The 57,671-nt window shown below is 53.8% G+C and carries 49 protein-coding genes (2 of these 49 running past the window's edge); 32 read left to right on the top strand and 17 right to left on the bottom strand.

The window, feature by feature from the left end:
* The 7 genes from ACO2Q8_RS21150 to ACO2Q8_RS21120 all read left to right on the top strand — a co-directional run.
* Window positions 1–501: the 3' portion of a hypothetical protein gene (locus tag ACO2Q8_RS21150; RefSeq protein ID WP_423346850.1), read on the top strand. Its footprint begins 771 nt before the window's first position; only the last 501 of its 1,272 coding nucleotides appear in the window; its start codon lies off the left edge, out of view; it ends in the stop codon at window positions 499–501.
* Window positions 502–609: 108 nt separating this feature from the next.
* Window positions 610–984, top strand: a complete 375-nt coding sequence (locus ACO2Q8_RS21145) for a hypothetical protein (protein ID WP_423346849.1) — start codon at window positions 610–612, stop codon at window positions 982–984.
* A gap of 149 nt (window positions 985–1,133) precedes the next feature.
* Window positions 1,134–2,630 carry a hypothetical protein gene (locus tag ACO2Q8_RS21140; protein ID WP_423346848.1) on the top strand — a complete coding sequence of 499 codons (1,497 nt, stop codon included), beginning with the start codon at window positions 1,134–1,136 and terminating at the stop codon, window positions 2,628–2,630.
* Between the two features lie 117 nt (window positions 2,631–2,747).
* Window positions 2,748–6,329 carry a hypothetical protein gene (locus tag ACO2Q8_RS21135; protein ID WP_423346847.1) on the top strand — a complete coding sequence of 1,194 codons (3,582 nt, stop codon included), beginning with the start codon at window positions 2,748–2,750 and terminating at the stop codon, window positions 6,327–6,329.
* A 25-nt stretch (window positions 6,330–6,354) separates the two neighbouring features.
* Window positions 6,355–7,620 (top strand): hypothetical protein, encoded by a 1,266-nt coding sequence (locus tag ACO2Q8_RS21130; RefSeq protein ID WP_423346846.1) that lies wholly within the window; start codon window positions 6,355–6,357, stop codon window positions 7,618–7,620.
* A 113-nt stretch (window positions 7,621–7,733) separates the two neighbouring features.
* Complete coding sequence (locus ACO2Q8_RS21125) at window positions 7,734–9,098, top strand: WG repeat-containing protein (protein ID WP_423346845.1); 1,365 nt, start codon at window positions 7,734–7,736, stop codon at window positions 9,096–9,098.
* Between the two features lie 225 nt (window positions 9,099–9,323).
* Window positions 9,324–10,196 carry a WG repeat-containing protein gene (locus ACO2Q8_RS21120; protein WP_423346844.1) on the top strand — a complete coding sequence of 291 codons (873 nt, stop codon included), beginning with the start codon at window positions 9,324–9,326 and terminating at the stop codon, window positions 10,194–10,196.
* On the opposite strand, the gene ACO2Q8_RS21115 is transcribed toward ACO2Q8_RS21120, so the two are convergent.
* Genes ACO2Q8_RS21115 through ACO2Q8_RS21105 form a run of 3 tightly spaced genes read right to left on the bottom strand, consistent with a single transcriptional unit; the run spans window position 10,197 to window position 12,112 of the window.
* The gene (locus ACO2Q8_RS21115) at window positions 10,197–10,907 is read right to left on the bottom strand and encodes a hypothetical protein (RefSeq protein ID WP_423346843.1); all 711 of its coding nucleotides are present in this window, start codon (window positions 10,905–10,907) and stop codon (window positions 10,197–10,199) included.
* A gap of 9 nt (window positions 10,908–10,916) precedes the next feature.
* Window positions 10,917–11,765, bottom strand: a complete 849-nt coding sequence (locus ACO2Q8_RS21110; RefSeq protein WP_423346842.1) for a hypothetical protein — start codon at window positions 11,763–11,765, stop codon at window positions 10,917–10,919.
* Window positions 11,766–11,779: 14 nt separating this feature from the next.
* Complete coding sequence (locus ACO2Q8_RS21105) at window positions 11,780–12,112, bottom strand: PKD domain-containing protein (protein ID WP_423346841.1); 333 nt, start codon at window positions 12,110–12,112, stop codon at window positions 11,780–11,782.
* Window positions 12,113–12,333: 221 nt separating this feature from the next.
* On the opposite strand from ACO2Q8_RS21105, the gene ACO2Q8_RS21100 reads away from it, so the two are divergent.
* The 3 genes from ACO2Q8_RS21100 to ACO2Q8_RS21090 all read left to right on the top strand — a co-directional run bounded on the left by ACO2Q8_RS21100 (window position 12,334) and on the right by ACO2Q8_RS21090 (window position 16,921).
* Window positions 12,334–16,056 carry a PAS domain S-box protein gene (locus ACO2Q8_RS21100; protein ID WP_423346840.1) on the top strand — a complete coding sequence of 1,241 codons (3,723 nt, stop codon included), beginning with the start codon at window positions 12,334–12,336 and terminating at the stop codon, window positions 16,054–16,056.
* A 4-nt stretch (window positions 16,057–16,060) separates the two neighbouring features.
* On the top strand, window positions 16,061–16,471 hold the full coding sequence (locus ACO2Q8_RS21095) for a RidA family protein (protein ID WP_423346839.1): 411 nt from the start codon (window positions 16,061–16,063) through the stop codon (window positions 16,469–16,471).
* 114 nt (window positions 16,472–16,585) lie between these two features.
* Window positions 16,586–16,921: a winged helix-turn-helix transcriptional regulator gene (locus ACO2Q8_RS21090; protein ID WP_423346838.1), complete on the top strand. Its 336-nt coding sequence runs from the start codon at window positions 16,586–16,588 to the stop codon at window positions 16,919–16,921.
* Window positions 16,922–16,940: 19 nt separating this feature from the next.
* Here the strand turns inward: ACO2Q8_RS21090 and ACO2Q8_RS21085 are convergent, their stop codons facing one another.
* A complete protein-coding gene (locus tag ACO2Q8_RS21085) occupies window positions 16,941–17,738 on the bottom strand; it encodes an outer membrane beta-barrel protein (RefSeq protein WP_423346837.1) in 798 nt (265 codons plus the stop codon).
* 237 nt (window positions 17,739–17,975) lie between these two features.
* Here ACO2Q8_RS21085 and lysM point away from each other — a divergent pair, with 237 nt between their 5' ends.
* The gene (gene lysM / locus ACO2Q8_RS21080) at window positions 17,976–18,449 is read left to right on the top strand and encodes a peptidoglycan-binding protein LysM (RefSeq protein ID WP_423346836.1); all 474 of its coding nucleotides are present in this window, start codon (window positions 17,976–17,978) and stop codon (window positions 18,447–18,449) included.
* A gap of 60 nt (window positions 18,450–18,509) precedes the next feature.
* On the opposite strand, the gene ACO2Q8_RS21075 is transcribed toward lysM, so the two are convergent.
* Window positions 18,510–18,875: a VOC family protein gene (locus ACO2Q8_RS21075; RefSeq protein WP_423346835.1), complete on the bottom strand. Its 366-nt coding sequence runs from the start codon at window positions 18,873–18,875 to the stop codon at window positions 18,510–18,512.
* A gap of 332 nt (window positions 18,876–19,207) precedes the next feature.
* Between ACO2Q8_RS21075 and ACO2Q8_RS21070 the strand changes: the two genes are divergently transcribed.
* On the top strand, window positions 19,208–21,133 hold the full coding sequence (locus ACO2Q8_RS21070; RefSeq protein WP_423346834.1) for a tetratricopeptide repeat protein: 1,926 nt from the start codon (window positions 19,208–19,210) through the stop codon (window positions 21,131–21,133).
* An 85-nt stretch (window positions 21,134–21,218) separates the two neighbouring features.
* On the opposite strand, the gene rny is transcribed toward ACO2Q8_RS21070, so the two are convergent.
* From rny to ACO2Q8_RS21045, 5 genes are all read right to left on the bottom strand, one after another.
* Window positions 21,219–22,790: a ribonuclease Y gene (gene rny / locus ACO2Q8_RS21065; protein WP_423346833.1), complete on the bottom strand. Its 1,572-nt coding sequence runs from the start codon at window positions 22,788–22,790 to the stop codon at window positions 21,219–21,221.
* Between the two features lie 138 nt (window positions 22,791–22,928).
* Window positions 22,929–23,222, bottom strand: a complete 294-nt coding sequence (locus tag ACO2Q8_RS21060; protein ID WP_423346832.1) for a cell division protein ZapA — start codon at window positions 23,220–23,222, stop codon at window positions 22,929–22,931.
* 63 nt (window positions 23,223–23,285) lie between these two features.
* On the bottom strand, window positions 23,286–23,645 hold the full coding sequence (locus ACO2Q8_RS21055) for a hypothetical protein (protein ID WP_423346831.1): 360 nt from the start codon (window positions 23,643–23,645) through the stop codon (window positions 23,286–23,288).
* An 81-nt stretch (window positions 23,646–23,726) separates the two neighbouring features.
* Complete coding sequence (pheT, locus tag ACO2Q8_RS21050; protein ID WP_423346830.1) at window positions 23,727–26,159, bottom strand: phenylalanine--tRNA ligase subunit beta; 2,433 nt, start codon at window positions 26,157–26,159, stop codon at window positions 23,727–23,729.
* A 114-nt stretch (window positions 26,160–26,273) separates the two neighbouring features.
* Window positions 26,274–26,900 carry a DUF1684 domain-containing protein gene (locus tag ACO2Q8_RS21045; RefSeq protein WP_423346829.1) on the bottom strand — a complete coding sequence of 209 codons (627 nt, stop codon included), beginning with the start codon at window positions 26,898–26,900 and terminating at the stop codon, window positions 26,274–26,276.
* Window positions 26,901–27,124: 224 nt separating this feature from the next.
* Here ACO2Q8_RS21045 and ACO2Q8_RS21040 point away from each other — a divergent pair, with 224 nt between their 5' ends.
* The 14 genes from ACO2Q8_RS21040 (at window position 27,125) to ACO2Q8_RS20975 (ending at window position 43,145) form a co-directional block, all read left to right on the top strand.
* Window positions 27,125–27,451, top strand: coding sequence for a sugar 3,4-ketoisomerase (locus tag ACO2Q8_RS21040; protein ID WP_423346828.1), 327 nt, complete (start codon window positions 27,125–27,127; stop codon window positions 27,449–27,451).
* 171 nt (window positions 27,452–27,622) lie between these two features.
* On the top strand, window positions 27,623–28,228 hold the full coding sequence (locus ACO2Q8_RS21035) for a riboflavin synthase (RefSeq protein ID WP_423346827.1): 606 nt from the start codon (window positions 27,623–27,625) through the stop codon (window positions 28,226–28,228).
* Window positions 28,229–28,284: 56 nt separating this feature from the next.
* Window positions 28,285–29,067, top strand: coding sequence for a PASTA domain-containing protein (locus ACO2Q8_RS21030; protein WP_423346826.1), 783 nt, complete (start codon window positions 28,285–28,287; stop codon window positions 29,065–29,067).
* Window positions 29,068–29,070: 3 nt separating this feature from the next.
* Window positions 29,071–30,963 (top strand): T9SS type A sorting domain-containing protein, encoded by a 1,893-nt coding sequence (locus tag ACO2Q8_RS21025; protein WP_423346825.1) that lies wholly within the window; start codon window positions 29,071–29,073, stop codon window positions 30,961–30,963.
* A gap of 41 nt (window positions 30,964–31,004) precedes the next feature.
* Complete coding sequence (locus ACO2Q8_RS21020; protein WP_423346824.1) at window positions 31,005–31,310, top strand: rhodanese-like domain-containing protein; 306 nt, start codon at window positions 31,005–31,007, stop codon at window positions 31,308–31,310.
* A 289-nt stretch (window positions 31,311–31,599) separates the two neighbouring features.
* Window positions 31,600–32,211, top strand: coding sequence for an RNA polymerase sigma factor (locus tag ACO2Q8_RS21015; RefSeq protein WP_423346823.1), 612 nt, complete (start codon window positions 31,600–31,602; stop codon window positions 32,209–32,211).
* Window positions 32,212–32,278: 67 nt separating this feature from the next.
* A complete protein-coding gene (locus ACO2Q8_RS21010; protein WP_423346822.1) occupies window positions 32,279–33,391 on the top strand; it encodes a FecR domain-containing protein in 1,113 nt (370 codons plus the stop codon).
* A 108-nt stretch (window positions 33,392–33,499) separates the two neighbouring features.
* Window positions 33,500–36,892, top strand: a complete 3,393-nt coding sequence (locus ACO2Q8_RS21005; protein ID WP_423346821.1) for a TonB-dependent receptor — start codon at window positions 33,500–33,502, stop codon at window positions 36,890–36,892.
* Window positions 36,893–36,907: 15 nt separating this feature from the next.
* On the top strand, window positions 36,908–38,350 hold the full coding sequence (locus ACO2Q8_RS21000; RefSeq protein WP_423346820.1) for a RagB/SusD family nutrient uptake outer membrane protein: 1,443 nt from the start codon (window positions 36,908–36,910) through the stop codon (window positions 38,348–38,350).
* A 21-nt stretch (window positions 38,351–38,371) separates the two neighbouring features.
* Complete coding sequence (locus tag ACO2Q8_RS20995; protein WP_423346819.1) at window positions 38,372–39,694, top strand: polysaccharide pyruvyl transferase family protein; 1,323 nt, start codon at window positions 38,372–38,374, stop codon at window positions 39,692–39,694.
* Window positions 39,694–40,983: a polysaccharide pyruvyl transferase family protein gene (locus ACO2Q8_RS20990; RefSeq protein WP_423346818.1), complete on the top strand. Its 1,290-nt coding sequence runs from the start codon at window positions 39,694–39,696 to the stop codon at window positions 40,981–40,983. The genes ACO2Q8_RS20995 and ACO2Q8_RS20990 overlap by 1 nt, the downstream gene beginning before the upstream one ends.
* 28 nt (window positions 40,984–41,011) lie before the next feature.
* On the top strand, window positions 41,012–42,277 hold the full coding sequence (locus tag ACO2Q8_RS20985; RefSeq protein ID WP_423346817.1) for a polysaccharide pyruvyl transferase family protein: 1,266 nt from the start codon (window positions 41,012–41,014) through the stop codon (window positions 42,275–42,277).
* A gap of 253 nt (window positions 42,278–42,530) precedes the next feature.
* Window positions 42,531–42,761, top strand: a complete 231-nt coding sequence (locus tag ACO2Q8_RS20980; protein WP_423346816.1) for a hypothetical protein — start codon at window positions 42,531–42,533, stop codon at window positions 42,759–42,761.
* 3 nt (window positions 42,762–42,764) lie between these two features.
* Window positions 42,765–43,145 (top strand): type II toxin-antitoxin system VapC family toxin, encoded by a 381-nt coding sequence (locus tag ACO2Q8_RS20975; protein WP_423346815.1) that lies wholly within the window; start codon window positions 42,765–42,767, stop codon window positions 43,143–43,145.
* Here the strand turns inward: ACO2Q8_RS20975 and miaA are convergent.
* On the bottom strand, window positions 43,133–44,050 hold the full coding sequence (gene miaA / locus ACO2Q8_RS20970; protein WP_423346814.1) for a tRNA (adenosine(37)-N6)-dimethylallyltransferase MiaA: 918 nt from the start codon (window positions 44,048–44,050) through the stop codon (window positions 43,133–43,135). The two genes, ACO2Q8_RS20975 and miaA, sit on opposite strands and share 13 nt — an antisense overlap.
* A gap of 101 nt (window positions 44,051–44,151) precedes the next feature.
* On the opposite strand from miaA, the gene ACO2Q8_RS20965 reads away from it, so the two are divergent.
* From ACO2Q8_RS20965 to ACO2Q8_RS20955, 3 genes are all read left to right on the top strand, one after another.
* Window positions 44,152–44,835, top strand: a complete 684-nt coding sequence (locus ACO2Q8_RS20965; protein WP_423346813.1) for a DUF4230 domain-containing protein — start codon at window positions 44,152–44,154, stop codon at window positions 44,833–44,835.
* Window positions 44,836–44,838: 3 nt separating this feature from the next.
* On the top strand, window positions 44,839–46,851 hold the full coding sequence (locus ACO2Q8_RS20960) for a M1 family aminopeptidase (RefSeq protein ID WP_423346812.1): 2,013 nt from the start codon (window positions 44,839–44,841) through the stop codon (window positions 46,849–46,851).
* Window positions 46,852–46,972: 121 nt separating this feature from the next.
* Window positions 46,973–47,413 carry a VOC family protein gene (locus tag ACO2Q8_RS20955; protein WP_423346811.1) on the top strand — a complete coding sequence of 147 codons (441 nt, stop codon included), beginning with the start codon at window positions 46,973–46,975 and terminating at the stop codon, window positions 47,411–47,413.
* A gap of 119 nt (window positions 47,414–47,532) precedes the next feature.
* On the opposite strand, the gene ACO2Q8_RS20950 is transcribed toward ACO2Q8_RS20955, so the two are convergent.
* Both ACO2Q8_RS20950 and ACO2Q8_RS20945 read right to left on the bottom strand, forming a co-directional pair.
* Complete coding sequence (locus ACO2Q8_RS20950; protein ID WP_423346810.1) at window positions 47,533–50,178, bottom strand: DUF7133 domain-containing protein; 2,646 nt, start codon at window positions 50,176–50,178, stop codon at window positions 47,533–47,535.
* A 99-nt stretch (window positions 50,179–50,277) separates the two neighbouring features.
* A complete protein-coding gene (locus ACO2Q8_RS20945; protein ID WP_423346809.1) occupies window positions 50,278–51,876 on the bottom strand; it encodes an NFACT RNA binding domain-containing protein in 1,599 nt (532 codons plus the stop codon).
* Between the two features lie 90 nt (window positions 51,877–51,966).
* On the opposite strand from ACO2Q8_RS20945, the gene ACO2Q8_RS20940 reads away from it, so the two are divergent.
* A complete protein-coding gene (locus tag ACO2Q8_RS20940) occupies window positions 51,967–52,227 on the top strand; it encodes a hypothetical protein (protein ID WP_423346808.1) in 261 nt (86 codons plus the stop codon).
* Between the two features lie 43 nt (window positions 52,228–52,270).
* A complete protein-coding gene (locus ACO2Q8_RS20935) occupies window positions 52,271–53,521 on the top strand; it encodes an AGE family epimerase/isomerase (protein WP_423346807.1) in 1,251 nt (416 codons plus the stop codon).
* 28 nt (window positions 53,522–53,549) lie between these two features.
* On the opposite strand, the gene ACO2Q8_RS20930 is transcribed toward ACO2Q8_RS20935, so the two are convergent.
* On the bottom strand, window positions 53,550–54,314 hold the full coding sequence (locus ACO2Q8_RS20930; protein WP_423346806.1) for an MBL fold metallo-hydrolase: 765 nt from the start codon (window positions 54,312–54,314) through the stop codon (window positions 53,550–53,552).
* A 65-nt stretch (window positions 54,315–54,379) separates the two neighbouring features.
* A complete protein-coding gene (locus ACO2Q8_RS20925; RefSeq protein ID WP_423346805.1) occupies window positions 54,380–54,757 on the bottom strand; it encodes a response regulator in 378 nt (125 codons plus the stop codon).
* A 390-nt stretch (window positions 54,758–55,147) separates the two neighbouring features.
* On the opposite strand from ACO2Q8_RS20925, the gene ACO2Q8_RS20920 reads away from it, so the two are divergent.
* Window positions 55,148–55,588 carry a WapI family immunity protein gene (locus tag ACO2Q8_RS20920; RefSeq protein WP_423346804.1) on the top strand — a complete coding sequence of 147 codons (441 nt, stop codon included), beginning with the start codon at window positions 55,148–55,150 and terminating at the stop codon, window positions 55,586–55,588.
* Window positions 55,589–55,680: 92 nt separating this feature from the next.
* On the opposite strand, the gene ACO2Q8_RS20915 is transcribed toward ACO2Q8_RS20920, so the two are convergent.
* Both ACO2Q8_RS20915 and scpA read right to left on the bottom strand, forming a co-directional pair.
* Window positions 55,681–56,352, bottom strand: coding sequence for a Uma2 family endonuclease (locus tag ACO2Q8_RS20915; protein ID WP_423346803.1), 672 nt, complete (start codon window positions 56,350–56,352; stop codon window positions 55,681–55,683).
* A 40-nt stretch (window positions 56,353–56,392) separates the two neighbouring features.
* Window positions 56,393–57,671, bottom strand: partial view of a methylmalonyl-CoA mutase gene (gene scpA, locus ACO2Q8_RS20910; protein WP_423346802.1) — the 3' portion only. Its footprint extends 908 nt past the window's final position; the window shows 1,279 of its 2,187 coding nt (coding positions 909–2,187); its start codon lies off the right edge, out of view — the gene reads right to left on this strand; it ends in the stop codon at window positions 56,393–56,395.

The raw sequence follows: 57,671 nt of genomic DNA, 5'->3' as shown, positions 1-57,671 counted from the left end.
TCCCTCAACAAAAAAGGCAGTTGGCGGGCCGAAAAAGCGGGCCTGTCGGAAGTCTCCGTCAAACCGTCGGCCCCGGCTGAGTTTGCCGTGGGGCTGAACCTGGACGGATTACCTGCTTACGCCCAGGCCGAAGCGTATTTGAAGAAAAACCTGGCCATCACCGCCCCCAATGCAACGGTCAAGCTCGTCAATGTGCAGAAGAAGGTGCAGGTGCCGACCGACCGGCTGAAAGAGCGTGAACTGAAACTGCTGAACCAGAACACGCACGTGCTGACGTTCCGGGTCGAAAACCTGTATGATGAAAAAGCCGCTATTTCGGTTAAATTGCCGGTCCGGTTCGACGACTGGTACGCCACCGGCTGGTCGACGATGGACGACCGGACCCCCGCCAACCGGCTCAACAAAACCTTCGCGCTGGTTCACCTGATGAATGGCGTCAAGGAAGCGTACCAGTCGGCGACCAACGATTTTCTGGTTCTGAATATTAACTTGGAAAAATGAGGGAAAATCTCCCTTAAAAAATGGAAACGCAGAGACGCGATTAATCGGTACAGACGCGATTAATCGCGTCTCTATCAAGGCAACACACAAATACTAACCTTTATCTCCATGTTTGTATCGCTCTATGAACTCTGGCTCGGCCAGAACAACGACCCCATCTACGCGGACGAGATCTTTACCCCGGTTGGCCTAATCACACTTTTGTTTTCGCTCGGATTAGTGGCTTTGTTTTACCTCATTTTGGGGCGCTGGAAGTCGGTTTTTTACCGAACCTCCCACTGGGTTATCACGCTGATCATTGCTGGTATTTTCGGCTACGGCTACGCGGTCTGGTATGCGCTGGATGCCACGGGCATGGAGGATACCGACAGCTACATGCAGGGGTTTGGGGGCGTAAACTTATTGTACGCGCTAATTTACTTCTTCGTTTTTTCGTTACTCCTGAAGCGGTTTTCCATTTTTGCGAAGCGAACTCCCTTCTAGACCGGTGATTACAGTGATTGTCTTGAACTGGGATTACACGGATTAAACGATTCACTAAGAAAAATTGAACTTGAATTACGCGGATTACAAGATTGCGGTAGCCATCCCACTTAATCCTTTAATCTGCGTAATCCAAGTTCAAGACGACTATGAAACTATTCTTATTTGGTATTGGCGGAACGGGTGCCCGCGTGTTGCGGTCCCTGACGATGTTGCTGGCGGCCGGGTCGAAAGTGCCTGCGGATCTGACAATTATCCCGATTTTGCTCGACATGGACATGCAGAACGGCGATACGGAACGGGCGTTGCGCGAAGTGGAACTGTACCGGGCCATTCGGCGAGTGGCCTACAAGGATACGGCGGCTAGCCAGGGCGCACAGACCGAACGGCGCACCTTTTTTGCGACGCCCCTGCAACCGCTCGGAACGCTCCAGGCCGAAAACGCCCAGGAAAAAATCGGCGACTCGGTTTTGCCCAAACTGACCGATCACGAAGGCACATTCGAGGAATTCCTGAGTGTCAGCAACATGGACGACATCGATCGTGAACTGCTGAAACTGCTCTACGATAATTCGGCCAAGCCGACGAGCGCAGAACTGAAGCTAAATCTGTCGGTCGGTTTCAAAGGCAATCCGAACATCGGCTCGGTGGTGTTCAATGCGCTGGAAGATTCGGCGGTGTACAAATATTTTACGGGGGCCTTCAACGACCAGACCGACCGGATTTTTCTGATCAGTTCGATTTTCGGAGGAACGGGTTCGGCCGGTTTTCCGCAATTGATCAAATTGCTGCAACACCCGAGCCAGAAAATCCAGATTCGGAACGCGAAGAAGGGCGCGGTGACGGTGATGCCGTATTTTGCCCTGGAAGAAAACAATCAGAGCGCTATCGATCAAAACCGGTTTTTGTCGAAAACGAAGGCGGCTTTGTCGTACTACCAGACGCAGGTGAATCTTGATGCCCTGTATTACATCGGCGACCGGCCCGGTAGCAAGCTCTATCCCAACGTGGAAGGGGGCGCGAAGCAGACCAACAATGCCCACGTCGTGGAGATGCTGGCGGCTGCGGCCATTTTAGATTTTGCCAACAAACCTGATGGCGAGTTTAGCGACGCCAAGCGGTATTTTGAATTCGGTCTGAAACGCAACGACCGGACGCTCGACCTGCCGCACTTCCACGACCAGACCTACAACGGGTTGCTCGAACCGCTCATCCGGTTTGCCTACGCGACGAAGTTTTTCACCGATTTTGTACCCAACAACCTCGGCGAAGCGTTTGCCAAGAACCTGGCGCTGGCGCAAAACCTGCGAACCAACACGTTCTATACTTCGCTGGAGAATTTTATGACGCACCACTTCAAGAACTGGCTGACTGAAATGGCGCAGAACGACCGGGCGTTTCATCCGTTCGATCTGCCGAACGACTTCAACGCACTGGTGCGCTCGAAGCGGATCGAAACCGGGTTTTTCGACAAAGGCATCAGCGAGAAATTCCTGCGCGACCAGGCTGGGAAGATCGAAAACTCGCTGCAGGCGGCTTTCCCGCAACCGGAAATGCGGTTTATGCAACTCCTGATCGACGTGGCCGAACGGTGCCGCGAAAAACTCGGACCCCTGAACCGGCAACTTTCCGATGCTGCTGTTTAATAAGTTGATTACACAGGGTTAATCAGAGGACATCAGAGGTTATCAGGGTGTTCTCCGATTACCCGCCGGGCGGCCCCGTCTGATTTTCCCGGATAAACTCTGCGAAATAGTTTTTATATGCCACATATTCTCAGAATTGATAACGACCCCAACGTCAGCCAGCAGAACCACCAGGATTGGACCGGTTCGCACACCGGCCTGACGGGCAACCGCATTGAACACATTCCTGATACGCTCTCCGGAGCTGCGGGCGGAGCGGCCAGCGCGGCCGCCAAAGCCGGAACCTCGATTCCGTCGCCGTTTGCGAGGCTGTACCTATTCGATACGGCGTTTCGGATGGTCAAGAACAACCAGTTGCCGCGCGAACTGTCGCTGTACCACGTCCTGGTGTCGCACGCGCTCGACCTGCTCGAACTCTTGTTCCAGGCCGGGAACAGCACCGACCTGAGCTACCGGGTCTGGAACCGGGCCGAGCGGCTGGAGGCATTGCGAAAAAAAGCCACCAACTCGACCACAACCCGCCACGCGCACCAGATTCTGGCGAAGGCGCTGGATCTGGATTTTCGGAACGAACTGGGTACTATTCAGCAGTTTACGCTGATTTATTACAAAGGTGCGCTGCTCGGCGGCACATCGCCCCTGTCGCTGGTGTTTACCTCGCCAAACTGGGAGCAGGAGCGGCAGAACAAGTTTATCGATCCGCCTAAAAGCACGACGGGCCGGACGTTGTTCCAGAACGAATACGTGCCGCTACACGACCGCGACACGGGATTCGTGACCTACCTGCGCCGGTTGTACGATCAGTACAAGGATTTGCTGCCTCCTAGAAGCGGTTTTTCAGAATTCTTGTACAAAGCCTTCTTCGACAACCCGATTCAATTACCGGTCGAGCCGAATGCCACTTTGGCCAACTTCGAACCGATTCAGATTGGGGGTGAAAGCAACTCGACCTTGCAGGTGCTACCCGGTCTGGCGCTCTACAAAGTCCGTGAAAACGACGTGCTGGACGACATCGAAGAAAACAGCGATTTCGTGATGCAGCCGACGGTTTCCTATTACCAGCAGGAAAGCCGCAACGGTGCACCCACGAACGTGCGGAAACCGCTGGCGCTGGCGTCGCGGATGGATGTGGCCGGGCGGTATGTGAAAAATACCAACTGGAACCCGCAAACCGTGATCATGCGCTCGTTGCTGAACAACCTCAGCGAAGGCGGTTTGCTGGCCGAGCGCTACTTGCCGGGTGTAGACAACGTGCGGTACCCGTTCCTGACCACCGACGATTTTCTGGAGGATTTTCTGATTCAGGTGCCGTTCAAGATCAACAACAAGCGGTTTTTTACCGGCACCATCGGCGAGTGTGAATTCCTGCTGCCCATTCGGAAGGAGTATTTCAATTTTTTCCGGATCGAGGATGTCCAGCGGCAGTTTATGTTTTCGGCCGAACACCGGGGCACCGACAAGATCATCACGGCCACCCTGCGGATTCCGATTCGCAACAACCGGACCATCGAATTCCGAAAAGAATACAACCTGTCCCGACCCGAGACGACGGTCGACTTCCGGGCGGGGCTGGCCTTTTTCCCGTTCTACCGCGTAACGGTGCCGGATTTGCAGCACCTGAACCAGTATCATGTGCTGCTGGCCGATGTGAGCGACCCGACCATCGGTTTTCGGGCCGGGAACTCCGTGCAGTTCTACGAATTGCCGAACATCATCGCCGGAAAACCGCTCAACGTGCCCACGCCCGAAGCCCGTTCGCCGAAGGTCGATCCGCTGCCCGCGTCGTATTTCTACAAAGTGCCGCAGGCGTTTGATTTGATGGAAATCCGGCTGGAGCGCAGCGGTATTCCGTACCGCGGACTGATGTTACCGCAGTTCACGACCATCGCGGAGAAGGGTTACAAGAACTTTACGTTTGCTATTGACTTCGGAACATCCAACACGCACATTGCCTACACGGATGCCGCGATGGGCGACGTAGAACCAAAGGCGCTGACGGTGAGCGATGCAGTCACGGGTCTCGACAAAGACGAGTTGCAGATGGTGACGCTGAACAAGCCCTACGAAGGCTACGAAGCAACGTCCATGTACGATAAATACCGGCTTCCGGCCAGCTACGGGCGGCTGGAAACGCTGGATGCCTTGATTCGCCGGGAGTTTGTTCCAGCCATTATCGGTAAGGAATTCGGTTCGCCGTTCGCCTTTCCGTTGCGGACAACGGTCTACGAAAAAAGCGGTTTTACGGATAGCAACAACAACCTGTTTTCGAAAGTCAACCTGGGCTTCAACATCGACCTCGAACAGGGCAGTACGGGGGTCAACCACTACGTGACGAACTTGAAATGGCTGTTTGAAAACCAGCCCGGCGATACCTTGAACCGGCCCCGCGTCCGGGCGTTCTTCGAGACGTTGTTGCTGCTGATCCGGAACAAAGTCGTTCTGAATCAGGGGAATGTGCAGCAAACGGCCATTGGCTGGCTGGCCCCGTCGAGCATGCGGGCGGTCACGGAAGACAACCTGGTGCATGAGTGGGAGCAGGCTTTCCGGAATGTCTTCGGAACGACGGCCAACTTCCGGTCAAAACCGGTTCCCGAATCGCTGGCCCCGTATTTTTACCTCGTCAAGAACGGCGTTAAATCGTTTGCCGATACCGTCAACGTGGACATCGGGGGTGGAACGGCCGACATCATGCTGTTCATGAAGCAGCAGGGCCGGTATTTGAACACCTCGTTCCGGTTTGCCGGGTACGACATCTGGGGGGGCGGTCTGGACGAACAGGGCCACCCGTCGCACCGGAAAGACAACGGTTTTGTCAAGAATTACCTGGCCTACCGCCGTACGCTCAACCAGGCACCCGCCCGCGAGGATTCGATTCTGGACACGTTCCTGAATAAACCGGAACTGACGGCTGAGGATATTGTGAGTTTGCTGTTCAAATACGATAGTCACTTTAAGTTTACGCAGTCGATTCAGGATGGCCGACCGGCCCTGCGAATTGTGTTGTACCTGCATTACAGCGCCATTGTCTACCACCTGGTGCAACTGCTGGAATCACACAAGCTGGCCCTGCCGCGTTACCTGACGTTTACGGGTCGGGGTAGCCAGTACCTGACCATGCTCGGGTCGCGCTCGCGGCTGATTCAGTTTACCAAAATGCTGTTCAAGGCGTATTCGAACCAGCCGATTCCACCGGACTTTGAAGTGATTTTGTCCGACAATCCAAAAGAAACCACGGCCAACGGGGCGGTTTTGTACGAGAATGCCGGGGCCGAAAAAGTGCAGTACGAAAACCGGGAAACCACCAGCTACTGGGGACATGTACCCGAACAAGCCGAAGAAGGGCAGGAGCCGACGCCAAAGTATACGTTTGAATACCGCCGGACGAAGATCGGCGAAGTAAGCCCGCAACGGGAATTCCATAACTCGGTGCTGCACAACATGCAGCGCTTTCTCGAAAAAACGCTGCTCGACCGCGACATTGCCTACTTCCTGAGCGAATACAATATCCAGACACCGGAGCGGTACGTCGAGTACCTCGTCGGCACGGATATTACGCGCGGTGGGCGGCTCTACGACAGCTATATGCTGGCGCGGATGGGCTTCGAACAACGGCCAAACGATGCGCTGGGTGAAACGTATTTTTTCCTGCCACTCAAACACGCACTGTACGAACTTTCGAAACACATTGCTGAATCCTGATCGTAACCAAATTCTGACTCAACGAATGATCCGTCTAAGTACCCGTTGGCTGTTGTTGCTGGGCGTATTCCTGCTAATCCAACCGGTTATTGCCCAGGATGATTACCAGAAAAAACTGGAACAGTCTGCCTTTCAGATGATTAAAGTAACGGTTGAATTTCTGGCAACAGACGCTCAAACGTTCCCGAAGGTCCAGAGCACCCAGTGCGATTGCGATTCGTACGATAGTTTAAAAGCGTTTATTACAACCAATGATCTGGTGGGGGCCGACAAGCTGGTTGATGAGGCCCGGCGACGGGCGGCTCAGCACATCGCCCAGATTAACCAGCCGAAGACGGCGCTGACGGAAGTGAAAGATTTTTTGATTCAGAAAATTACGTCCGGAAACCGGGCTAATCGGAAAATGCTGCCCGGCTACACGGCTTATGAAACGAAGCTGGGCCGGATTATTGACGGTGGTCTGTCCGGCGAAACTGTGGCTGAGGTGCACTCGCCGACGCCCACGGTTGCGGAGCCGGTGACTCCGGCAGATACCGTGACCGATACTCAGGATGTATCGAATACACCCACAACTAATTCCCCATCAAACTGGATGTCTATGGCTGGCATTGCGCTTTCATTTTCCATATTGAGCCTACTGGGCGTGGCCTTTCTGGCTTACCTTTTTATGAAAAACCGGCAGCCGCAGCCGTCGGCGCGGGATGTGCAGGTTGACTCCCAACTGGCGAAACTCGCCGACCGGATCAGTAAACTGGAAATCCGGAAAAACCAACCCAACGAAAATTTTCAATTGAACGCCAAGCTGGACGCGTTGGAACGGGCTGTCCGGCAATTGGAACAAAACCGGGCCGAAAAACCGGCTTCGACCACCCCCATGCCCAAGGTGCCGCTCGAAGTGGTCGCTCCTGCCCAGGCCGAAGTTCCTGTCCAGCCAACGAACCGTTTTCGGAACGCTCCCGCCGAACCTGCCAAACCCAAGGCTTTCTACGCCCGGACGGCCGATTTGGGCGACGGTTTCAGTGCGTCGGGTTTATTACTAAAACCGGAACGGGATACGGTTTTTGACATTTTGTTGCAAAGCGATATGCAGGCCATTTACCGGGTTTCGGAGAATCCCGACGCGCAGCGACTGGCCCTGAGCGATCCGTATTCGTACCTCAATGATGCCTGCGAATATTTGACACAGCCCAATCCGACCAGTCGCATCCAGACTGAACAGCCGGGACAATTGAGCTTGCAGGGCGATAAATGGAAAATTGTAGAGAAAGCAAAAATTCGATTTATTTCGTAATTTGATAGCTAGTCCGGATCAAGGAGTCTCTGTTAACCAAAAAGAAGAGTTTTTTGATAATTAGTCACATTACCACCGGTCTATGGTCCATTTACAGCGGATAGACTGCCAACATGACACTGGAAGAATTACGGGATCGAATAAAAAATGAAGTTGTTTTGTACGAAGGCGAACTGGCCGACTGGCAATGGCGTCAGAAAGGGTTGGTGGCCGAAGCCAATGAATTAGGAATCAGCGATTTTACCCGGCTGGTCAACGACATCAGCCGACAGGTCAACCGGGATTTCGGGAAGATCCTGGATTTGAAGAAAAAAATCGTGGCCGTCGCCCTGCAACGGGGCAAGCAACTCACTGAAGCAGATATTGCCCAGTTTGTTACCGAAGCCGACCGGGTGCAACTTTCCCGCGCTTTTGTCACCGAACAATGGATACCGGCGATTCTGAATGCGCTGCCCGAAACCGCAGCTACGCCTATTGATCCTGCAAAACCAGCTCCGGTTGCGGAACCCACGACTCCTCCAATCTCATCCGTGTCAGAAACCGCTCCGTCGGTGGATAAAGTTGAAGCGGTCCGGAAAAAAATCAAAAGTATTCTGGACGATTACGACAAACACATTCAGGCGCAGAGTCTGAAGTTTCTCTTTAAGGCGGTCGATTACGACGAAGAAGCGTTGGCGGAGGAAATCCGACGGTATTTGTCGGAGAACTTTTACGCTTCGGTCAACCCGCCCCGGGGTAACTCGTTGAAAGAGAAACTGATTTCGACAGATTGGCGACACCTGAGCTGGTGGGAAAAAGACCAAACCAAACCGACCGAATACGTCCGAACGGCTACCGGATACACCACACCGCCTGCACCGCCCGAAACCGCCAGCCTGAATCGTCCACCCGTGGTGCACGAACTACCCCGGAGTAGCCCTCCACCGCCGGTTGTTGTACCTGCCCCCCCCAAAAAAAGTGGGTTGTCGGATGCGGCTTTGATTGGACTGGCGGTTTTGTCGGCACTGATATTGATCTGGGTGGTATTGCGGCTTACACGCGGAGAGGATGAGGAAGATCCGGTGCGAAAGCCGTCGAAAAACCGGACGAGTCAGCAACGGGCGACGTACCAAATCCCGAAGGCTTCGGCTGCCTCGCTTACTCCATCCCGAACCGTTGGCGGTACCGAGGAAGATGTACCGGTTTTGGACGAAACCGAGAACCAGCCCATCGAAAAACCGGCCAGTAGTTTTGCTCAAACAAATGAGGACCCACCTACCCGGGATTTCGACAAAGTAGACGAAACTGTAGGAGAGTTCGGATTGCGGGTAGCCAGCAAGAACAACCGCTGGGGCTATATCAATGACAAGAATAACTGGGTGATCGAGCCGCAGTATGAGCTGGCGACGCCCTTTACCAACGGCAAGGCCAGCGTAGAACTAGACGGAAATCAGTTTTTTATCGACCGGTATGGAAACCGCATCCGAGACGATAACTAATTCATAAACAATTAATTATTTACTTTGGAGCGAATCAGAGCGGTTATCGGATCGTTCAAACCGCTTTGAACTTACTCAGATTAGTAAACAGACACGGCCGGGCACGGTTAATTGTCCGGAAGAGAAAGCCGATGCGTGAAAAACATTATGAAGAGTTTTTGACTTTTTGTAACTTTTGCGAGTCTAAAAGAATGGCTTTGCTCGTTTAATTAAATTAAGCCAGAGATGATCGATACCATTCGTCAAAAAATACAGGAAGTTTTGGTCCGCTATGACCACCAGGTACCGGCCGAAGAAATCAAACGGTTGTTTGCGTCGATTCCGTCTGACGAGACTACGCTGACCCAGGAAATCATGGGGTACCTGCTGGAACATCATTACGAACCACTTCAATCGCTCCGGGGTGAATCGCAGCGGGAACGCCTTGTGTCGACCGATTGGCGGCAGAAAGAGGCAGGGCTATGGATGTCTGAAGCCAAACCCGCGGTGATGGGAGGAGGGGCGAATGTTTCCGTACACCCAATTCCTACGCCATTTACCCAATCCAATAAAGTGCTGATAACACTGGTCATGCTCTTTGTAACGGTTCTCTTATGGCTCTGGAATAGCAAACTATCGGAAATCGGGAGTGGCAGTGGGGTTGTGGAATCGACCGAAAGCGAATCCGGCCCGGCTGAGCGTCCGGCGGCCAATCCGGATAGGGCAACACCGGCGGTCGCCAACCTGGCCCGACCCGAAACGGTGCTTCCCATGACGACGAAACCGGCTGGGAGCCAAACCGCCTACGAAGCGCAGACGATTCAAACTAAGACCAGAGCCGGTCAACTCGTGGTTTCCGGAAAAGAAGAAATCACCGAACCGCTGGTGGCCGAAACCACAAAACCCTTCGACGCCGTAGACGATCAGGTGGGTGATTTTGGGTTGCGGGCCGCCCGAAAAGGAGGAAAATGGGGCTATGTCGATCAGAAAGACCAATGGCAGATCAACCCGCTCTTCGATGATGTCATGCCGTTCCATAACGGCCGGGCCATCGTCATTCTGGACGGCCAGCAAATCCTGATCGATCGCGACGGCACCCGCATCCGCGAAGACAACTAACTAATGAGACGAAGCACTGGCCGTGACGGTCAGGTTCTGGAAGGTAGTTCCGTCAGTAGTGGAGACAAAACCGATCCCGTTGCCCTGGTATTGCCGAAATTGGTACGGACTCGTTGGAATTTCCCGTCCGTTGAGGTAAAAGTGAATCTGATCGCCTTTCTTCCGGACGGTCAGCGTGTTCCGGGCCGTTGACAGCGGAATGCCCGCCGGAACGTACTCTCCCCGCATGTAAATCGTGTAGCTCAGGCCGTTGATGACGTATTTGACGGATACCTGGTTTTTGTTGTTGATCCGAAAGTGGCAGTAATTGAGCGAGTCTTTCACGCCCACCAGTAAGCCAGCATCGGGAATGATGCCGGTTGGGCCAGCCACGTCGACCTGCACCATGAACGTATCCACTTTGTTGAGGTTGAGGCTCGTTGGCAGCGGGATGAAGCTAAAGGCGGAATTGGTGGCGCTGGCAGCCTGTTTGTGAACGCGGTACGAATTCCGGGCTATGTCGAAGGAGTAAGCCCCGCGCTGCCCGATGCGCCACCGGTTGCGGTTGTCGCTGAAATCGTCGTGAAACTCCCGGCTGGCTGTCGGGGCCGTTTTTTTAGATTTGATCTTCACCGGTACCCACGCACTGGAAGCGGAATAGACGCCGACCTGCGCCTGAGCTGTGCTCATCAGGACGAACAGAAGTCCCCATACTATTGCTAAGTCCTTCATAATCAATTGCTAAAAGTTGTACTTTAAAACCGCGACCGGATGGCCCGACTGATACCCGGGCCGCAGGCTGACTTTCGGTTCGGCGGTTTTGGACCGTTGTTTCTGATTCTGTAGTCCTTTGATGAACGTGGCCACCACATCCGTGATCCAGATGGCCCCGGCCACCCGAGTGGCGATGAAATACCGGTGGTGGTGATCGTTGGCGCGGTCGTAATACGGCTGGGCAATGGTGCGATTCCGTTGCTGCTCATAAATGGCGTACTCATCGCGCGATTTTTTTCGCTCGATCAGGCCGTATGCCAGCAGACCATAACAGGCCGCCGTCACCGCGAGCCGGTGTCCGATGACTGGTTTTGGCGCCTGAACAAAAATGTTGCCGACGCCGGGGGCAACCATCGACAATAGGGCGAATTCCGGTCCCCCGGGACGGTACTTGCGTTTAGGCGATTCCGTCACCGGAGCCTGCGTGACGATGGCGGGTTCGGTTTTCCGTCCGGTGTTTTGAGCGACTTTGACCAGAAGGGTGGCCCGGATGTTTTCGTCCAGTTCAAAACCGTTCTCAAGCGCCCGCCAGACGATCCGTCGGTTGGCTCCCGGTTGTACATCCTGCCCCCAGTCGCCGGACAGGTACTGGAGTGCCGGGTTCAGCAACCCGTTGGTCTGGCTCCGGATGCGGATGTAAACCGAGTCGGCCGGTTGATTGCCGCTGATGTCGTAAAGAATCTCAATGGCCGCTTCATCGATGGTATTGATTCGAATATTGGTCACCGACACCTGACTGAAAGCGGATTCAGTAGCCAGGACAAAAAGAGAAAAGAGCAACGTTTTGAGCCGGAGGAGTGCGGTATTGGCATGCATAACGGTACAGGAGGCTAATTGGAGACCGTAACCAGACGGGAAGCCGTAAACTTGTCGTCACATTGGTTGGCCAGAACCATCGAAACGTTGTACGTGCCGGGTTTGTCGTACAGAACCGTGAACTGATTGCCCGAGCGGTTGCGCCCGTCGCCTAAATCCCAACCGATAGCCCCAATGTCACCTTTCGCATTTTCCAGAAAAAACGTCACTTCCAGCCTGGAAACCGTGTAACCGATGGAGCCCTCCGGTTTTTCACAAACCGGAAAACTCTTCTGATCCAGGTCAAACGGTTCACAGCTCCAGCAGCACAGGCAAAGCAGGATCAGCACACAACAGACTTTCATCATGGTAGGAAAGTTGGCTACGTAACCAGAAATTGTACGGTAAAGGTTGTCCCAAATTACGGCCATTTCGATAACCAAGCAAACCTTTGATACATTGCCGGTATTTTTTTGTAAATTTATCCGGTATGTTACAAGGCCGATCTTATGCAAAACAAGTCGGCTTTTTTGTGCTATTGAACTGCGAAGGCGGTATGCGCCGATGTGCTTAAACTCCCCATTGTTCCATGTCCTGGTCTGCAAAAACAAAGGATGAATTGCTCGCCGAGATTCGTCGGCTCAGCAAGGAAATCGATATACGAAATTCGCTGGACGGTAACCCGAAGCTCCAGCAGGCCACTGTCTTTGACGTAACCAAAACCGTCGATCAACTGAACCTTATTGGGTTGACCATTGAGAAGGATGGTACGGTAACCTTTTGTAACCAATATACGCTGCGGATCACGGCCTGGCAACCGATGGACGTCATCGGTAAGAACTTCTTTGATGTGTTCATCCCGGCGGCCGAGCGTGTGCAGGTCCAGCGGGATTTCGACGAAGCCCTGGCCCGGGGGGGCGTGATCGATCAGCGGGAAATCAACCTGCTGGCGAAAAGTGGCGCGGTCCGTAATGTGCAATTAAATTCACTCATCGTCAATGGTTTGCCGGATGGGTCAACGGTATCCTCGTATACGATCATTGGGGAGGATGTAACCAATAAAAAACGGGTTGCTTCGGCGCTGTCGTACTCAAACTCACAGTTGCAGGACCTGGTCGACAATACCAGCGACCTGATCCAACTCGTCACACTCGATGGCAAATTTCTGTTTGTCAACCGGGCGTGGCGGGAGGTACTCGAATACAGTTCCGACGAGATTGCCTCCCTGACCTTACAGGATGTACTGCACCCGGATTACGCCGAAAGCACGCTGATGCGGTTGCAGCGCGTCCGCGACGGCGAGAAGTTTCCGTATTTCGAGACGGTTTTTCAGAGTAAAAAAGGCAAAACCGTGTTTGTCTCGGGCAGCGTCAACTGCCGGTATGATCAGGGCAAACCGACGGCTTACCGCTGCATCCTGCACAACATTACGAGCCGCATCCGGGCCGAAAAAGCACAGAAACTCTATTACAGCATCGCCAATTGGACGCTCAACGCGACGGACCTGGACGAGCTTTATCAAAACATTCACGAAGAACTGAGCAACATCATCGACGCCCGGAACTTCTTCATTGCCCTCTACGACCAGAGCAAGAGCTTCCTGTATTTCCCGTACTACGTCGATGAATACTTTACCGGAATGCGGTTTACGAAGCGGAGACTCGGCAACGGTCTGACCGAATACGCCATTCGCGCCAACCGGCCGCTTTTTCTGTACGAGCAGGATATTCAGCAACTGGCCGACACGCAGAATCTGTACCTCTACGGGCAAATTCCGAAAGCGATGCTTTGCGTGCCACTCCGGATTGGCGAACGCATTACGGGGATCATTGGCGTAAAAGCCTACGACAAAACCGATGCTTACAACATCCGTGACCTGGAACTCCTGGAGTTTATTTCCGGACAGGTGGCACTGGCCATCGCCCGCAAACAGGACGAAGCGGCCATCAACAAACAAACCGCCCGGCTGAATGCCATTTTCGACAGTAGCTCACACTTAATCTGGTCGGTCAATAAAAGCTTCCAGCTTACGTCGTTCAACCGAAATTACAGTCGGCTGATTGAGAATCAGTTGGGTGAAGTGCCGCAGTTGAACGTCACGACCGAAAAGCTGGGGTGGCGCATCATCGGGAATGAAAACCGCAAACTGCTGGAAGAAAAATACCGCCTGGCATTTCGGGGCTTGCCCCAAACCGTCGAGCTGCATTACCAGACGCAGAAAAGCGAAGCCTGGCTGGAAGTACATCTTAACCCGATTCTGCTTTCCGGTGGCGTCATCGAAGAAGTTTCCGGAATTGCTCGCGACATTACAGTACGGAAACGGACGGAACTGGAACTGCGGGGGAGCGAAGAGAAATTCCGAGGCATCTTTGTCAATCTTCAGGACATTTACTGCCGCGTCGACCGGGAAGGCCGGATTACGATGATCAGCCCGTCGGTCCTGAAACGAACGGGTTATACTCCGGAAGAAGTGATTGGGCAACCCATCACCAATTTTATCGACAAACAGGATATTCACCGGGCATTGATGCGGCTGATTCGCAACAAGAGCCTGCGGAATTTTGAAGCGACGCTGCACCGAAAAGATGGCACGATTCGGCAGATCATGCTCAACATGTTGACGCTGAACGATAAAAACGGGCGTGTGGAAGAGGTAGCCGCCCTGGCCCGGGACATTACCGAACTGAAGCGGAATGCGCAGGAACTGATGAAGGCCAAGGATGAGGCCGAGCGGTCGCTGAAAGTGAAGGAGCGGTTTCTTGCCAACATGAGCCACGAAATCCGGACGCCAATGAACGGTGTGATCGGAATGATCGACCTGCTGAATGATACCCCGCTGAACCAGGAGCAGAAGGATTATGTGCAGACGATCAAAAAATCGTCGGAAACGCTGCTGAACATCCTGAACGATATTCTGGACTTGTCGAAAATTGAAGCTGGGAAAATGGTACTGCACGACGCGCCGATCCGGTTTCAGGAGGTGTTCGAAAAACTGGTTTCGCTGTTTGGTCAGCAGGCCAGCGTGAAAGGCAACAAACTCAGCTACCACCTGGCCGACGACCTGCCCAAGTACGTCATTGCCGACCAGACGCGGCTGTTGCAGATTCTGTCGAATCTGACTTCAAACGCCATCAAGTTTACGGAAAATGGCGCGGTAACGGTCAATGCGACGCTGATTGGAAAGAAAGGCAAGTTCAACCGGATTCGGATTGAGGTGAAAGATACCGGGATCGGGATTGCCAAAGAGGACCTTGGCGTGCTGTTCAACTCGTTTAGTCAGGTCGAAATGTCATCGCGGAAGTCGTTTGGTGGCACGGGGCTGGGGCTGGCCATTTCGAAAGAATTGGCGGCCTTGATGAAAGGACAAATCGGCGTCGACTCGGAAGCGGGAAAAGGAAGTACGTTCTGGTTTACGATCGAACTGAAAGAAACACTCATCAGTCCGACGGCCCAGAAAAACGACCAGGGCGAAGTTCCGTTGCAGGACGTTTTCAAAGACCACCAGCCGTACCTGTTGCTGGTCGACGACAACGCCGTGAACCGTAAAGTCGCCACCGAAATCCTGAAAAAATCGGGTTGCCGGGTCGATATGGCCTCCAGCGGGCAGGAAGCCATCGAAAAAGTCACGGCGGCTTTCAGCGACAGCGCCCAGCCCTACGAACTGATTTTCATGGATATTCAGATGCCCGACATGGATGGGGTGGAAACCACGAAGCGACTTCGCGATAAGTTCGGAACCCAACTGCCGCCGGTGGTGGCCATGACGGCCTATTCGATGCGCGAAGACCGGGATCGGTTTCTAAGCCAGGGGCTCGACGATTACATTGCCAAACCGATCCGGGCGCAGAGCCTGATTGCCAAGGTGAAAGAAATAATGCAGACCCGAACGGCGTTTCAGGAAGCGGCCCAGATGCGCTCGAAACAACTGGAAAGCGTTCGGGAACTGGCCGCACCTATGATCGACACCGAGATTGTCGGGCAGTTGGAGCTGGTGGGTGGCTGGGATCTGGTCACGTCGATTTATGAAGATTTTGAAACCGAGGCCAACACACTGGTAAAAGAGTCGCTGGATGCCTTTGCGATCGGCGATATTCCGGCGGTAAAGGGGCATCTGCATACACTCAAAGGAAGTGCCGGAACCATTGGTGTGGCCCGGATTGCGCAGGTCGCCCGCGAAGCCGAAGCGAAGCTGAAAGTGAGCGATAGCAGCTCGCTGGCGGATGATTTACATCTGCTGGATAAAGAATTCAACGTATTTTTAAATGAGTATAAAACCGCCCTCGAAAAAATCGGTGCTGAAAAAGCCAGATAATCAAATGGAGACATCATTTCGCCAAAACATTTCGTCTGGCACGCCCTGGGAGCCGGTTGTTGGATACTGTCGCGCCGTCCGCGTTGGCAATTTGATTGAAGTAGCCGGAACGACGGCCATGGATGGCGAGCAGTTGGTAGGCAAGGACGATGCGTACGAACAAACCCGGTTTATCCTGCAAAAGATCGCGGCTACACTTGAGCAGGCTGGCGGTTCGCTGACCGACGTAGTTCGGACCCGGATGTTCGTTACGGATATTTCACGCTGGGAGGAAATTGGACGGGCCCACGGGGAGGTTTTCAAAGACATTCGCCCGGCCGCAACGATGGTGGAAGTGAGCGCTCTGATTGATCCGCAGCTATTGATTGAAATTGAAGTGACGGCGGTTTTAAGTCCGGTTATTGAGCCTGATTAGAATTCCGGGTCAAGTCGTACAACTTACAACCGAAAAATGTATTTTTGCTTATAATCCGTCCACAACCACCTACTAATCAGTAGGTTGCCCACCAAAAGGTAAGTAGTTTAACGAATGACACCCGAACTAAAAAAAACAGACGAAGAAGTAATCCCTACTGAACTGATTATCAAGAGAGCTGTCGAAGTAATTTGTGGGAAATGGAGGTTGGTGATCATTCATTTGTTGCGTGATAAAACGCTACGGTACGGAGAAATCAAACGATTGGTGCCCGGTATTAGTGAAAAGGTGCTGGTTCACGAGTTGAAGCAGTTGGTCGAACTGGGGATGGTCGACAAAAAATCGTTCGGCGAAGTACCGCCCCGGGTCGAATACCAGCTCAACGACAAAGGCAGAACTATTTTGCCCGTCATTGATCTGTTGCGGGAAGTGGGGCAGGCGTTTATTTGAAGTCAATCGGCAGTTGCCCTCAAAAGTTGAACAACTTGTAGCCTACGGCCAGGGTCGCATAGCCAATGTAGCCGGTAATGCCGCTATCGTTGAAAACGCCACCTACGGGCAATCCGTACCGCAGATCTACTTCCAGTCGTTTCAGTAGTGTAATGCCCGCCCCGAATTCGACCCCAAAGTTAAAATTTTTGACTTGTAAAACGCCAGCCTGCTGCTCGTCCGTCAGATCGACTCGGTCGCTGACATTGGTTAATGTCAAGCCCGGGAAATTAATCGTGGAGTTGGGTTCCACCCGCCCGGATGCGGTGCGGTCGGCTTCGGCCTGGTGGGTGAAGAACAGCGTTGGTCCCCCGTAAATTCGCCAGCGGTTTTCCGCCCCCTGTTTTCCGATAAATAACGGGATGTAAACCGAATTCAGATTCGGAACGGTGGTTGTATTGAGCTGCGCAAACAGCGTACCCGGTGTCACACTGATCGGCAGGGTCACACCAAATTCGGGGGCTGCGGCTACGTCGATCCGGTCGATGCTTGCTTTTTGCTTCAAAACCAGCGACGAATAGCTCAGTTCGGCCTGTATGAAAAACCGGCGGAAGGACTTTCGAATCCATAAACCGCCCAGATAACCGACGCCAATGCCGTTGTTCGAGTTGCGAATTCGGGGAAGCGCCAGCCCCGGCGACAGCGTTTGGGCCGGAATGACCGTATACCCGTGGGTGAAAGTGGCTCCGCCCCGGATGCCCAGCTCAACAGGACTCTGCGCCTGAGCGAGTAATGAGGTGGACAGCAAAATGATCCAGCCCAAGCCTATTTTTTTCATTTGATCGGTATTTCTTACGGTTGGCCGGTTCCGTAGTTGGCCCTTCGATGCAAGAACGCAAAAGTCGGTTAAGTCGTAAAAAAAATAGGAAATATTTATGGTAAAGGATTACCTAGAGCATTTATTGACGTCTAAATTAGGATTGTGAAGGATGCTCAAAACCCTTCCGGAAACATTCCGTGGGCTTCACAGTTGATCTAGTCAAACCCAATAAAACTCATCAAAACACAGACTCACATGGGATTGCTCAGTTTTTTCAAAGGCGTTGGTGAAAAAGTTTTCGGTAAGGAACACGAAGCGCCGGCTGCCGAGCCCGCCAAAGCCGCCGAAGTAGAGCCGCTGAAAGCCAGCGCATTGTTAAACCACGTTAAGCAATTAGGCTTATCGTACAAGAAATTAACCATCAAAACCGCCGGTGACACGGTGGTGCTGGAAGGGGAGGTGGCCAAGCAGGAAGATGCCGAAAAACTGGCGCTGGCCGTTGGGAATGTCGAAGGGGTTCATCAGGTCGATAACCGGCTGGTGGTCGAAACGCCGGAACCGGAAGGCCAGTTTCACACCGTAGAGTCGGGCGATACATTGTCGGCGATTTCCAAAAAAGTATACGGCGACCCGATGAAGTACGGCATCATCTTCGAAGCTAACAAGCCGATGCTGAAAAGCCCGGATCTGATCTACCCGGGTCAGGTGCTGCGAATTCCGAAACTGTAAGCATGAAATTCTTCACGAACACCGCTCGCAGGGGCGGTGTTTTTTTTGGAAACACGGACGCTATTCCGCTCTAAAATGTGGGTTTTCAATGATTCCCAGCACGTTGCCGAAGGGATCTTTGACACTGGCAACTTTAATGTCTTCGCCCACTTCCTCAATGCCCGAATGGACACTGGCGCCGTGGCTCATCAAATGCTCCCACGCTTTTTCGATGTTAGGAACGCCCCAGTAGGTGATGGTGCTGCCGTCGACGGGTTTGGCCGTCGGGTCAAGGCCCAGTTCGTAACCGCCCACCGAAAAGCCTACGTAAAAAGGTTCGTCAAAATACGGAGGCACGCCCAGAATGCCGGAATACCAGTTTTTAGCGTAAATCAGATCGGGTGCCGCGTAAATTACCGTCCGTAGGCCCAGAAAAGCGGATGCCATAGAAAAGGGAGTAGTTGCCCGGACCGAAAGCCGGTTCGGAAATGAAATGGAAAAATAAGAAAAAAAGATGGAATGCCGGGTACAGATTTTCGTAACTGGCCAACACCCAGGAAGGAAACGGCTTTCCGGGCCTTCTGGTTTTGCTCAATTCGTTTCGCGCGTATCCGGCAAGGTATTTGCTCCGTATTAAATGAAGAACTGGCGCAGATTTGCCCCGGCTATTGCATTGATTTTTCCGGGAATCTCGCCAAATTTACACCTAAGTTTTACATAGAAACTTGTTTCGCTAAGCAAGTGTACCTTGTATTTTTAAACTGACCTGACCGGTTCGTATGGCTAAGAAAACACACTCTCTTTCGGGTCAAAAACCGCTTCCGCGGTCCGCACCAGGCGGAGGAAACAAACCGGCACCCCGTCCGGCTATTACCGCTACACGCCCTGACACTCCCGCTACTACGTCTCAATCATTCTGGCAGGCTCCCGAACCGCTGGAGTCCCGCCCGATTCAGTGGCTTTGGGCCGCCTTGGTAGGAGCCGTAGGCTTTGCGCTGTATGCCAATACGTTCAACCACGGGCTGGCGCTCGACGATATTGCTGCCATTACCCAGAATTTGTTCGTGCAAAAGGGCATTGAAGGCATTCCCGATCTGCTTAAGACCGAATTCTGGCATTTCAGTAACATTTCGCTGGGGTATTACCGTCCGTTGGCCCTGATTACGTTTGCGCTCGAAAAAGAATATTTCAATGGTGATCCGCACATTAGCCATATCATCAACGGGGTAATTTATGGCCTGACCGGTTTTGGGCTGGTGGTTTTGTTGCAAAAATGGCTGCCCGGCCGAACGGTGCTGACGACGTTGATTGCCGGGCTGTTTATGGCGCATCCGCTGCATACGGAAGTGGTGGCGAATATCAAAAGCCGCGACGAAATGCTGAGTTTCCTGTTCATCACGCTGGTGATGCTGACCTACTGGCGATTCCTGGAAACCCGGCAAAGAAGCTGGTTGGTATTTTCGGCGTTCTGGATGTATCTTACCTATTTGTCGAAAGAATCGTCGCTGGTCGGGCTGGGGCTGCTCGTGATCATGCAGTACACGTTTGCCAAACGGAATTTCTGGCAATCGCTCGTCAGCATTTGGCCTTATCTGCTGGTCACCGTGCTGTTCTTCTGGCAGAAAAAAGCGATGATCGGCACCCTGAGTGGGAATCCACCGGTCGATTGGGCAAACTACCCCTATGCGCTGGAAAACACCAAGTTCCTGACCACCTTCAAATTTTTCGCTCAATACCTGCGGTTGCTGATTTTCCCGTTGCACCTGTCGTATGATTACTCGTACAATGTCATACCATCCGGTAAGTTAAGCGACTGGGAAACGCTGCTCGGGCTGGCGTCGTTCGGCGGACTGGCCTGGCTGGCCTGGAAAGGCTTCTGGCAACGGACGGTTTGGGGCTTTGGCTTAACCTGGATGTTCATCACGATGGCACCGGGTCTAGGCTTTGTCTTCTTCCGGGGCGGTATTCTGGCCGAGCGGTTTTTATACGCCCCGATCCTGGGCTTTGTCATGGCCGTAGTCGTCGGGTTGGACCTGCTGATTTCAAAACGACAGAATTTGTCGGAAAACGGGCCGGTTTTGAAGCGGTATGGTGTGCTGATTGGGTTGTGTGTGGTCATCGGAGCCTTGTTTAGCTTCCGAACCATTGACCGCAATAAAGACTGGAAAGACAATTTTACCCTGTTCAACAGCGGGCTAGAGTATGCGTCGAATAGTTGTCAGGTCAATCGGCATGTCGCTAACGAATGGATCAACAAATGCGCCGTCGAGAAAGACCCCAAACAGAAGCGGGTATATTTCAACAAAGCCATTCACCATCTGCGCCGATCGACCGAAATTTACCCCGGTTTTGGGGAAGCGTTTTTCTCGATTGCCTATTCGTACCAAAAGCTGATTCCGAACCGGGATTCGGCGGTGTATTATTACAAACAGGCCATTCGGGCTTCCTCGAATTACGCTCCGGCCTATAACAACCTCGGCGTGATTTACCAGAACGAACGGCGGTATCACCTGGCGTCGTATTTCTACAACATGTCGATGATGGTCAACCCGGCCTACCAGGATGGGCGAAACAACTGGCAGACGCTGAAAAATCAACTGGGGCTCGACGTGAAAATCCTGCCCGACAGCCTGAAAAACGAAGCGGTTTTGCCCGCAGCCCCGATGCCAGCGGCCGTGCCGACACTCCGGTTTCCGGTGAGATAAGCCAGTTTCGAGTTTAAAGTTTAGGGTTTATAGTTGCTGACGCGAATAATACCTGGTTCAGCAACTATAAACCCTAAACTTTAAACTACTTCGCGTACGCGACCGACCGCATTTCCCGGATGACCGTGATTTTGATCTGGCCGGGGTACTGCATTTCTTTCTCGATTTTCTGCGAAATGTCGTACGAAAGCGTATTAGCTTTTTCGTCCGTCACGTTCTCGGCATCGACCATCACCCGCAGTTCGCGACCGGCCTGGATGGCGTAGCATTTGATGACGCCGGGGAAGTTCAGGGCCAGTTCTTCGAGTTCTTTCAGGCGTTTGATGTACGATTCCATCATCTCCCGACGGGCACCCGGCCGCGAACCCGAAACCGCATCGCAGACCTGCACGATGGGCGAAATCAGACTCGTCATCTCGATTTCGTCGTGGTGAGCCCCGATGGCGTTGCAGACTTCCGGGTGTTCTTTGTACTTCTTGGCGAGTTCCATCCCGAGCACGGCGTGGGGCAACTCGGCTTCTTCGTGCCAGACCTTCCCGATGTCGTGCAGCAGCCCGGCCCGTTTGGCGAGTTTGGCGTTCAGGCCCAGTTCGGCCGCCATCGTGGCGCAAAGCTTGGCTACTTCGCGGGAGTGTTGCAGCAGGTTCTGGCCGTAGCTCGACCGGAAACGCATCCGACCGACCATCTTGATCAGTTCGGGGTGCAGGCCGTGGATGCCGAGGTCGATCACCGTCCGTTCGCCGATTTCTACAATTTCGTCCTCGATATTTTTGCGGGTTTTCGCCACAATTTCCTCAATCCGGGCGGGGTGAATCCGGCCATCCTGCACGAGCCGGTGGAGCGACAGCCGGGCAATTTCGCGCCGAACCGGGTCAAAACCGGAAATGATGATGGCTTCCGGCGTATCGTCGACAATGATCTCGACGCCCGTTGCGGCTTCGAGCGCGCGGATGTTCCGGCCTTCGCGGCCAATCACTTTCCCCTTGATGTCGTCGCTTTCGATGTTGAAAACCGACACGCAGTTTTCGATGGCATGTTCGGTAGCTGTCCGCTGAATGGTTTCGATCACCACCTTTTTGGCTTCTTTCGTGGCCGTCAGTTTGGCTTCTTCGACCACACTCTTGATGTACGACGACGCGCGGGAGTCGGCTTCAGCTTTTAGGGCGTCGATGAGTTGTTCGCGGGCCTGTTCGGCGGTCAGGTTGGCAATCTTTTCGAGGGCTTCCACCTGTTGCTGGCGCATCCGTTCGGCTTCTTCCCGGCGTTTGCCGAGCAGTTCCTGTTGCTGGGACAGCTGGTTTTTCTGGTTTTCCAGATCGGCTTCCCGCCGTTTGTTCTGATCGGCCTGTTGCTGGAGTTGCTGTTCGCGTTGTTTGAGTTTGTTCTCGTTGGTAATCAGGATGTTCTTTTTGCGATTGGTGTCTTCTTCAAACTCGGCTTTTAATTTCAGGTACTTTTCACGGGCTTCCAGAATGCGGTCTTTCTTGATATTTTCGGCCGTTAATTCGGCATTTTTGATGATTTCAGCCGCCCGTGTTTCGGCTTCTTTTTCACGCTGGGCAAACAGGCGGCCCAACAGCTTCCTGCCAATATAGATACCCACTGCAATCGAAACGACGTCCGATAGGAGCATCACCCAGAAATTGATTTCATTCATGTCCGTAGACGTTTGTGTGAAAAATATAGTTCGCACAGACACTACAGTACCGAGAAATGAAGCCAGCCGACCAATTGGCGGTCAGCCGAGGAGTGTACGGGAAGAAGGCGGTGGCACGTTTGGTTTTCTACTCAATAGCTAAGTAGTTAATGTTGAGTCGATCAACTCATCCAAACGGCTTATCCGTTTTGCTATCGTGTCTTGCAACGCCTGGTTATCCCGGCGCGCTTCCAGCCATCTTACGGTGTTCATGACGGCAATTACCGCCAGAATATCCAAATCGTCGCGCTTTTTTTTCTTACTCTTTTCCTCAATAAAGCGTTCATTGACCAGACGCCCGGCCTCCCGAGCCGTTTCTTCGTCTTCGGGAAGAACGCTGAGCGGGTAAGTCCGGCCGGCGATTCGGATATTTATTGACAGTAACTCTTCCATCCGTACAGCTTGTCGTTCCGGCGCCGAAAAGGTGTTACGCCTTTCAGCGGGCCGGTATATGTTTTATGACAAGTCACTCAAATAGGCAATGCACCGATCCAATTCTTCGATGTAAGCCGTGAGTTGTTGCTTCAATTCGGCAGTAGTTTCTGCGTCCTTGTGTTTGTTATTTACAATCTTAGGAATATTTGTTGGTTTTGAAAACTCTTTTGGCGAATTATTCACCATTTTTTCCAATTGTTTCAGTTGATTCTGCTGTTTTGTCACCTGATCCGTTAATTCGAGCTTCTCACGCTGCAAAACCCGGTTTGCCTGTTCCAGTTCCAGAATTCGTTGCTTTCCCGCATTGACCATCTCAACCAGGTGTACTACCCGGTCGGCAAAGGCCTCCATCTGCGAAAAAACCGGCAACGTCTCGCTCATAACGGGTTATCAGATTTCCGGATCGACAGCACCGCCCGAAAGGAATTCCCGTTCGCTTCGGTAGGTAACCGTTCTCTCCTTTTATTTTCGAATTATGGCTCCCAGTTCCCGCTCGAATGCTGACATGAGCCGGTTCATTGTTTTGTCGATTACGTTGTCATTCAGCGTTTGGGAGGTGTCTTGTAGGATAAAACTCACGGAATACGATTTCTTCCCTTTTTCCAGATTTTCTCCCTCGTAGACATCGAACACATTCAGATCCCGCAGCAGCTTACGCTCCGTCTGGTGAGCCAGACGGCTGATTTGCGCGTAGGTAACCGTTGTATCAAGCACCAGCGACAAATCGCGCCGAACCTCCGGAAACCGTGATACTTCCTCGAAAGCCACTTTCCCGTTGTATAACCGCACCAGATACTGCCAGTCAAAATCCGCGTAAAAAACCGGCGTGTTTTTCAAATCGACCAGTTTAGTCAGGCTGGCTTTCACCAGACCCAGCGAAACCAGCGGTTTTTTGTTGAACAGCAAGGTCAGGCCATACTGGAAGATAGCCGGATCAGCGGGCTGGCTATCCGTATTTTTTACACGAAACGCCGTCAGAATGCGTTGCACAACACCGGCCAGATCGTGGTAGTTAAGAGCACCCTGATTGGAACGCGCATTGCTGTTGAGCCAGCTTTCCGACTGCAAGCGCCCCGTCATCCAGATACCCAATCGGGGTTGCTCGAAAAATCGCTCGCCGTTGCGGCTGTAAATTTTTCCGAACTCAAAAATCTTCAGGTCTTTTTGCCGCCGGTTCAGATTGTACACCAGTGTTTCCAGCCCCGAAAATAGCAGGGTCTGCCGCATGACCGACAATTCTTCACTCAGCGGATTAAGCAACTGCACATCGGCATTCGGTAATGCGGCCCGGAGAGCTTCGTGGTAGCCCGGGCGGGTCAGCGAGTTGGTCAGCGTTTCGTAAAAACCGTTGGCCGCCAGCAACTGACTGGCGCGTTCCTGCAACTGATCCGGGTCGGTTTCGGGTGATTCGGACAGAAAATCCGACGCCAAATACGCCGACAACGGCACATTGTCGAGGCCATAAATCCGCAGAATTTCTTCGATCACGTCGGCTTCCCGTTCCACATCGACGCGATAGGGCGGCACGATGGCCGTGAAGCCTTCGTCCGTCACGTCTGAAACCCGAATATCCAGACTTTCCAGGATGCGCGCAATTTCCGCCCGGTCGATCGAGATGCCGATCAGCCGGTCGATGTTCCGGTAGCGCATCGCTACCGACCGATCCGAAACCGGATTTGGGTACAAATCGATGATGTTGGAACTGATCGTTCCTCCGGCGATTTCCTGAATCAGCAAGGCCGCCCGTTTCAGGGCAAAAACCGGAATATTGGGGTCGGTGCCCCGTTCAAACCGGAACGACGCATCGGTTTTCAGGCCGTGGTATTGCGAAGTCCGCCGAATCCAGGCCGGATCGAAGTAGGCCGATTCGAGGAAAATTCGCTTCGTTTGTGCTGTCACGCCCGATTGTTGCCCGCCGAAGACCCCAGCAATGCACATCGGCTCGCTGGCGTTGCATATCATCAAATCGTTGGCCGACAGCTTGCGTTCCACGCCATCGAGCGTTACAAATGTCGTCCCCTCCGGTACGGTTTTGACAATCACCTGACTGCCTGTAATCTGGTCGGCATCGAACGCGTGCAGCGGCTGTCCCAGTTCATGGCAAACGTAGTTGGTGATATCGACCACGTTGTTGATCGGATTGAGGCCAATAGCCCGCAGTTGTTGCTTGAGCCAGTCGGGCGATTCGGTCACCGTCAAACCGTCGATGGTCAGGCCCGTGTAGCGGGGTGCGCCTTCCGGAGTTTCAACCACCACGGAGATCGGTACATTCCGGTTGTCAATTTTGAACGCATCCACCGACGGCCACTGAACCGGGCGTTGCAGCACGGCTTTCAGGTCGCGGGCCACGCCCAGGTGCGAGGCCGCGTCGGCGCGGTTGGGCGTCAGACCGATTTCAATCTGGTAGTCGGCTTCCAGCCCGAAGTACTGCACGGCCGGGGTTCCGTTCGGCAGGTCGGTATTCAGAATCATGATTCCCGCATGGGAGGTGCCGAGGCCAATTTCGTCTTCCGCGCAAATCATCCCCTCGGACGCGGCACCCCGGATTTTGGCCTTTTTGATCGTAAACGGCTCCCCGCTGGTCGGGTACAAGGTAGCGCCCACGAGCGCCACCACCACTTTCTGCCCGGCCCGCACATTGGGCGCCCCGCAAACGATGTTCAACGGGGCCGCCTGCCCGGCATCGACGGTCGTCAGACTCAACTTATCGGCTTCCGGGTGTTTCTCGCAGGTCAGCACTTCCCCGATGACCACCCCTTCCAGGCCACCCGGAATGGATTCTTTCTTTTCAATACTTTCAACCTCTAAACCCGTTGCTGTCAGCAGTTTGCCAACCTCCTCCGGGGACTCGGGCAGGCTAATCAGTTGATTAAGCCATTTATACGAAATTTTCATACGCTAACTGGAAATGGAGGGCAAAGATAACTAGTCCTGAACTCTGATTACACGGATTTTTAGGATTTTCAGAAACCTGTTGCACAATCATAGTAAATCCTCAAATCTGTGTAATCACGGTTCAGAAAACTTCTCCCCCGCGCGGACGGCTACCGGGAGTGTGTTTTCGGCCGGCGGAATCGGGCAGGCGTATTCGTGGTTGTAGACACAGTAGGGGTTATAAGCTTCGTTGAAGTCGATCACGATGCGGTTTTCTTTTGCATCGTCGGTGCTCAGGTCGAGGTAGCGGCCCCCGCCGTACGTTTCTTTGCCACTCGTCTGGTCTTTGAACAGAATCGACAGCGTATTCTCATGTTTGAGCACCAGCAGGCGGCACACTTCATCCTGGAGCGTAAAAACCGCATGGGCGTATTTTTCGTATACTTCCTCGCTGCCGTCGGTCAGCCGGACCACCAATTTTTTCTTGTCGGCAAACGGCTCCAGCCGGGCCGTCAAGCGGTAGGCCGGATCGGGGTTGAAGTAGGTGAGTCCTTTGAATTTCGCCTTATCAGTAAACGGCGATTCAGTGCTGGTTCGGAAGTAGTCGTCTTTGTCCTTCCGTTTTTGTGCCACTTCCGCCCGGTACGATTCCGGATTTGTGACGGCCGGTGTGTCCGTATTTCCACCCTCAAAAAACGAATAATACAGGATCGCCAGCACGATCAGAAAAAGGCCCACCAGCAAAAAACGATTCCGAAACATAACAGGATGAGTTTAAATCGCGAAATTAAGGATTCCTTTACGGAAAGCAGTGACCTTCACGGGGATTTGCCTGAACGGATTTTTAAACAAACCGGAATCATTTTTCCAGCCGTGCCGGAAATGCAGGAGGGAAGGCACTCGTCTTGCCAATCTTTACCCTGCTTGGTTACTTTTGGAGAAATTTCCGGCAGCCTTTTGCTTATTCATCGCTTTCCAGCCTGCCTATGGCTCAATTGATACAACTCGATACCTTTTCGTCCGGCTTCGGCGCCCTGACGGTTTTTGAAAAGTTGATGCCGGGCCCGATTCGGCGGCTTTTTTATGTTTATGAACTGACTGATACTCAGCGCACAGAGCAGCGACACCCGGTAGCCTGGCACGCGCTAATTTGCCTGAATGGGAGCTGCCGGGTACGGAGCGAGGTCAATGGGCAGCCAGCAGTTATTTTGTTGGATACTCCCCAACAATGCCTGCTTGTGCCCCCGGACGATTGGTACGCACTCGATAAGTTGTCCCCCGGCGCGTTTCTGCTCGTGCTGTCGAACGAGTAGCATGATCAACGTACCCACGGACTAAAGTCCGTGAGTGCTTCAATGATGCAGTAGTTAGTATTAACATGAAGGTAATATTGGCTCACACGGACTAAAGTCCGTGGGTACGGCGGAATTCTTCCCGGCGACATCCTGTTAATCCTACAAATCCGCGTAATCCACGTTCAAGAAATGTTCACTGGCATCATTGAAACCACCGGCGAAGTGATCGACATCACCGCCGAAGGAACCAACCTGACATTCACCCTTAAAGCCCCGATTGCTCCCGAACTGAAAGTCGACCAGAGCCTGAGCCACAACGGTGTCTGCCTGACCGTCACCTCTGTCAACGGGGAGACGTATACTGTCACGGCGGTCGACGAAACGCTGAAGAAAACCAACCTGGGCCGGGTGAAAACCGGCGACCGGGTGAACCTCGAACGCTGCATGCCTGCCAACGGCCGGTTCGACGGCCACATCGTGCAGGGGCACGTCGACCAGACGGGCGTTGTCACCAGCATTGTTGACCAGAACGGAAGCTGGCTGTTCGATTTTCAATACAACCCGGTTTCGGATAACCCGGCAGAAAGCAACATTACAGTCGAAAAAGGCTCCATTTGCATCAACGGCGTCAGCCTGACGGTGTTTAACTCGGAGCCGGATTCGTTCCGGGTGACGATCATTCCGTACACCTACGAACACACGACGTTCCGTGACCTGAAGGTGGGCGATGTGGTCAATCTGGAGTTCGATGTGGTGGGGAAATACATAAAAAAAATGCTGGGCCTGTATCGATAAATGCCTGCCAAACCGTTAGTATTGTAGCGTAACGCAAGCGCGAATTCCTTGATTTCATGGCGAAAATCAGCACTCGTACGACGGCCGACCTGCTTACCCACATTGGTATTCTGCTGGGTTTGGTAGCCGTTCTGTTTCTGGGTTTTTTCTTTCTGTATCTACCTTTCACGACTCACCACGGGCAGACCATCACGGTGCCGGACCTGAGCCGCATGAACACCTCCGAACTGGAGGATTTCCTGAGCGACCACGACCTGCGATTTGAAGTACAGGACTCGACGTACGTAGCCGGAGCCGAGCCGCTGACGGTGGTGGCCCAGTATCCCAAACCCGGTTTTAAGGTCAAGGAAGGCCGGAAGATTTACATTACCATCACCACGCCGAATCCGCCGATGATTCCGATGCCCAAGCTGGTGGATCAGACGTACGTGAGCGCGCAGTATGCGCTGTCGAGCAACGGGTTGCAAATGGGCAAGCTGAAATACGTTCCCGATCTGGCCCAGGGAACCGTCTTGCAGCAATTGTATGACGGAAAGGAAATTGCACCCGGAACGCCCATTGCCAAAGGGTCCAAGATTGATATTGTGGTGGGCGATGGGCTGGGAAATACGATGTTCGCCGTTCCTGACGTTGTAGGTAAACCGCGCGACGAAGCCGAAATGCTGATTCGGGGCTCCAATTTGCAGGTTGGCACGATTCTTCCTGTGGATGATCCCGAGAAGGAAGTGGGTACGGTAGTTCGGCAAAACCCGGCGGCCAAACCCGGTGCTACCATCCGCGTGGGCGACGTGATCGACCTCTGGGTGGTAGGCCCCGTCGAAAATGATGATACGCAGTAACCAATGACACACCGTTTAGCAGATAACAGAAAGCGTGACTTCCAAAACCGTCGGCAAGGGCCTGACAAGTACCGGTTTGCACGGATCTGGTATTTGCTTTTTCTGATTGGTTTTGGAATGAATACGGTTTCGGCCCAAATCCGTATCGTCCCCATTGAACATTTTCCGGCCACCCAACCGGCAGAACGGCCATCGACAGCCGGTGCCCGAATTCAGGCGCTTAAACTCCCCTTTTTCGATGACTTTGCTACCGCTACCAACCGGCCTGACCCGGTTTTGTGGCAGCCGAGTAGTGTGTACATCAACAATACCCTGCCCATCAATCACCCGTCGCTGAACGTGGCAACCTTCGACGGGCTGAAAGCCGATGGAACACCCTATGATTTTACCGACCAGGATGCCACCGGCCCAACCGACACGCTGACCAGCAATCCCATCGACCTGTCGGGCATGACGGCAGCCGATGCTATTTTCCTGAGTTTTTACTGGCAACGCAAAGGCCTGGGCGAACTGCCCGACACCGGTGACTCGCTGCAACTCCAGTTTCTGAACAATGCCGGAGTCTGGGAGACGCAATGGACGGAGGATGGGGATACAGCCAGCAATAACTTCGTGCAGGAAATTGTTGCCGTCAATCAGGCCCGGTTTCTGCACGCGGGGTTTCAGTTCCGGTTTCAGGCCTTCGGGCGGACCTCCGGGGCGTTTGACACCTGGCATATCGACTACATTTACATGAACCGGGGCCGGTCGGCGACGAACCCGTACATCCGGGATGTGGCGACGAGGCAACCGGTTTCGCCGTACTTGAAACGTTATACCGCCATGCCGATGAAGCAATACTTGCTGAACCCGGCGGCCGAAACCGCCGATACGATCCGGACGGATATTGTCAATCTTTTCAACAACTTCAACTTTACCACCTTCCGAACTGTCATTCGCGATCAGGTGAGCGGGCAGGTTATTCAGCAATACCAGTCGCCCTCGGAAGGAATTGCTGCCCTGAGTTCGCAGCCCAAAGCCATGAAACCGCAACCGCTTCCGGCCAATTTTTCGGGTCAACGGGCTATTCTGCAAACCCAGTTTGCCGTCCAGACTACCGACACGATTCCGGGTGTTAACCTCCGCCGGAACGACACGATTGCCACACTGACGGTTTTGGACAATTATTACGCCTACGACGACGGAACTGCCGAAGCCGCCATCCAGAACACGCAGCGGTCGGGACGGGTGGCAGTGCGGTTTTTGCTGAATAAGCCCGACAAAGTTTCGGGCTTGCAGATTGCCTTTGCTCCCGTCAAAACCAATCTGACCGGCCAGACAGCGGTGTTTGCTCTCTACGCCGACGACCGCGGGAGGCCAGGCCGGACGCTGTACCAAAAGGCGATCCCGATCAGTTACGCCAATTCACGCAGCGGTTTTGTCGATATTCCGTTTGAGTACACCGTGGCCGTGACCGATACATTTTATGTGGGCTGGACGCAGGTGAGCGAAGACTACATCACAGCCATCGGTTTTGACAAAAACAGTCCGTTTGGTAACCAGGTCTTCGAAGGACGGGGAACGAGTTGGGACGTTAGCAACCCCGGCGGGGTGCCGATGATCCGGCCGGTATTGGGTGAGGGCAAGGATGCTCCAATTACCGGCGTAGACGAAGAACCGTCGGCGGAAGCCCAACTGCTCGTTTTCCCGAATCCAAATGCCGGGGTGTTGGTCTGGCAAAACCCGGCCGTTCGGCAACTGGAAGTTTTGGATGTGAACGGTCGCCCACTTCTGCGTGTTTCTCCCCAGGAAGGGCAAAAGCAATGGGATATTAGTCAACTGGCCAACGGTTTTTACCTCATTCGGGTGTCGGACGGGAAAAAGTCGGTGGTGCAGAAACTGATTCTCCGAAAGTAACCCTACTTTTGCCGGGCTGGTATCATTAAAATAGCAAAATCATGGACATTACCGTACAGGAACTCAAAGAACGACTGGACAAAGGGGAAAAAGTCAACCTCATCGACGTTCGGGAACCGCATGAATACGAAGAAGATAACCTCGGAGGAGAGCTGATTCCGTTGGGAGATTTGCCGCACCGCATCGATGAATTGGAAGACCGTCAGAATGACGAACTGATCATGCAATGCCGATCCGGAGCGCGCAGTGCCCGGGCTCAGCAATACCTCGAACAAAACGGCTTCACCAACGTTCGCAACCTGACCGGTGGCATTCTGGCGTATCGGGAACTGGAGCGAAAAGCGTAGTTTAGAGAATAATGAATAATGAATAATGAATGTTGAATAACGAATAACGAAGTGGCTCCGCTGGGTTCGACGTTCGTTATTCAATATTCGTTATTCATTGTCCCGCCTTCCTCCCGTTGTCACTCGCCTGTGGCGAGTGACAACGACGCCACTTCATTATTCGATATTCATTATTCGTTATTCAATATTCAGTATTCGATATTCATTGTCTCGCCTTCCCTCAGGCAGTAGATTTTTCTGTTTTCCGGTTTAGGTACACAGTACCTCACCCCTCCGAAACGCCTGCTGCATGAAAACGAATGATTCAAGTCCGTCGGCTGCTGATCGGTTGCTCTGGCAACAGTTGCAATTGGGAAGTGAACCGGCGCTCCGCAAGTTGATCGAGCGGTATTTCAACGCCTTACAGAACTATGGCTACAAGTTTGTGCGGGACGAAGAGTTCGTGAAAGACTGCGTGCAGGAGGTTTTTATCGAAGTCTGGAACCGCCGGAGCCGTGTCAGCGAACCGGACAGCGTGCGGGCCTACCTGCTGAGTTCGGTCCGAAACCGGGTTTTGCGCGAAGGCTACCGGCAGCGCATCAACCGGGAAGACGAACCTGCGGATCTGGAAAATGATCTGAACTTCGCCGAATTCTCACCCGAATGGACGATTATCGAGCAGGAAAGTCTCTCGGAAACCACCCGGCGCATCGCCGACTCCCTGAATCAGTTGCCCCGTCGCCAGCGGGAAGTGATTTACCTTCGGTATTACCAGAACCTTGAACGCGACGAAATTGCGGTCATCATGGGGGTCAATCCGCAGTCGGTTTCTAATTTGCTACAAGCGGCTTTCAAATCATTTCGTGAAAATTGGGTTGGTTTTTTCCTGCTCATGAACGTATTGGGCGATCTTTCATTTTAAAATCCCTTTGAAACGGGTATTTACCGGTTGTTTCGGCCATCTTTCCACAGCATTCATTTCCAAACCAATGAACTATCCCGATTACCGAAGCTACAGTGTGGACGATCTGACGCGCGACGAGCGGTTCCGGCGCTGGGTGATCGACCGGAACCCGCAGAGCGAAACCTTCTGGTCGGAATGGCTGGCAGACAATCCGGATTGTACCGACAAAGTTCAACTGGCGCGGGCGTTTTTGCAGGCTCTAGAAGAAAAGAATACGGCTTTGCCGCCCGATGAACTCGACCGGATTTTTACCGGTATTCTGGCATCGGGTCAGCCCCGCGTCGTACCGCTCTGGCGCCGGTCGGCGTTCCGGGTGGCGGCTTCACTGGTCTTGTTGCTGGGGTTGGGGTACGGGGTCTTCCGGTTGGCGAGTTCGTTGGGAACAGGCTTGGATGTTGCCCAGGATGGCGCTGGCTGGCAGGAGGTTAGCCCGGCACTGTTGCAGGATTATACGGAAGTTGTCAACCAGGAAGCCCGGCCCAAAACCGTTCGGTTACAGGATAGCAGTTCCGTGGTGCTGTATTCGAATGCGCGGTTACGGTATCCCAACCGATTCGATCCAGCCCGGCGCGAAGTTTACCTGAGTGGGCGGGCGTTTTTTTCCATCACGAAAAATCCGAAAAAACCATTCTGGGTTTATACGGACGACATTTCGACGCAGGTGTTGGGTACCAGTTTTTACGTGACCGCCGGAGCCGGAGATGCGAAGGTGGAAGTCCGCACGGGGCGCGTATCGGTTTACCGGCGGCAGGATATGCAGAAAACGACGCCCGGAACCCTGAAAAACAAATCGGATGGGGTGGTGCTGACGCCCAATCAGCAGGTTGTTTTTTCCAAAACCGAACAGCGATTGCTCAAGTCGGTGGTCGATCAGCCGGTAGCGCTGAAAACCGTCGCGAAAAACGAGTATCTCTTTGATGAAACGCCGATGGCGGAGGTATTTGACCGGTTGGAGAAAACCTACGGACTCACCGTCATTTACGATGCCACCACGCTCAGCAACTGTTACCTGACGGCGAATCTGGCCGGCGAATCGCTGTTTGAAAAGCTGAATCTGATCTGCAAAATTACGCGTTCTTCGTACGAAATGGTCGATGGCCAGATCGTGATTTACAGCAACGGGTGTGAAAATAAGTAGGTGTTTTTGACTGATTTAACGGGTATTGGTAAAATTTTTCTAAAAAAAATTCCAGAAAACCAGTATCGGAGCGATATTACTGCTATCCATGAGCAAACCCTCTTTCTCATGGACCATTTCTATCAAAAGCACGTCGGTTTTAAGGCACTCATGAAACTTTCGGTTATTCAGTTGCTGATGACCCTGTTGTTTATGGGGGCCACCTACGCCCATACCGCGCATGGGCAGGAAGTGCTGGAGCAGCGGATTGCGCTCAAGGCCGAAACCACCAGCCTGAAGGCGGCTTTGGCAATACTTGAGCGGACGACCAAAGTCCTGTTCGTCTATAATCCGCGCGAAATTCAGGCCAGCCGGAAAGTGACATTGGAAAACCGCTATCTGACGCTTCGGGAAGCCCTGCACGAGTTACTGACTCCCTTGAATATCCGGTATGAAGTGTCCGGACGCCAGATTGCGCTGTTCCGTACCGAGGAGTCGGGCCGATTGTCGCTCCCGATTCCCATCCATTCAACCGAGATGCCCGCCGAGCTAACGGTTTCGGGAACTGTCACGGACGAAAAAGGCGAAGGTTTGCCGGGCGTCAGCGTGCTGATCAAAGGCACGCAACGGGGAACCACGACCAATCCCGAAGGAAAATATCGGCTCGCGGTTCCCGGTGAGCAAACCGTGCTGGTGTTCAGCTTTGTTGGGTTTCAAACACAGGAGCTGACCGTCGGAAACCGGACAACCCTGGATCTTACCTTGAAAACCGACAATAAGAATCTGGATGAGGTGGTGGTGGTCGGGTACGGAACCGTCAAGAAATCCGACCTGACCGGCTCCGTCGCCAAGGTGGGCGAAAGCAACATCAAAGCCACGCCCATTGCCTCGCTCGATCGCGCCATGCAGGGCCGGGCTGCGGGCGTGCAGGTGGTGTCCAATTCGGCCCGGCCGGGGGGCGGTTCCACCATCCGGATTCGCGGTTCGGGTTCGGTCAATGCCGGGAATGACCCACTGTACGTCATCGACGGTTTTCCGACCGGCAACCTTAATTCGATCAATACCGATGACATTGAATCGATCGAAATTCTGAAAGATGCATCGGCAACGGCTATCTACGGGTCACGTGGTTCAAACGGCGTCGTGATGGTGACAACCAAGCGTGGCAAGGCCGGAAAAGCCGTGATCAGCTACGATGGGTACTACGGAACGCAGACGGTTCGCCGGACTATGCCGTTGCTGAATGCCCGGCAGTTTGCCGAACTCGTCAACGAAGCGCAGACAAACGCGGGAGCCAAACCGTACTTCGACGGCAGCACCGCCGACCGCCCGTTGCCCAACACCCTGGGTGAAGGCACCAACTGGCAGGATGCCGTGTTGCAGAAAGCACCCATTCAAAGCCACCAGTTGTCGGTTTTAGGCGGCAGCGAAAAATCCCGGTACGCGATTTCATTTGGGTATTTCGGGCAGGAGGGCATTGTTCGGAATTCGGATTTTAACCGGTACACCTTGCGGGCTAATCTGGACAACGACGTGACCTCGCGGCTGAAAGTCGGGTTGACCATGCAGGGAGCTTACACCACCGGTAACAATGCCCGTACCGAGGTCGATGGCAACGCCGGGGGCGGGATTATCAGCGCAGCCCTGAGTTATTCGCCAACCTTCCCGATTTACAACGCCGACGGAAGTTATTATAAAAACCAGGGAACGCTGAACGGCCTGGCCGTTGATAACCCCCGCGCGCTGACCGACGAATTCAGGAATAAAAACTCCGTGATCCGGCTGCTGGCCAATGCCTACGCCGATTACAAAATCATCGAAGGCTTAACCTTTCGAACCAGTTTTGGCACGGATTTGCTGGCCACCAAAACCAATAGTTACATCACGCGGCTGGCCATTGCCGGAGCCAGCCTGGGGGGTAGTGCCTCTGTAGCCAATACGCAGAACATCAACTGGCTGAACGAAAATACGTTGAATTTCACCCGCCAGTTGACGCCCAAGCACAACCTCAGCGCCCTGCTGGGTTACACCATTCAGGGCCAGACCATCGAAACCGCCACTGCTCGGGCCAACACCTTTTCCGATGATTTTGCCGAATACAACAACCTCGGCGCAGGCTCTACGCTCGTGCCACCGAGTTCCGATGCCGACGACTGGCGGCTGATCTCGTACATCGCCCGCGTCAACTACGGTTTTGACGACCGGTTTTTGCTGACATTCACGGCCCGCCGGGATGGCTCATCGCGTTTCGGTCTGAACAACAAATTCGGTTTTTTCCCGTCCGGAGCGCTGGCCTGGAAAATTGCCAACGAACAATGGCTGAGAAATACCAGGGTACTTTCGGATGCCAAATTGCGATTGAGCTACGGGTTATCGGGCAACCAGGAAATCGGCAACTACCGGTTTCTGGCAAATATCAATGCGGCACCTTACGTACTCGGGGGCGTTCTGCAAACGGGTTCGGCGACGGGGGGTATTGCCAACCCGGACTTGCGCTGGGAAAAAAACGCGCAGTTCGACGCGGGCCTGGATGTGGGTTTGTTCAACAACCGGGTCCAGATTTCGGCGGATTATTACATCAAAACCACATCCGATCTGCTGTTCAACGTAGGTGTTCCAACGTCTTCGGGTTTTTCGACGACGCTCAAAAACATCGGCAGCGTCCGGAATAACGGTCTGGAGTTTTCGTTCACTACGATCAACATCGATCACGACGGTTTTCGCTGGACGTCGGAGTTCAACATCACCTTCAACCGCAATAAAGTGCTGCGGCTCGACGGTCGGCAGGAGTTTCGGACCGGCAGCGACGCCACGATTCACAACACGGCGCAGAATCCGATTTTGCTGCGGGTCGGCAGCCCATTGGGCAATTTTTTCGGTCTGATCACCGATGGTATTTTCCAGAATCAGGGCGAAGTTGATGCTTCCGCGCAAAAAACCGCTAAACCGGGTGATCTGCGCTACGTGGACCGAAACGACGACGGGGTCATCAACGACAACGACCGCGACATCATCGGCAACGCCAACCCGGATTTTTTTGGAGGCTTCAACAACACGTTTTCATTCAAAGGCTTCGATCTCAATGTGTTTGTGCAGGGGAGCTACGGCAACGAAATCCTGAACTACGGCACCTTCGATTTGCTGAACATGACGGGTGGCAACAACCTGTCGGCCCGGGCGCTGAACCGCTGGACGCCCACTAACCCAGCCAACGAGATTCCGCGCGCCAACGCGGCCGGTGGCTCGCGCCTGTTGTCGAGCCTGCACGTCGAAGACGGATCGTACCTGCGCTTCAAAAACATTTCGCTGGGCTATAACCTGCCGAAGCGGTGGCTGAACCCGATGTCGGTGAGTTCGCTGAAGGTGTACGTCGCGCTCCAGAACTACCTGACAATCAGCAACTACAGTGGCCTGGACCCGGAAGTAAACCGGTACGGTAGTTCGTCGCTTAGCCAGGGGCTTGATTATGGCGCGTATCCGGCGGCTAAAACCGTTCTGCTGGGGATCAATCTGAAACTCTAACCCATTCGTAACGCCATGAAAATAAACTATATCGTACCAATCCTGGCAATCCTGGCAACGGCCTGCGAAAGCCAGCTCGACTTGTCGCCGGTCACTAACCTGACCAACGTAACCTATTACAAAACCGCCGAGGATGCCAAAGCCGCGCTCGGTGCCTGTTACGCGGTCATCAGCAACCCGGACCCAAACCTGGACCTGACCACCACCGACGATGCCATACCGTTTCTGACGGGTGCCGCCGATCGGCCGCTGCTCTGGCGGTATAACATCACCCCCGCGAATTCACTCGTTACGTTTTATGCCGGTGCCTATACCGGCATCAACCGCTCGAATACCGTCATCGACCGGCTCCCCGGCATTCCGATGGACGAGATGTTGAAAAAACGGTATGTTGCGGAAGCCAAATTTCTTCGGGCGTTGCACTATTTCACGCTGGTCCAGCTATACGGCGGTGTGCCGTTGGTGACGAAGGAGACAACTTCGCTGGAAGGCCTGGAAGTTCCCCGGGCGTCCGTCGAGGAGGTATACGCGCTGATTGAGGAGGATCTGAAGGAAGCCGAAAGCGTTTTACCCAAAACGTACCCCGCCAATGAATCGGGCCGGGCGACGCAGGGGGCGGCCAAGGGCATTCTGGCGAAAGTATACCTGACCCGCGCTGGTGCAACGAAAGATTCACCCTTCTGGCCGCAGGCTGCGGCCAAGGCCAAAGAAGTGATCGACCTCGGCGTGTATGATCTTTACGCCAATTTTGCCGATGCCTTTGCGCTCTCGGCGCGTGGGGGCAAGGAGAATATTTTTGAGGTGCAATACCTGACCGACGTTCGTGGACATGGGTTAGGTCGCGGTTTTGGCGTTCGGTCGGCTCCGATTTACCCGGGAGGTGGAGCCGGGATTGCCCGCCCGACGGCCACTTTGTACAATTTGTATTCGGCCAAAGACCAGCGCAAAGCCGTCACGTTCATCACCTCATATACATTCAACAACGTAACCACGCAGTTATCCATCACTGATCCGGACTTTACGAAGGCGATTTCATTTCAGAAATTCTGGGATAAAACCGCAAAGACCAACGGGGGAGAAGGCACCAGCCGACCGGTTTTGCGCTATGCCGATGTGCTGCTGATCTACGCCGAAGCGCTGAATGAAGCCAACAACGGCCCGACGCCCGACGCCTACGCGGCCCTCAACCGCGTGCGGACGCGGGCTGGTCTGGACCCGCTGGCGGGCTTGAACTACCAGAGTTTTAAAGAAGCCGTCTGGCTCGAACGTCGGCTGGAGCTGGTTTTCGAGAACAGCCGCCGGTACGATCTGGTGCGCACCGGACGACTGGTGGATGCGGTCAAAGCCGAAAATAGTTTCAACCGCAATGCTACCATCCAGCCCTTCCATGTTTTGCTGCCGATTCCGCAGAACGATATGGATGTGAATCCGAAACTAGTGCAAAATCCGGGCTATTGATTTATAAACCCTGACAGACCCATGCAAAACCGCCGGGACTTTCTGAAATTGTCTTCCCTGACTCTCGCGGCTACGTCCGTGTCGACCCGCTTGCCGTTCGTGTCGGCTGCGAAAAAACCGGTTATCCTGCTCCGGTCGTCGTGGAACGATCACAACATCGGCGACCAGGGCCATACTCCGGGAACACTCCGTCTTTTGGAACGCTACGTTCCTGAAGCCGAAATTCTGCTCTGGCACCAGGCTCCCCGGCCTGAAACGGAAAAAATCATCGTCCGGAATTTTCCCCGCGTTCGCCTTGTCCGGGGTGACTTTTACAACGGAGACAAGCCTTTTGAGGGGGAGCTGAAGGATGCTTTTGACAAGGCTAGTCTGTTCATCTGGAACTCCGGCATGGTGCATAACTACGGCCTGTTCGGGTACGACTGGCCCAACACGATGGCAAGTTTGACGCCTTATTATTATTGCCTCGACCGGGGTATTCCGTTCGGGTTGTACGGCCAGTCGTTCGATAAGTTTGCCCATCTGGCCATGCCGGTTTTCCGGGATGTACTGAGCCGGGCGGCTTTTATTTATACCCGCGACGACGAATCCCGGAAGTTTTTGAAAGAGAATAATTTCAAATCTCCGGTGCTGGAGTTTGGGCCGGATGGCTGCTTCGGCATCGACGTGCGCGACGAGGAACGGGGTGTCGCTTACCTAAAAAAATCGGGCCTGGAAGACCGGAAGTTTTTGGTCGTCGTGATCCGGACCAACACCAAACACATCTACGATAAAGGCGGAGGGAGCGCCCTGAATCCGGCCCAGCCGACGTCCGAGCAGCAGGAGCAGGACCGGCAGCGGCTGGGAAAAGTTCGCGAACTCATCACAACTTGGGTGCGCCAAACCGGTCTGAAGGTGTTACTGGCTCCGGAAGTCAGTAAAGAGGTGGTCCAGGCCAAAACCGGCGTCTACGACCAGCTTCCGGCTGATATTCAGAGCAAGGTTGTCTGGCGCGATTCGTTCTGGAATGCCGATGAAGCCCTGTCGGTTTACGCCCGAGCCCATTCGATGTTCGGTATCGAGCCGCATTCGCTGATTATGGGACTGGCGCTGGGGGTGCCGGTGGTCCACGCCCGTCCGCTGGTACACGGCCGCAAAGGCTGGATGTTCCGCGACATTGGTCTGCCCGAGTGGCTGTTCGACATCGATGCGGCTCCGGCATCGGCAATGACGGAGCAGGTTCTGAAAATCCACCAGAATTACCCGTCGGCAAAAGAGAAGGTCCGCAAGGCGATGGCGTTTGTAGCCGAACGGCAGCAGGCGGGTATGCAGGTCATTCGTAAAAACATCAAATTAACCAGCTAATGTCTACCTTGAACTACAAGCCGAATCGACGCAGTTTTTTACGGCAAACGGCCTATCTGACTGCGTTTTTTGCCGCCATAGGCCGTTCCGGTTTGGCAGCCGCTCCGAAGAAAATCCTGCTGCGTTCGTCCTGGCAAACCGTCAACATAGGTGACATCGGCCACACGCCCGGGGTGCTGACATTGCTCGAAAACTACCTGCCCGATGCGGAGGTACGCCTGTGGCCGTCGAGTGTGGGCAATGGTGTCGATGAACTGTTGAAGCGCCGGTTTCCGAAGCTCCTGATCGTCCAAACACCGGAGGAAGTCGCGGCCGCGCTGAAGGAATGCGATTTTCTACTGCATGGCTCCGGGCCATCGCTGGTGGCGCGCAACGACGTGGCCCGCTGGCGGAAGGAAACCGGAAAACCGTACGGCGTGTACGGCATCACGTTTCCGGGGGTATACAGCGACGATCCCAAGGCCGTGGTTAAGGCCAATCCGCTGGATGTCGACCTGCTGAGCAACGCCCGGTTTGCGCTCTTCCGCGATTCGGTGTCGCTGGGGCTTGCCAAAGAAATTGGCGTGACCTGTCCGGTAATGGAATTTTGTCCCGATGGTGCTTTTGCGGTGGATTTTCGGAACGATTCGGCGGCTGAAACCTTCCTGAAAGAACACGGTTTGCAGGAAGGCCAGTTTTTGTGCGTGATTCCCCGGCAGCGGTTTACGCCCTGGTGGGAGATTCCGAGTAAAAAAACGCCGTTTGACGAACGAAAAAACGCCCGGAATCAGGCCATGCGCGAACACGACAACGGTCCGATTCGCGATGCTATCATCGCCGTGGTGCGGCAGACGGGTCTGAAAGTTCTCATTGTGCCGGAAGACGAAACGCAGGTTAAATTGGGGAAAGAACTATTGTATGATCCGCTGCCGGATGATGTGAAGGCAAACGTAGTCTGGCGGGACCGCTATTGGCTGACCGACGAAGCCGTCAGTACCTACGTGCGGTCGGTGGGTTTGTTCGGGCTGGAAATGCACTCGCCCATCCTGTGTATCGGTCACGGTATTCCGGCGATTGTTTGCCGGTTTGCCGAACAGACCAGCAAAGGCTTTATGTGGCGCGATATTGGCCTGGACGACTGGCTGTTTGATGTCGACAACGAAAAAGACCGGGCCGGTATCGTTCCGGCGGTGCTGGCGATGGCCAAAGACCCTAAAGCCGCCCGGGCCAAAGCTGCCAAAGCCCGCCAATTCGTGGAACGGCGGCAACGGGAAACGATGGGTATTTTGAAGAAAAACCTACCAGCCTGATTCCTTTTTGAACCTCAAAACATCTTTCATGCAAAACCGTCGGGAGTTTCTGAAGCACATGCCGTCGCTGGCGGGACTGGTCGCCAGCCTACCGGCATTGGCTCAAACGGTGTTGCCAGCCCGGAAATCGATCATTCTCCGGTCGTCGTGGCAGACGGAAAATATCGGCGATATCGCTCATACGCCCGGGGTGTTAACCTTGCTGGAAAAATACCTGCCCGAAGTTGAAGTCCGCCTGTGGCCGTCCAACGTGGGCAACGGCGTGGAGGAGATGCTGCGCAGGCGGTTTCCGAACCTGATTATTCTGAAAACCCCGCAGGAAAAAGCAAAGGCCATCGCAGACTGTGTGTTTATGCTGCACGGTTCGGGGCCGTCGCTGGTGGGGCGAAAAGAAATCGAGCAGTGGAACCAGACGGGCAAACCGTACGGCATTTACGGCATCACCTGGCCCGGCGTCTACGGTTTTCCGGACGATCGCTGGGCCTTCAATCCGGCTGATGTGGAATTAATCAGTAAAGCGCGTTTCGCCTATTTCCGGGATTCGGTTTCGCTGGAGTTTGCCCGGTCGAAAGGGGTTAATTGTCCCATCATGGAGTTTACGCCCGACGGCGCTTTTGCCGTAGATGTTTGCGACGACTCATCCGCCGACACTTTTCTGAAGCAGCACGGTCTGGAAACCGGCCAGTTTCTCTGTGTTATTCCCCAATACCGGTTTTCGCCCTGGTGGGAGTTGCCGCAGAAAAAGCAGTCCGTCAATCCCCGGAAGCACGCCCGGAATGAGCAGATGAAAGAGCAGGACAACCGGCCCATCCGCGACGCCATCATCGCTGTCGTGCGACAGACACCTCTGAAAATCCTGCTTGTGCCCGAAAACGAAACCCAGGTGCGGATTGGAAAGGAAATGCTCTACGATCCGCTGCCGGACGACGTGAAGGCGAAGGTGGTGTGGCGGGATCACTACTGGCTGACCGACGAAGCCGTCAGCACGTACCGGCGGTCGGCGGGTTTGTTTGGTATCGAGATGCATTCGCCCATCATGTGCATTGCGCACGGCATTCCGGCCATCGTCTGCCGGTTTGAAGAACAAACGAGCAAAGGGGCCATGTGGAAAGACATTGGCCTGGAAGAATGGCTATTCGATCTGGACGTTCCTGGCGACGTTTCGCGGATTGTGCCGGTGGTGCTGGCGATGGCCAAAGATCCCAAAGCCGCCCGCGAAAAAGCCGCCAAAGCGAAGCAGGTTGTCGAGCAGCGGATGCGGGAAACGATAGCCGTGGTGAAACGGAACGTTTGATAAACGGGCCTGAATTTTGTATTTTTGATTTGGGATCTAAAATGCGTTTTATGGAAACGATTGAAATAGAACTTACCAATCAGAAGACTTTAAAGCAATTCTGGCAGATAATTATAAGGATTTTAAGAAACTACCCACGTTGAAGTACATTAATCCAAGAAAGATTAGCGTCTGATAATAAACCAGCAAAGTTTTTGAACTGCCGGGTGTGTTGATTTCGTTTATTTTGTGACTTGTTAAAACAAATTTCACGATGGCCTTACAATATCTGTCAGATGCAAGCGGCAAACCAACGGCCGTTGTAATACCCATCAAAGAGTGGGAATCGCTCAAAGCCAAACACCAGGATCTTCAGCTTCTGGAAAAAACCGTCTCACCCCGTAAACAAAAGCCGTCGGATTTTGCCGGAACATTACCGCATGATGTCGCAGAAGCCATGCAGAAGCATGTAGAAGAATCCAGAAACGAATGGGAACGGTTTTAGTGTATGTATTTGCTGGACTCTAACATCATTATCGATTACCTGGCTGGGAAGTTGCCAGTTTCTTCGATGCTGAGAATGCACGAGGTTGTCAATAATGGGTTTTTTATCTCGATAATTTCCCGGATTGAAGTACTCGGGTTTAACACAGGGAATAATGAGGTGGACGCTCAGAATGAGGCATTCATTGAACTTGCCGAAACATTTAATTTGTCATCAGTTGTTGCTTGGCAAACCATACAAATCCGCAAAAGCCACAAAATAAAACTGCCCGATGCCATCATTGCGGCTACGGCTATTGTGCATGGTTTCACGTTACTAACCCGAAATACGAGCGATTTTAGGAAAATTGAAGGGTTAATGGCTGCCAATCCTTACGAGTGGTGATGAGTTGTTACCAGCCTTAAAATCCCCTCCAAATCCTCCGCGCCGAACCACTGATAATCGCCCTGATGACGAAACCAGGTGAGCTGGCGTTTGGCATAGCGCCGGGAGTTGCGTTTGAGCAGCCGGACCATTTCGTCGTAATCGTAGTTGCCGTTCAGAAAACCGTAAACCTCTTTGTAGCCAACCGTTTGCAGGGCTGTCAAATCCCGGTAGGGCAGGAGCGAGCGGGCTTCGTCGACCAGCCCCTGCGCCAGCATCTGGTCCATTCGGCGATTGATGCGGTCGTAGAGTTCGTCGCGCGGGCGGTCGAGGGCGACGAAAACCGTCCGGAACGGGCGCGACGCCGGACCCTCCGTCGCCTGTTTCCGGAACGACGAAAACGGTTTTCCGGAACTCAGCATCACTTCCAGCGCCCGGATGACCCGCTGCGTGTTTTGCAGATCGGCGGTTTCGGCATACACCGGGTCGAGTTCGCGGACTTGCTGCTGCAAGGGGCCGAGCCCCTCCGCTTCGAGTCGGGTCATCAGCTCCGTTCGTAAAACCGGGTCGGCCTGTGGCACATCGTCTAGTCCGAAGCAAACAGCATTGATGTACAACCCGGTTCCACCCGATAGAATCACTACGTCCTTTTCCTGAAACAACACATCAAGCACCGAAAGGGCTTCCCGTTCGTATTGCCCGGCGCTGACCGGTTCGAGAATGCTGTGCGAATTCACGAAATAATGCCGGACGCCCTGCATCTCGTCGGGCGTCGGTTTGGCCGTGCCGATGGTCAGTTCGCGGTACAACTGCCGGGAGTCGGCCGATACCACCTCGGTTTGCAGTGCCTTCGCCAGCCGGACGCAGAGACTGGTTTTTCCAACGGCGGTCGGCCCGGCTACCACCAGCAGCAATTTATTCGTCATAAGGAGAAACTAAATGCAATTTTGGGCGTCTTAACAATAACCGAACCCTGTTTGGTGAGACTGCAAAAGTCTGTACCTTTCGTCAACTATCCAACTCGTCTATGGAGTCATCGAATACATTATTAGTGCTGGTTACGCTGCTGCTGGGCGGGTTTGGCGGAGTGGCAATAACGAACTGGTGGCGAAAAAAGAAAGACAATCCGACCACAGTGATCCGGAAAGAGTCGACGGTTTTGCTGGACCGCATCGAGAAGGTGTTCAAGGTTGTGATGGCCGAAGGGTATTTTACCGAAATTTTGAGTTATCAGGACGAGAAGAAGTACCTGTATTTCATAAACGACCCCAAAAAAGCGTTAATCATTGCGAAGGCCAAGGTGCTGGTCGGGTTCGATTTTGCGAAGGTGCGGTTTCGGCAACCCGGGTTCGGAGAGAAAAAGCTGGTCATCGAGTCGTTCCCGGAGCCGCAAGTGTTGTCGATCGATACGGATTACAAATTTTACGACATCGATCCGGGGTATCTGAATCATTTCCGAAGCGAGGATTACACCCGACTGCTGGACGAATCGAAGCAAACCATGCTCGACCGGGCGCTGGAGAGCGATCTGCCCCGGATCGCCAACAACCAGATTCAGTTCATGATGTTCCAACTGGCCGATTCGATGGGCTGGCAACTCGAACTTCCCGAAGCCGAACAACGCAAACTAAATGAACTGACCCGGCAGTACGATACCCTGAAAGCTGAACCCAAAGCCCTGCCGGGCGATGCCTTAGACGAGGAGAACTAACGGATGAAGACATGGTTTACTGCCCCAATCAAGGCAATTTTTGCCATTTTTCTGATAATGGGCGGTTTCTCGGCCCTAGCTCAACAAGCCGACGAAGGCGTTGCGGCCTGTCGGCACACCCGCCTGAATTACTTCGGCACGCTGGGCAAAGCCAACCGGTCGGCCCGAATTCAGTACCCCGGCGATGCGTCGATTGACGTAACTTATTACAAACTCGACCTGAACATCACGTATACGCCTAACTACCTGCGCGGAGCGGCCACAGTCGGGCTGAAAAGCGTGAGCGACAACCTGAGCCGATTTTACCTGGACCTGAGTGCCAGCCTGAAAGTGGATTCAGTGAAAACCGGCATGCAGAAGCTGAGCTTTTCGCAGCAGGACAATCAACTCCGGATTACGCTCGCACAACCGCTCGGCAATGGGCAGAGTTTGGCCGTCACGGTGTATTACCAGGGAAAACCGGATGCCAGCGGACTGGGGAGTTTTGTGTTCGGCACGCACGGTTCGCAGCGGCAACCGGTGATCTGGAGCCTCAGCGAACCCTACGGCGCCCGCGACTGGTTCCCGTGCAAAGATACCCCGGCCGACAAAGCTGATTCGTCGGATGTCTGGATTACAGCTCCGAAACTGTTTGTGTCGGTTTCGAACGGCGTTTTGGAGCGAACCCTCGACAACGCCGACAGCACGCGCACCTACCGCTGGCGAAACCGCTACCCGATTGCCAACTACCTGATCTCGGTGGCGATGAGCAATTATGCGCTGCATGAACAGGTTTTTAGGGCTCCTACCGGCGAATCGATGCCCGTCACCCATTACGTATATCCCGAAGCCCTGACCGACAATTTCCGGCGAACGCTCGACCAGACGACGGCCATGCTGGATGTCTTTTCGGACTACTTCGGGCCTTATCCGTTTTTGAAGGAAAAATACGGCCACGCGCAGTTTGGCTGGGGTGGGGGCATGGAACATCAGACGATTAGCTCGATGGGGGCGTTCAATACAGACATCATGGCGCACGAACTCGCACACCAGTGGTTTGGCGACAAAATTACCTGCCGGACCTGGGAGCACATCTGGCTGAACGAGGGCTTTGCGACGTACGCCGAAGTGCTGTACCGGGAAGCCCTCAATGGCGCTACCAGTTACAACAGTTACATAAATACGTACATGCTTCTGGCCCGCCGGGCACAGGGTAGTCTGTATGTAAAGGATATATCGGATGCCGATCAGATTTTCAATTCAAACCGGACGTATTACAAAGGCGCTGTGGTGTTGCACATGCTGCGGGGCGTGGTGGGTGATCTGAAGTTCAAGGAAATCGTCCGGGCTTACGCCAATTCGCCCCTGGCTTACGGCACAGCGACCACCGAGGATTTTGTTGCCATTGCGTCGCGGGTGTACGGGCAGTCGCTCGACTATTTTTTCAATCAATGGATTTACGGCGAAAACTACCCGACCTACCGCGTCCGGTGGAGCAGCGGGGCCATCGCAGGCCAGACCAACCAATACCGGGTGCAACTCCGGCTCGAACAAAGCACCAGCACAGCCAATCCAACGTTTTTCACGATGCCGGTACCCGTTAGAATCCGAACCGCTGCGGGCGATACGCTGCTGACGGTTTTCAACAACCGAGCCGACCAGACGGTGGAGTTTACCGTGAAAGGCCAACCGACGGAGGTGCAAATCGACCCCGACAACTGGATTCTGAAGCAGGTCGAAGTGGCCGAAATCATCACGGCGGTGAACGAGCCAGTTTTGGCAACCCAACTGACGGTGGCTCCCAATCCGGCCCGCGAGCAACTGACGGCGGAGATCGAGGTGGCTCAACCCTTTACCGGGCGGCTGGCGCTCACCAATTTGGCGGGGCAGGAAGTAGTTACGGGCGCCGAACGGCTTTACACTACCGGACGGCATACGGTTTCCTGGCAAGTCGGGCAACTGGCCGCCGGGCGGTATCAACTCACGATCACCACCGGCGACCGGCGACTGACGAAGACCGTCCTGATTGTTAACTAGGTGTAGAATTTAAAAGTAAGTTGTTACACTGGGTTAATCAGAGAACATCAGAGGTTATCAGAGTCTTCCCTGATAAACCCTGATGCCCTCTGATTAACCCAGTGTAACAACCTTCCCAAAAATGAAACAACTCTTTTTGTGTGCTTTTTTACTAGCCGCTCAGGCCGGTTTTTCACAAACGCCACCGCCGTCGCTCGGCATCGTTGGGCATAACCACTTGGCGTTGCACGTTAAAGACATTCAGGCTAGCGCCAAGTTTTACCGCGAGATTTTAGGGTTAAAACCGATTGAAGTCCCCGACAACCTGAAAGCCATCCGGTCATGGTTCGACATTGGCAACGGGCAGCAGATTCACCTGCTGGCGGGCCGCACGGAAACCATCACGCACGATAAAGACGGCAGCCACTTTGCCCTGTTCGTCGACGATATTGCCAAATCCGAGCAGTTCCTGACGCAGCATAATGTCAAGTTCCACAAGCAGGTCCGTTTTGATGGTGTCGTGCAAATCTACTTCCCCGACCCGGACGGGTATTTGTTTGAGTTGAACCAGAAGAAAAAATAAGGACTTTTTCACCGGCACCGGCCCAACCCCCTGAAGGGGGCTTCTAGAATCCGGTAACAAGAGCCCCCTTCAGGGGGTTGGGCCGGGCGGCCGGTGCCGGTGGAGATGCTGAGAACTTATTACTTCTTCTGCTCCGACAGGAACGTGATCAGTGACGCGAATTCTTCGTACGACAGGGCGTCGGCCAGGCCAGACGGCATCATCGAGGTTTCCATTTCTTTCCGGCTCAGCACGTCGCTGGCTTTCAGCGTTGTAACGGTGCCGGTAATATCGCGCAGCACCAGTTTGGTCGCCGATTCTTCCGTGACAAAACCGGTGTAGCTTTTGTTGCCTTTGGCCGTAATCAGGACCGTGGAAAAGCCCTGCGAAATCGACGCGTTCGGTTTCAGGATGGATTCGGCAATCTGCTCGCGGTTCATGATCGAGCCAATCTGGCCCATGAACGGCCCTTTCATCGGTTCGTTGCGCGACAGGCTGTGGCAGGCAATGCAACCCTGCTGGGCAAAAAGGGCTTTCCCTTTCACCGCATCCCCTTTGATTTTAGCCATCGCCAACATCACATCTTCAATCGACGATTTGCCAATCTGCCCTTTCTGGTTCCGGATTTTCTCCAGATCTACTTTCACTTCCTCCTTGGCCGCCACGACTTCATCGCTTCCAAATTCGGCGATTTCCAACCGCAGACGGCTGTTTAGGTCGGCAAAGAAGGGTTGTCCTGCTTCACCCCCCTGCGCAAATTCCGTTTTCAGGAACTTCTCGATGGCGGGCGACGACTCCCAGGTAATGCCTTTGTAGTACGGGCCGTGGGTATCGGGCCGGGTGCTCCACCACCACGAACCGTCGTAGGGCGCTTCTCTCTTATACAACCGGGCCACTGTCGTCAGAATCTCCTTTTTCAGCTTCTCGTCTTTGGTCTGTTGGTAAGCCGACAGCAAACCGTCGACGGCTTTCGGGTCGTGCATGTACCGCAACGCCCAGAGCGCCAGCGTCGACTGTTCGGTGCCAATGGCCTTTACACAGGCATCGACCGCGTTCAGACTGACCAACGCCCGAACCGCCAGGTGGGCCGGAACAATCGCGGCATTCGGCGTCGCGTGGGGGCCTTCCGTGTTTTTGGCGGGCGACACAAACGAAGCCGGAACTGTAGTCTGCAACAGGGCCGGAGCCGCTTCTGGCCGACCCAGACGCCCTAAACCGATGGTGGCGGCTACCCGAACGCGTTCAGAACCGTCTTTCAATCCTTGCAAGAACGGTTCAATGGGGGCTTTGGGTAGGAACGGTTTTCGGTCGCTGATGGCCCGCAGGGCGTATTCCCGCATGTCGTTTTCGGCCGTCAGCTTCACCAGATTCGCGATACCTTCTTCCCCGGCGGCTTGCGCGTAGGTGTACATCCCGGCAATCCGGGCTTCCTTCGACAGGTTTTTATCGGCTGCAATATCCCAGGCGGTTTTGGTCGCCTGTTTGACTGGACGCGTGAGCAATTCCTGCTGAGCCGCCAGTCGCGTCACGGCGCTGGCCGACTGAAGCCCTTTCCCCAACTCTTTGATCGACGCTTTTTTCAGGCTTTCAAACGGTTGGAAGCTCCAGTTGGCCGGGGTTGCCCGCACGACGAAGCCTTTGCTGGGGCTACCCGTATATCCGGCACCGTCCCAGGCGGCCAGGTACATGCGGCCCGAGGCATCCACGTCCACGTCGGTAATCTGGGCCAGTTTGATAAATTCCTCTTCTTTCTGCTTGTAGCTGGCTCCGTCGGCTGTCACGCGGTGGATGTACAACTGGTTGCGACCCCAGTCGGCCATCATCGGCACGCGGTTATACTTCGCGGGCCAGGTCGGCTCGTCCAGGTAGAAAGAACCCGTTCCGGAGCCGCCACCCACGTCGACCAGGGCAGGGATAATTTCTTCCGTAAAGTGCTTAAAAAGAACCGGATAGCCGTATTCGCCTGACTGAATGTGGTGACTAAACCGAATGTTCCAGCCCCCGCCGTCGTTGGTATTATCCCGCGTGAAGGTGTTCATGAACGGGTCGATGGCCACATCGTAAATGTTCCGGGTACCGTGGGTGTAAATTTCCATTTCGGTACCGTCGGGCCGGACCCGCACGATTCCTCCGCCGAGCATGGTGAGTTTTTTACCGCTGCGGTCGACGGCATCGTGAAACCCGAAGTCGCCCACGGCAATGTAAATCCAGCCGTCGATACCCATCCGGATGCCGTTGGTCGAGTGGTCGGTGCCCCGGCTCTGTAGAAATTTGGGTGAGCTAATGTTCTGGATCAGCGGTTTGGAAGGACCGTCGGCCACGCCGTCCTGGTTGGCGTCGTCGAACACCACCAGGTCCATGCCGGTAGCTTTGCCGGTTTCTTTCGAGAACGTCGTGTGCAGCACAAACACCTGATCCCGAACCGGCAGAATCCCGCGCGGGTTGTCGACCATCGCAAATTTGGTGTGCTGGTCGGCTTTGCCGTCGTTATCCTTATCGATCAATTTGAGGATGTAGCCTTTGCCGGGTGATTTGCCCAGCGAGCCCATCATGTCGACGCCGACGAACACTTCGCCCGTGGGAGCCACCGCCAGACAGGCCGGACTAGGCGTCAGGTCCGGACCCGCGAAGTTGGTAAACCGAATGTCGTCGGGGCCTTCCGGCACCAGCCGGGCCTTGGGAACGGGGGCCGTCCGAACCGGTTCTGTTTCAACGGTTTTAGTGGGTCGAAACAGGCTAACCAGGATCAGAAAAGCGTAAATGAAACTCAGGGAAATCTTTAACATAGCGGGTTGGTTGAAAGGGTTTTCCGTGCGAAGCGGCACAATCCTCCGCGAATTTCGGTTACGCACCCGATAAATAAAAGGGAAATTCGGAGAATTGCCTTACGCCCGCTGCGCGCCTTCGTCCCTCGGTTCAACCAGAATCACGTCTTCTTTTTCCACTTTCACCTGTCCGGCGGCCAGGCCTTTCGGTTTTCGGACAAACTTCTTGGGCGTTACGATCACCGGGCACAGCGAATCCGTCCGGCGTTTGGAATACCAGGCCGCGAGTTCGGCGGCCCGTTCGATGACGGTTTTCGGAAACGGTTTTCCGGCTTTATACTTGATGATCACGTGCGAACCGGGCACGTCGCGGGCGTGGAGCCAGAGGTCGTCTTTATAAGCGTATTGCTGCGTGAGCAGATCGTTGTTTTTGGCGTTCCGGCCAATTAGAATTACAAAACCTTCGTAAATGACCTGCTTGAAGAGCGGGGCGGTTCCATCAGCGGCTTTTTCTTCACCAATCGGGTTGTTTTTGAGGTATTTGCGCAGTTCCCGCAACGACTCGATGGGCTGGATGGCGTCGAGTTGCTGCTGAAGCTGCCGGATTTCGGCTTCCCGGTTTTCGAGTTGTTGTTGCAGCAGCGTCGTTTCGATTTTCTCGTTCTTGGATTTCCGGTAATAATGCTCGGCGTTTTTCTGCGGACTCAGCTCGGTTTTGAGCTTGATTTTGATGGGCGTGTTCCGGTAAAAATCCTCCAGTTCGACCACCTCGGGCGAGCGCGAAACCGGTTTTTCGGGAATCTGGTGCAGGTTTGCCATCAGGATGTTGGCAATTTCCTCGTTCTTCACCGCTTCATCAAGGCCGATCAGCCGTTGCAGATTCATGTCGATAGCGGCCTGGGTGCGTTTCAGTCGTTTTTCCAGGAGTCGCAGGGCCTCGCCTTTCTCGCGTTCCAGCGTATTCTGCCCCATGAAGGCCGAATAAAACCGGTTGCTGGCGGCAATCGGGTCCGTAAATTCCTGGCGAATTTCGCCGTAGGGCAGGAGCGAGAGCGTGGGTTTGTGCTGGAAGGTAGTGAGGTAAAAAGGCGGTTTTTCCAGTTGCCAAACGGTTTCCTGAATCAGTGCCCATTGCTCGGGGGCGGTTTTTTCGCGGAGGCCGTGATCGTCCAGGTACGCATTGACGAGTTTTCCGAAGGTCGGATACAGTTTCCGGTGGTCAAAACCGCTTTGTTCGTAGGCTTCCCAGGACTGATCCAGCGGGCGGTCGAGGGCCGAAAGCCGTAGTTGCGCGTCGGAAACGAGTCTGTTGTTGAATAAATCCGTGACGGTGTCTTCCGAAAAAATGAGCAGGTTCGGGCGGTTTCCAAAGAATTTGAACAGAAGCGTAACCCCACCATTGAGCGTAATTCCCAGACAGCGTTCGTTCAGAAACGAGCGAACGGCCAGCACGTCGCGGTCATACCATTCCTCAAACAGATCGACGCTGTTCTGGCGGGCGCGCTGGACGGTTTCGGGAAACAGCAAACCGGAAAAGTCGGGCCGTAGGGTTGCTTTTATAAAAAACGGCCGGTAAAAATTGACCTTTCCCCGGGCCTGCGCAAACACCAGCACCAGTTCGTCGCGGTCCTGGCTGAAACATTCCATGAATTTCAGGCCGGTCAACTGCGGTTCGAGGGCTGGGGCAAGCTGGCGGAGGAAGTAAAAATTGGTGTGCACGGGCGAAATCGGTTTCGGTTCGCAAACTTACACATCCGAACAATTCCGAAAACCGGTCGTTAACCTTTATCATCAAATTAACCGAAGGTCATGGCAAACAATAAGACAGTGGACCAACCGGGTTCCAATGACAAACAGGGCAATTCGAAGCGAACCCGCGACTACGAAGCACGGGATACGTCGGCCATGTCGACCAACATGGAAAAGATGCGGAGCAATCAGGATAAGACCAAGCAAGGCCCCGACGAAGATCATACGGATAAAACCAAGTCTGAACTCCAACACGAACGCGGGGGCAGCGGTCACAGCAGCCATAGCGGCTCGCGGAGTGGCAGTGATTCGGGAAAGTAAGTTGTTGAAGAAGTAAAAAATAGCGAATATTGAATAGCGAATAATGAATATCGAAACCGGAAAACACTTCATTATTCGTTATTCATTATTCGATATTCCTTTTTCCCTTATGTTCGATCTGCGGACAACCCGACTGGAACTCAGCCAGGAGTTGAAAGACATTCTGGCCTACTGGCAAAAATACGGCCCCGATCCGATTGAAGGCTATTACGGGCAGGTCGATTACCAGAACGTGCCGAAAACGGATGCCGCCAAGGGCATCGTACTCAACAGCCGCATCGTCTGGACGTTTGCGGCAGCCGCCCGGCACACCCAGCACGACGAGTACCTGCCTTACGCCGAACGAGCTTACAAATACATCGACAAACACTTCCGCGACAAAGAAAACGGTGGGGTCTACTGGTCGGTTGATTACAAGGGTGAGCCGCTGCAAACCTTCAAGCAGCAATACGGCCAGGCGTTTGCGATCTACGGCCTGAGCGAGTATTACCGGGCGACCCAACACCAGCCTGCCCTGGATTTTGCCAAAGAGATTTACGGAAAAATGATTGCCCACGCCTACGATCCGAAGCGGGGCGGTTTTTACGAGTGCCTGACCCGTGATTGGTCGGGCCTGGCCGATGAGTTTGTCATCAGCAAAAAGGACAATCAGGAAACCAAAACCATGAACACCCACCTCCATATTCTGGAGGCTTTCACGAACCTGTACCGCGCCTGGCCCGATCCCGGTCTGAACAAACAGATTCACGGATTGATCGACGTGTTTGTGAAGTATATTGTTGATCCGAAGACGTACCGGATGAACCTGTTCCTGGACGACGACTGGAAAATCCGGCGGACGGCCATTTCGTACGGCCACGACATCGAAGCGTCCTGGTTGCTGGTCGAATCGGCCGAAGCCCTGCACGACGAAGCGTTGGTGAAGAAAATCAAGGCGTTATCGGTCAAGATGGCGCGGGCTGCCGCGACTGGTTTGGAGCCTGACGGCGGCATGAACTACGAATACGACCCGAAAGAAAATCACGTAAACCGCGAACGCTCCTGGTGGGTGATGGCCGAAGCGATGGTCGGTTTTATGAATGCCTACCAGTTGACAAAGGAAAAACAGTTTCTGGATAAGTCGCTGAAGACCTGGGAGTTTATCAAGACGTACCTGCTGGATACCAAAAACGGCGAGTGGTACAGCGGCATCGACGAAAACCACAAAGTGCTGGGCAATAGCAAAATTAGTATGTGGAAATGTCCGTACCACAACGGCCGGGCCTGCATTGAAATGGTGGACCGGCTGGGGTAGCAGTGGGCAGAGGGGGAAGGGCAGAGGGTCAGTCCAGCTCGATTTTCAGGCCGTCGTAGCCGAGCCGGATGGAGGGTGGGAGCCGTTTCTCGACTTCGCGGTGCAGGCCGAGTTTGTGGCTGATGTGCACGAAGTAGGTTTGCTCGGGCCGGATGCGTTCGACGAGTGCAATGGCCTGGTCGAGCGTGAAGTGGGAAATATGCGGTTCGATTTGCAGCGCGTCCAGCACCAGAATCTGCGTACCGTAGACCTTCTCCAGTTCTTCGTCGGAAATGTAATTCAAGTCAGTCAGGTACGTGAAATTATGAATCCGGTACCCAAAAACCGGCAACCGGTGGTGCAAAACGTCGATGGGTGTAAAGCGAACTTCCTCAATTTCAAAGGCTTCGTTCTCGATTTCGTGGAGCCGTAAACGCGGAATGCCGGGATACTTGTTCTCGGCAAAAATGTACGCAAATTCGGCCTGGAGCTGGTTCAGCACCCGTTGGTGGGCATAGACAGGAATATCCTGTTGTTGAAGAAAATTGTAGGCTCGAATCTCATCCAGTCCGGCGGTGTGGTCTTTGTGTTCGTGGGTAAACAAAACCGCATCGAGCCGACGGATGCCCGCGCGTAGCATCTGCTGCCGAAAGTCGGGGCCGGTATCTACCACAAAACTTTTGCCGTCGACGGCCAGGTGGATGGCGGTCCGCAGCCGCTTGTCCCGGAAGTCGATCGAGCGGCAGACCTCGCATGTACAGCCGATCAGGGGGACACCCGAGGATGTTCCGGTTCCGAGTAGCGTAACAACCATAAGGAGAAGGCCAGAGGGGAGCGGGGAGGAAAATTGGGTTTCTTCCCCGCTTCATTTCTCCTTAATTATTTATCCGTAAGCTGATTGACCACCTCCACCAGCCGGTCGAAGTTCAGCGGTTTGACGAGTACGTCGTTGAAACCGGCGGTTTTGAACTCTTCTTCCGTATAGTTTTTGGCGTTTCCGGTAATGGCAACGACGGGAATATTGGCTTTTTCCGAATCGGACAGCGCCCGAACCCGGCGCACACACTCCATCCCATCCATGATCGGCATGTTGATATCCAGCAGGATGATATTGAAATCCTCTTTTTCCAGAATTTGCAGCACCTGCTCGCCATTTTTGACGGAGGTAATGTCGTAGTTCTGGAACTCAAGAATTTTGCGGGCTAGGTTCTGGATAACGGAGCTATCCTCGGCAATCAGTACGCGTTTGGTAGACATAAAGTCAATGGCTTGTGGTGAATAGTATCTTCACAGAAGTTTGGACAGGTGAAATTAACGACTATTCCAATAACACAAAAAAAATGTTCGTTTACTGCCCCAATTCGTGCGATTTCTCTGGCAGTAAGGCAGTGAGTCTGAATAATTTTGCAATCCGGAAATATTTTAACATAGAATTAATATAAAATCCAGGGAGTTTTGTACTTTTACTATGCTTAAGCAGTATGATACACCGGTACTGCGAATTTGGCTATCGATAAGACGTTGACCTCCAGCTTCCTCTGCTAACCCGGCCTTCCTTCATCATAGCTGCCCCGTGCTAAATGCTCTGCGAGTTTGTACTGATTAATACTCCGACCTGTTTTGGCAGTTCGACTAATCCTCTGACCCATGAAATTAACAGGCCCCGAGTCTTCCTTTGAACTGGATATACTGGATTATGAGTACAGCGATTCACAGTATTTCATGGATCGTAACTGGTTATTGATCAGCCTGAAAACCCGGTATAAGAACTACGTTTGCACGACGACGGCCCCGTTGCTGTCGACCTGGGAAATCGAATTACTGATTAAGTGGATGCGGTCGGTTGTAGCCCAACGTCAACTTTCACCCCGGTTGTCGTTTGTCGAGCCCTGCCTGGGCTTTACGACCTCGGCAACGGATGCAAACGGGTACGCGTTCGGCATCAAGCTGGATCAGGAAGCAACGCCCGATTGGTACAACGACAGTGCTAAGCCTTTCTGGCTGTCGGTCAATCCGAATACTGACGAATTGCAGCAGGCCATTCAGGATCTGGAAGGCCAACTCAACCGGTTTCCGGTGCGCGACTAAAGGCGGTTTTCCGGCCACTTTTTTGAACGGCCACCGCGGAAGCAAACCGGGCCATATGAGATGGGTTGGAACAAAAAACTGAGCTACGTGGCCTAAATATTCTGCAAGGCAGCCAGGTTTACATCTTTGTCAAAAACCGCCTGAAGCGGAATCCGAAAACCCGTCACGGTCAGGCTTTCAAGGGTATCACCGACGAACAGCACGGCGTGCTCTTCAAACGCCATCAGCGCTTCGTCCAGTTTATACTGCAACAGCGATTGCCGAACCGGATCGATGATCCAGTATTCCCGGACGCCGTGGGCGGCATAATCTTCGAATTTAATGCCCCCAACGGATGTTGCTTTGTCGCGGCCAACCGTCGTTGGGGAAAGCACTTCCACGATCAGGTCCGGAGCGGGGTGTTCCATCTGATCGTCATGAAACAGGGCGGCTGTTTCTTTATTCCAGAAACAAATGTCCGGTTCGTAGTCATTTCGGCTGAGAGAAACCAGCGCCTTTTCAAAATCCACTTCTCCCAAGCCGTGAATCGTGACGTAATTCTGGAGCAGGTTCACTAGATACTTGGTCGCTTCCAGATGTCTCCGCTTCACCGGCGAGTGCATCACCACTTCGCCGTTGATGAATTCGGCTTTGACATCATCGCGCAGCCATTCCCGGAACGCTTTCCGGCGCTGGGCTTCATTCTCCAGAATCGCCTGCGCCCGCTCGATCACCAGTCTGGCGTCCGGCGCTTCCAACAAATCCGCAACCCGGTTCGTAATCATACAACATTCGTTTCGATAAAAATACGAAAAAACCGCTTTATTACGTGTCCAACTCCGGCATGAGTTCTTTCAGAATTTTCTGAGCCGCGACCGAAATCACCGTCCCCGGTCCGAAAACGCCTTTCACCCCGGCGTCATACAGAAACTGGTAGTCCTGCGCCGGAATCACGCCCCCGGCAATCACCAGAATGTCGGCTCGGTCGATTTTCTTCAACTCCTCGATCAGTTGCGGAACCAGCGTTTTGTGCCCGGCCGCCAGACTCGACACGCCGACAATATGCACATCGTTTTCGGCCGCTTGCCGGGCCACTTCCTCCGGCGTCTGGAACAACGGCCCCATATCCACATCGAAACCCAGATCGGCGAAACTGGTGGCAATCACTTTCGCACCCCGGTCGTGACCGTCCTGGCCCATTTTTGCCACCAAAATCCGGGGTCGGCGCCCTTCGAGTTTGGCAAAGCGGTCGCTCAACTGGCGGGCCAGGCGGAAATTTTCATCGTCGGACACCTCGGCGGAGTAGACGCCCGACACGGCGCGGATGGTGGCTTTGTGTCGGCCAAATGCTTTTTCCAGAGCGTACGAAATTTCGCCCAAGGTGGCCCGGTGCCGGGCGGCTTCGATGGCGAGGGCGAGGAGGTTGGTGTTGGGCAGAGGGGATTGGGCAGAGGGTAAGGGCGCAGGTTTGGATGTAGTTGAGGATCGAAAAATCGCCTGTAGGGCAGCTTCGACTTTCTCCGGATCTCTTTTGGCCTTTACCTCGTGAATCCGCCTAATCTGTGCTTCCCGAACGGCCTGGTTATCAACTTCCAGCAGTTCAATTTCCGTTTCTGATTCCGGGCGGTATTTGTTCACGCCCACAATCACATCTTTTCCGGCATCGATGCGGGCCTGCTTGCGGGCAGCGGCTTCCTCGATGCGGAGTTTGGGCAGACCGGTTTCGATGGCTTTGGTCATGCCGCCGAGCGCTTCCACTTCCTGAATCAGCGCCCAGGCTTTCTGAATCAACTGATCGGTCAGCGACTCGACGTAATACGAACCACCCCAGGGATCGACCACCGCCGTGACATCGGTTTCGTGTTGCAGATAAAGTTGCGTATTTCGGGCAATGCGGGCCGAAAAATCGGTCGGTAGCGCAATGGCTTCGTCCAGCGAGTTGGTGTGCAGTGACTGCGTATGCCCCAACACCGCGGCCAGTGCTTCGATGCAGGTCCGGGCCACGTTGTTGAACGGGTCCTGTTCGGTCAGGCTGTAGCCGCTGGTCTGGCAGTGTGTTCGTAAAGCCAGTGATTTTGGGTTTTTAGGCTCAAATTGCTTGACC

The organism is Larkinella sp. VNQ87 (genome assembly GCF_049445795.1).
Lineage (GTDB): Bacteria > Bacteroidota > Bacteroidia > Cytophagales > Spirosomataceae > Larkinella.
Note: the sequence above shows the minus strand (reverse complement) of the source record. Positions and strands in the feature narration are given on the sequence as shown.

Excerpts from the sequence above, each read along its gene's own strand:
- ACO2Q8_RS21090 (WP_423346838.1), top strand. The coding sequence starts at position 16,586 with ATGACACCCGAACTAAAAAAAACAGACGAAGAAGTAATCCCTACTGAA.
- ACO2Q8_RS21000 (WP_423346820.1), top strand. The coding sequence starts at position 36,908 with ATGAAAATAAACTATATCGTACCAATCCTGGCAATCCTGGCAACGGCC.
- ACO2Q8_RS20940 (WP_423346808.1), top strand. The coding sequence starts at position 51,967 with ATGGCAAACAATAAGACAGTGGACCAACCGGGTTCCAATGACAAACAG.
- ACO2Q8_RS20920 (WP_423346804.1), top strand. The coding sequence starts at position 55,148 with ATGAAATTAACAGGCCCCGAGTCTTCCTTTGAACTGGATATACTGGAT.
- ACO2Q8_RS20915 (WP_423346803.1), bottom strand. The coding sequence starts at position 56,352 with ATGATTACGAACCGGGTTGCGGATTTGTTGGAAGCGCCGGACGCCAGA.
- ACO2Q8_RS21125 (WP_423346845.1), top strand. The coding sequence starts at position 7,734 with ATGACACTGGAAGAATTACGGGATCGAATAAAAAATGAAGTTGTTTTG.
- ACO2Q8_RS20975 (WP_423346815.1), top strand. The coding sequence starts at position 42,765 with ATGTATTTGCTGGACTCTAACATCATTATCGATTACCTGGCTGGGAAG.
- ACO2Q8_RS20995 (WP_423346819.1), top strand. The coding sequence starts at position 38,372 with ATGCAAAACCGCCGGGACTTTCTGAAATTGTCTTCCCTGACTCTCGCG.
- ACO2Q8_RS21100 (WP_423346840.1), top strand. The coding sequence starts at position 12,334 with ATGTCCTGGTCTGCAAAAACAAAGGATGAATTGCTCGCCGAGATTCGT.
- ACO2Q8_RS20955 (WP_423346811.1), top strand. The coding sequence starts at position 46,973 with ATGAAACAACTCTTTTTGTGTGCTTTTTTACTAGCCGCTCAGGCCGGT.
- ACO2Q8_RS20925 (WP_423346805.1), bottom strand. The coding sequence starts at position 54,757 with ATGTCTACCAAACGCGTACTGATTGCCGAGGATAGCTCCGTTATCCAG.
- ACO2Q8_RS21135 (WP_423346847.1), top strand. The coding sequence starts at position 2,748 with ATGCCACATATTCTCAGAATTGATAACGACCCCAACGTCAGCCAGCAG.
- ACO2Q8_RS21140 (WP_423346848.1), top strand. The coding sequence starts at position 1,134 with ATGAAACTATTCTTATTTGGTATTGGCGGAACGGGTGCCCGCGTGTTG.
- lysM (WP_423346836.1), top strand. The coding sequence starts at position 17,976 with ATGGGATTGCTCAGTTTTTTCAAAGGCGTTGGTGAAAAAGTTTTCGGT.
- ACO2Q8_RS21040 (WP_423346828.1), top strand. The coding sequence starts at position 27,125 with ATGGCTCAATTGATACAACTCGATACCTTTTCGTCCGGCTTCGGCGCC.
- ACO2Q8_RS21145 (WP_423346849.1), top strand. The coding sequence starts at position 610 with ATGTTTGTATCGCTCTATGAACTCTGGCTCGGCCAGAACAACGACCCC.
- ACO2Q8_RS21010 (WP_423346822.1), top strand. The coding sequence starts at position 32,279 with ATGAACTATCCCGATTACCGAAGCTACAGTGTGGACGATCTGACGCGC.
- ACO2Q8_RS20980 (WP_423346816.1), top strand. The coding sequence starts at position 42,531 with ATGGCCTTACAATATCTGTCAGATGCAAGCGGCAAACCAACGGCCGTT.
- ACO2Q8_RS21115 (WP_423346843.1), bottom strand. The coding sequence starts at position 10,907 with ATGAAGGACTTAGCAATAGTATGGGGACTTCTGTTCGTCCTGATGAGC.
- ACO2Q8_RS21035 (WP_423346827.1), top strand. The coding sequence starts at position 27,623 with ATGTTCACTGGCATCATTGAAACCACCGGCGAAGTGATCGACATCACC.
- ACO2Q8_RS21055 (WP_423346831.1), bottom strand. The coding sequence starts at position 23,645 with ATGAGCGAGACGTTGCCGGTTTTTTCGCAGATGGAGGCCTTTGCCGAC.
- ACO2Q8_RS21005 (WP_423346821.1), top strand. The coding sequence starts at position 33,500 with ATGGACCATTTCTATCAAAAGCACGTCGGTTTTAAGGCACTCATGAAA.
- ACO2Q8_RS21030 (WP_423346826.1), top strand. The coding sequence starts at position 28,285 with ATGGCGAAAATCAGCACTCGTACGACGGCCGACCTGCTTACCCACATT.
- ACO2Q8_RS21130 (WP_423346846.1), top strand. The coding sequence starts at position 6,355 with ATGATCCGTCTAAGTACCCGTTGGCTGTTGTTGCTGGGCGTATTCCTG.
- ACO2Q8_RS21085 (WP_423346837.1), bottom strand. The coding sequence starts at position 17,738 with ATGAAAAAAATAGGCTTGGGCTGGATCATTTTGCTGTCCACCTCATTA.
- ACO2Q8_RS21020 (WP_423346824.1), top strand. The coding sequence starts at position 31,005 with ATGGACATTACCGTACAGGAACTCAAAGAACGACTGGACAAAGGGGAA.
- ACO2Q8_RS21110 (WP_423346842.1), bottom strand. The coding sequence starts at position 11,765 with ATGCATGCCAATACCGCACTCCTCCGGCTCAAAACGTTGCTCTTTTCT.
- ACO2Q8_RS21095 (WP_423346839.1), top strand. The coding sequence starts at position 16,061 with ATGGAGACATCATTTCGCCAAAACATTTCGTCTGGCACGCCCTGGGAG.
- rny (WP_423346833.1), bottom strand. The coding sequence starts at position 22,790 with ATGAATGAAATCAATTTCTGGGTGATGCTCCTATCGGACGTCGTTTCG.
- ACO2Q8_RS20935 (WP_423346807.1), top strand. The coding sequence starts at position 52,271 with ATGAATATCGAAACCGGAAAACACTTCATTATTCGTTATTCATTATTC.
- ACO2Q8_RS21045 (WP_423346829.1), bottom strand. The coding sequence starts at position 26,900 with ATGTTTCGGAATCGTTTTTTGCTGGTGGGCCTTTTTCTGATCGTGCTG.
- ACO2Q8_RS21060 (WP_423346832.1), bottom strand. The coding sequence starts at position 23,222 with ATGGAAGAGTTACTGTCAATAAATATCCGAATCGCCGGCCGGACTTAC.
- miaA (WP_423346814.1), bottom strand. The coding sequence starts at position 44,050 with ATGACGAATAAATTGCTGCTGGTGGTAGCCGGGCCGACCGCCGTTGGA.
- pheT (WP_423346830.1), bottom strand. The coding sequence starts at position 26,159 with ATGAAAATTTCGTATAAATGGCTTAATCAACTGATTAGCCTGCCCGAG.
- ACO2Q8_RS21070 (WP_423346834.1), top strand. The coding sequence starts at position 19,208 with ATGGCTAAGAAAACACACTCTCTTTCGGGTCAAAAACCGCTTCCGCGG.
- ACO2Q8_RS20960 (WP_423346812.1), top strand. The coding sequence starts at position 44,839 with ATGAAGACATGGTTTACTGCCCCAATCAAGGCAATTTTTGCCATTTTT.
- ACO2Q8_RS20930 (WP_423346806.1), bottom strand. The coding sequence starts at position 54,314 with ATGGTTGTTACGCTACTCGGAACCGGAACATCCTCGGGTGTCCCCCTG.
- ACO2Q8_RS21120 (WP_423346844.1), top strand. The coding sequence starts at position 9,324 with ATGATCGATACCATTCGTCAAAAAATACAGGAAGTTTTGGTCCGCTAT.
- ACO2Q8_RS20965 (WP_423346813.1), top strand. The coding sequence starts at position 44,152 with ATGGAGTCATCGAATACATTATTAGTGCTGGTTACGCTGCTGCTGGGC.
- ACO2Q8_RS20950 (WP_423346810.1), bottom strand. The coding sequence starts at position 50,178 with ATGTTAAAGATTTCCCTGAGTTTCATTTACGCTTTTCTGATCCTGGTT.
- ACO2Q8_RS21015 (WP_423346823.1), top strand. The coding sequence starts at position 31,600 with ATGAAAACGAATGATTCAAGTCCGTCGGCTGCTGATCGGTTGCTCTGG.
- ACO2Q8_RS21105 (WP_423346841.1), bottom strand. The coding sequence starts at position 12,112 with ATGATGAAAGTCTGTTGTGTGCTGATCCTGCTTTGCCTGTGCTGCTGG.
- ACO2Q8_RS20990 (WP_423346818.1), top strand. The coding sequence starts at position 39,694 with ATGTCTACCTTGAACTACAAGCCGAATCGACGCAGTTTTTTACGGCAA.
- ACO2Q8_RS20985 (WP_423346817.1), top strand. The coding sequence starts at position 41,012 with ATGCAAAACCGTCGGGAGTTTCTGAAGCACATGCCGTCGCTGGCGGGA.
- ACO2Q8_RS21025 (WP_423346825.1), top strand. The coding sequence starts at position 29,071 with ATGACACACCGTTTAGCAGATAACAGAAAGCGTGACTTCCAAAACCGT.
- ACO2Q8_RS21075 (WP_423346835.1), bottom strand. The coding sequence starts at position 18,875 with ATGGCATCCGCTTTTCTGGGCCTACGGACGGTAATTTACGCGGCACCC.